Source organism: Acidobacteriota bacterium, from assembly GCA_016715115.1.
GTDB lineage: Bacteria > Acidobacteriota > Blastocatellia > Pyrinomonadales > Pyrinomonadaceae > JAFDVJ01.
Map to the genome: position 1 here is coordinate 1,095,761 of JADKBM010000004.1, position 57,671 is coordinate 1,153,431.

At 54.3% G+C, this 57,671-nt stretch carries 43 protein-coding genes and 4 tRNA genes (1 of these 47 cut by a window edge); 15 read left to right on the plus strand and 32 right to left on the minus strand.

The features are described from left to right. Positions 1-224: 224 nt before the first annotated feature. Together dnaN and IPN69_07090 are read left to right on the plus strand one after the other, a co-directional pair. A complete protein-coding gene (gene dnaN, locus IPN69_07085; protein ID MBK8810487.1) occupies positions 225-1,412 on the plus strand; it encodes a DNA polymerase III subunit beta in 1,188 nt (395 codons plus the stop codon). Between the two features lie 183 nt (positions 1,413-1,595). Then, on the plus strand, positions 1,596-2,117 hold the full coding sequence (locus tag IPN69_07090) for a hypothetical protein (GenBank protein MBK8810488.1): 522 nt from the start codon (positions 1,596-1,598) through the stop codon (positions 2,115-2,117). A gap of 18 nt (positions 2,118-2,135) precedes the next feature. Here the strand turns inward: IPN69_07090 and larA are convergent, their stop codons facing one another. From larA to IPN69_07110, 4 genes are all read right to left on the minus strand, one after another. Next, positions 2,136-3,419 (minus strand): nickel-dependent lactate racemase, encoded by a 1,284-nt coding sequence (gene larA / locus IPN69_07095; GenBank protein MBK8810489.1) that lies wholly within the window; start codon positions 3,417-3,419, stop codon positions 2,136-2,138. Between the two features lie 4 nt (positions 3,420-3,423). After that, positions 3,424-4,296 carry a cation transporter gene (locus IPN69_07100; GenBank protein ID MBK8810490.1) on the minus strand — a complete coding sequence of 291 codons (873 nt, stop codon included), beginning with the start codon at positions 4,294-4,296 and terminating at the stop codon, positions 3,424-3,426. A gap of 153 nt (positions 4,297-4,449) precedes the next feature. Further along, the gene (locus IPN69_07105; GenBank protein ID MBK8810491.1) at positions 4,450-6,210 is read right to left on the minus strand and encodes a DNA/RNA non-specific endonuclease; all 1,761 of its coding nucleotides are present in this window, start codon (positions 6,208-6,210) and stop codon (positions 4,450-4,452) included. 87 nt (positions 6,211-6,297) lie between these two features. After that, positions 6,298-9,957, minus strand: a complete 3,660-nt coding sequence (locus tag IPN69_07110; GenBank protein ID MBK8810492.1) for a VCBS repeat-containing protein — start codon at positions 9,955-9,957, stop codon at positions 6,298-6,300. A gap of 367 nt (positions 9,958-10,324) precedes the next feature. Between IPN69_07110 and IPN69_07115 the strand changes: the two genes are divergently transcribed. Together IPN69_07115 and IPN69_07120 are read left to right on the plus strand one after the other, a co-directional pair. Further along, positions 10,325-13,450 (plus strand): carboxypeptidase regulatory-like domain-containing protein, encoded by a 3,126-nt coding sequence (locus IPN69_07115; protein ID MBK8810493.1) that lies wholly within the window; start codon positions 10,325-10,327, stop codon positions 13,448-13,450. Between the two features lie 138 nt (positions 13,451-13,588). Continuing rightward, positions 13,589-14,143 carry a manganese efflux pump gene (locus tag IPN69_07120; protein ID MBK8810494.1) on the plus strand — a complete coding sequence of 185 codons (555 nt, stop codon included), beginning with the start codon at positions 13,589-13,591 and terminating at the stop codon, positions 14,141-14,143. 35 nt (positions 14,144-14,178) lie between these two features. Here the strand turns inward: IPN69_07120 and IPN69_07125 are convergent, their stop codons facing one another. After that, positions 14,179-15,006, minus strand: coding sequence for a hypothetical protein (locus IPN69_07125; GenBank protein MBK8810495.1), 828 nt, complete (start codon positions 15,004-15,006; stop codon positions 14,179-14,181). A gap of 202 nt (positions 15,007-15,208) precedes the next feature. Here IPN69_07125 and IPN69_07130 point away from each other — a divergent pair, with 202 nt between their 5' ends. The 5 genes from IPN69_07130 to IPN69_07150 all read left to right on the plus strand — a co-directional run bounded on the left by IPN69_07130 (position 15,209) and on the right by IPN69_07150 (position 23,095). Next, positions 15,209-17,218 (plus strand): amino acid permease, encoded by a 2,010-nt coding sequence (locus IPN69_07130; GenBank protein MBK8810496.1) that lies wholly within the window; start codon positions 15,209-15,211, stop codon positions 17,216-17,218. Between the two features lie 433 nt (positions 17,219-17,651). Next, positions 17,652-18,206, plus strand: coding sequence for a hypothetical protein (locus IPN69_07135; protein MBK8810497.1), 555 nt, complete (start codon positions 17,652-17,654; stop codon positions 18,204-18,206). Positions 18,207-18,323: 117 nt separating this feature from the next. Continuing rightward, on the plus strand, positions 18,324-19,190 hold the full coding sequence (locus IPN69_07140; GenBank protein ID MBK8810498.1) for an NAD(+)/NADH kinase: 867 nt from the start codon (positions 18,324-18,326) through the stop codon (positions 19,188-19,190). Between the two features lie 90 nt (positions 19,191-19,280). Next, a complete protein-coding gene (locus IPN69_07145; GenBank protein MBK8810499.1) occupies positions 19,281-21,308 on the plus strand; it encodes a M13 family metallopeptidase in 2,028 nt (675 codons plus the stop codon). A gap of 146 nt (positions 21,309-21,454) precedes the next feature. Continuing rightward, positions 21,455-23,095, plus strand: coding sequence for an OFA family MFS transporter (locus IPN69_07150; protein ID MBK8810500.1), 1,641 nt, complete (start codon positions 21,455-21,457; stop codon positions 23,093-23,095). Between the two features lie 80 nt (positions 23,096-23,175). Here IPN69_07150 and IPN69_07155 read toward each other — a convergent pair whose 3' ends face one another. Then, positions 23,176-24,369 carry an ATP-binding protein gene (locus IPN69_07155; protein ID MBK8810501.1) on the minus strand — a complete coding sequence of 398 codons (1,194 nt, stop codon included), beginning with the start codon at positions 24,367-24,369 and terminating at the stop codon, positions 23,176-23,178. A 239-nt stretch (positions 24,370-24,608) separates the two neighbouring features. Here IPN69_07155 and IPN69_07160 point away from each other — a divergent pair, with 239 nt between their 5' ends. The 4 genes from IPN69_07160 to IPN69_07175 all read left to right on the plus strand — a co-directional run bounded on the left by IPN69_07160 (position 24,609) and on the right by IPN69_07175 (position 26,483). Next, a complete protein-coding gene (locus IPN69_07160; protein MBK8810502.1) occupies positions 24,609-24,851 on the plus strand; it encodes a ribbon-helix-helix protein, CopG family in 243 nt (80 codons plus the stop codon). After that, complete coding sequence (locus IPN69_07165; protein MBK8810503.1) at positions 24,836-25,177, plus strand: type II toxin-antitoxin system PemK/MazF family toxin; 342 nt, start codon at positions 24,836-24,838, stop codon at positions 25,175-25,177. Before IPN69_07160 ends, IPN69_07165 begins: the two co-directional genes overlap by 16 nt. 129 nt (positions 25,178-25,306) lie before the next feature. Then, entirely contained in the window at positions 25,307-25,717 is a 411-nt protein-coding gene (locus IPN69_07170) for a hypothetical protein (protein ID MBK8810504.1), read from the plus strand. Positions 25,718-25,994: 277 nt separating this feature from the next. Beyond that, the gene (locus IPN69_07175) at positions 25,995-26,483 is read left to right on the plus strand and encodes a YcxB family protein (GenBank protein ID MBK8810505.1); all 489 of its coding nucleotides are present in this window, start codon (positions 25,995-25,997) and stop codon (positions 26,481-26,483) included. 99 nt (positions 26,484-26,582) lie between these two features. On the opposite strand, the gene rpoC is transcribed toward IPN69_07175, so the two are convergent. The 24 genes from rpoC to IPN69_07295 all read right to left on the minus strand — a co-directional run bounded on the left by rpoC (position 26,583) and on the right by IPN69_07295 (position 52,119). Beyond that, on the minus strand, positions 26,583-30,887 hold the full coding sequence (gene rpoC, locus IPN69_07180) for a DNA-directed RNA polymerase subunit beta' (GenBank protein ID MBK8810506.1): 4,305 nt from the start codon (positions 30,885-30,887) through the stop codon (positions 26,583-26,585). Positions 30,888-30,985: 98 nt separating this feature from the next. Continuing rightward, a complete protein-coding gene (rpoB, locus tag IPN69_07185) occupies positions 30,986-35,437 on the minus strand; it encodes a DNA-directed RNA polymerase subunit beta (protein ID MBK8810507.1) in 4,452 nt (1,483 codons plus the stop codon). A 373-nt stretch (positions 35,438-35,810) separates the two neighbouring features. Next, entirely contained in the window at positions 35,811-36,200 is a 390-nt protein-coding gene (gene rplL, locus IPN69_07190) for a 50S ribosomal protein L7/L12 (GenBank protein ID MBK8810508.1), read from the minus strand. A gap of 314 nt (positions 36,201-36,514) precedes the next feature. After that, complete coding sequence (locus tag IPN69_07195; GenBank protein ID MBK8810509.1) at positions 36,515-37,039, minus strand: 50S ribosomal protein L10; 525 nt, start codon at positions 37,037-37,039, stop codon at positions 36,515-36,517. A gap of 24 nt (positions 37,040-37,063) precedes the next feature. Then, on the minus strand, positions 37,064-37,759 hold the full coding sequence (locus tag IPN69_07200; GenBank protein MBK8810510.1) for a 50S ribosomal protein L1: 696 nt from the start codon (positions 37,757-37,759) through the stop codon (positions 37,064-37,066). 201 nt (positions 37,760-37,960) lie between these two features. Beyond that, a complete protein-coding gene (rplK, locus tag IPN69_07205; GenBank protein MBK8810511.1) occupies positions 37,961-38,389 on the minus strand; it encodes a 50S ribosomal protein L11 in 429 nt (142 codons plus the stop codon). A 107-nt stretch (positions 38,390-38,496) separates the two neighbouring features. Beyond that, entirely contained in the window at positions 38,497-39,057 is a 561-nt protein-coding gene (nusG, locus tag IPN69_07210; protein ID MBK8810512.1) for a transcription termination/antitermination protein NusG, read from the minus strand. A gap of 10 nt (positions 39,058-39,067) precedes the next feature. Continuing rightward, a complete protein-coding gene (secE, locus tag IPN69_07215) occupies positions 39,068-39,322 on the minus strand; it encodes a preprotein translocase subunit SecE (protein MBK8810513.1) in 255 nt (84 codons plus the stop codon). A 24-nt stretch (positions 39,323-39,346) separates the two neighbouring features. Beyond that, positions 39,347-39,422: transfer RNA gene (locus IPN69_07220), tRNA-Trp, on the minus strand. 107 nt (positions 39,423-39,529) lie between these two features. Beyond that, on the minus strand, positions 39,530-39,682 hold the full coding sequence (rpmG, locus tag IPN69_07225; GenBank protein MBK8810514.1) for a 50S ribosomal protein L33: 153 nt from the start codon (positions 39,680-39,682) through the stop codon (positions 39,530-39,532). Between the two features lie 98 nt (positions 39,683-39,780). Beyond that, a complete protein-coding gene (tuf, locus tag IPN69_07230; GenBank protein ID MBK8810515.1) occupies positions 39,781-40,968 on the minus strand; it encodes an elongation factor Tu in 1,188 nt (395 codons plus the stop codon). A 53-nt stretch (positions 40,969-41,021) separates the two neighbouring features. Next, positions 41,022-41,096: transfer RNA gene (locus tag IPN69_07235), tRNA-Thr, on the minus strand. Positions 41,097-41,115: 19 nt separating this feature from the next. Then, positions 41,116-41,191: transfer RNA gene (locus IPN69_07240), tRNA-Gly, on the minus strand. A 90-nt stretch (positions 41,192-41,281) separates the two neighbouring features. Next, a tRNA-Tyr gene (locus IPN69_07245) sits at positions 41,282-41,369 on the minus strand. Between the two features lie 90 nt (positions 41,370-41,459). Beyond that, entirely contained in the window at positions 41,460-42,386 is a 927-nt protein-coding gene (gene xerD, locus IPN69_07250) for a site-specific tyrosine recombinase XerD (protein ID MBK8810516.1), read from the minus strand. A 35-nt stretch (positions 42,387-42,421) separates the two neighbouring features. Further along, entirely contained in the window at positions 42,422-44,086 is a 1,665-nt protein-coding gene (locus tag IPN69_07255; protein MBK8810517.1) for a DUF4173 domain-containing protein, read from the minus strand. Further along, positions 44,083-45,270, minus strand: a complete 1,188-nt coding sequence (locus IPN69_07260) for an NAD(P)/FAD-dependent oxidoreductase (protein MBK8810518.1) — start codon at positions 45,268-45,270, stop codon at positions 44,083-44,085. Before IPN69_07260 ends, IPN69_07255 begins: the two co-directional genes overlap by 4 nt. Beyond that, on the minus strand, positions 45,267-45,950 hold the full coding sequence (locus IPN69_07265) for a hypothetical protein (GenBank protein ID MBK8810519.1): 684 nt from the start codon (positions 45,948-45,950) through the stop codon (positions 45,267-45,269). The genes IPN69_07260 and IPN69_07265 overlap by 4 nt, the downstream gene beginning before the upstream one ends. A 29-nt stretch (positions 45,951-45,979) precedes the next feature. Next, complete coding sequence (locus tag IPN69_07270; protein ID MBK8810520.1) at positions 45,980-46,339, minus strand: transcriptional regulator; 360 nt, start codon at positions 46,337-46,339, stop codon at positions 45,980-45,982. Between the two features lie 35 nt (positions 46,340-46,374). Beyond that, positions 46,375-46,989 carry a hypothetical protein gene (locus IPN69_07275; protein ID MBK8810521.1) on the minus strand — a complete coding sequence of 205 codons (615 nt, stop codon included), beginning with the start codon at positions 46,987-46,989 and terminating at the stop codon, positions 46,375-46,377. Between the two features lie 515 nt (positions 46,990-47,504). Next, on the minus strand, positions 47,505-47,867 hold the full coding sequence (locus tag IPN69_07280; GenBank protein MBK8810522.1) for a hypothetical protein: 363 nt from the start codon (positions 47,865-47,867) through the stop codon (positions 47,505-47,507). A 106-nt stretch (positions 47,868-47,973) separates the two neighbouring features. Further along, on the minus strand, positions 47,974-48,957 hold the full coding sequence (locus tag IPN69_07285; GenBank protein ID MBK8810523.1) for an IS110 family transposase: 984 nt from the start codon (positions 48,955-48,957) through the stop codon (positions 47,974-47,976). A 401-nt stretch (positions 48,958-49,358) separates the two neighbouring features. Then, positions 49,359-51,320, minus strand: coding sequence for a hypothetical protein (locus IPN69_07290; GenBank protein MBK8810524.1), 1,962 nt, complete (start codon positions 51,318-51,320; stop codon positions 49,359-49,361). Continuing rightward, positions 51,307-52,119, minus strand: coding sequence for a hypothetical protein (locus tag IPN69_07295; protein MBK8810525.1), 813 nt, complete (start codon positions 52,117-52,119; stop codon positions 51,307-51,309). The genes IPN69_07290 and IPN69_07295 overlap by 14 nt, the downstream gene beginning before the upstream one ends. Positions 52,120-52,271: 152 nt before the next feature. Between IPN69_07295 and IPN69_07300 the strand changes: the two genes are divergently transcribed. Further along, the gene (locus IPN69_07300; protein MBK8810526.1) at positions 52,272-52,649 is read left to right on the plus strand and encodes an SH3 domain-containing protein; all 378 of its coding nucleotides are present in this window, start codon (positions 52,272-52,274) and stop codon (positions 52,647-52,649) included. 82 nt (positions 52,650-52,731) lie between these two features. Here IPN69_07300 and ettA read toward each other — a convergent pair whose 3' ends face one another. Then, on the minus strand, positions 52,732-54,420 hold the full coding sequence (gene ettA, locus IPN69_07305) for an energy-dependent translational throttle protein EttA (GenBank protein ID MBK8810527.1): 1,689 nt from the start codon (positions 54,418-54,420) through the stop codon (positions 52,732-52,734). Between the two features lie 451 nt (positions 54,421-54,871). On the opposite strand from ettA, the gene IPN69_07310 reads away from it, so the two are divergent. After that, positions 54,872-57,337 carry an EAL domain-containing protein gene (locus IPN69_07310; protein ID MBK8810528.1) on the plus strand — a complete coding sequence of 822 codons (2,466 nt, stop codon included), beginning with the start codon at positions 54,872-54,874 and terminating at the stop codon, positions 57,335-57,337. On the opposite strand, the gene asnB is transcribed toward IPN69_07310, so the two are convergent. After that, a protein-coding gene (gene asnB, locus IPN69_07315) for an asparagine synthase (glutamine-hydrolyzing) (GenBank protein ID MBK8810529.1) crosses the window boundary here: on the minus strand, positions 57,338-57,671 show its end. It continues 1,565 nt past the right edge of the window; only the last 334 of its 1,899 coding nucleotides appear in the window; the start codon falls outside the window, past its right edge; its stop codon occupies positions 57,338-57,340. It abuts the gene before it with no gap.

Consider the following 57,671-nt stretch of genomic DNA (forward strand, 5'->3'; position numbering starts at 1 on the left):
CGGACAGGGTCGGGCGCGGTGGATTTTCACATTGATTCCCACAATGCCTGTGGATGGATAAGTCCAGTGTTGCGCTTGGTTTGAGTGGTTTTTCCACATTTCCACAGGCACCTACTACTACTATTAATTAAAAAATAGAGTTTAAATTATTAGAATCAGTAAAAGGCGTGGAGTGAGATCGTAGGATATAATCGCCTAAAACCAGAAAGCGCAGGAGTGAGAATATGGAATTTGTAATCAAGCAAAGCGTATTGAAAGACGAACTCGGTTTCGTACAGGGAATTGTTGAGAAAAAGTCGACGATCCCGGTTCTTTCGAATATCTTGATCGAATCAGTCGGCGAAAACACGATTCGCATCGTCGGCACCGACCTTGATGTTACGATCCGCTGCGAAGCCGAAGCTGAGATCAAGCAACCGGGTTCGATGTGCATTCAGGCGCGAAAACTTTTCGACATCGTTCGTTTGCTGAATTCGGGCGATGTTCATTTCGTCAAAGAGGAAAGTGAATGGGTTCGAATGCGCTGTGGCAATTCGAAGTATCGATTCGCCGGGGTTTCGCGGGAACAGTTTCCGGAGGTACCGTCGTTCCGGAGCGCGCCGCTCAAACTTTCCGCCGAGGTTTTCAACCATTTCATTCACAACACCAGTTTCGCGATCACGAACGAACAATCGCGTTTTACGCTTTCCGGCGCGAAGTTTATGCTCGACGGCAGTTTCGCGAGGATGGTCACGACCGACGGCCATCGCCTGGCATTTATCGAAAAGAGCCTCGCATCCGGAGATGAGTCCGAGTCGATGGACGCTTTGATTCCAAAGAAGGCCTTGCTTGAACTGGTCAAAATCTCACGCGATTCATTCGGCGACGTCAGTTTTGGCGAAGATCCGAATCATATCTACTTTGAAGTCGACGGCCGATTGCTGATCACGCGCAAGCTTTCGGGGACCTTTCCAAATTATGAGATGGTGCTGCCGACGGACAACGACAAACTCGCGATCTTCGACGCTGAAGAAATGAAGAACGCCATCCGGCGCGTTGCGCTGATGGCCGACGAACGGACTCGTTCGGTGAAAATGACGATCCGCGAAAACGAGATCGAGATCAGCGCCCAGAGTTCGGAGGAGGGAGAAGCCAGTGAACGCGTCGCGGCCGAGTATTTGGGCGAGGAAGTTGCGATCGGTTTTAACTCACAGTATCTGCAGGAATTTCTCAACGTCGTCAGTTCCGGGGCGGAATCCGCCGAGAACGTGAAGGAAAATGAGAACGATGGCGAAACGGTCCGTGTGAAAGAAACCGCAGTCCGGCCGATGATCGCGTTCGAATTCAAGGACGGAAACGGACAGACCGAAATGCGTGTCGCCGGCGACAAACTATATAATTCGAAATATATCGTGATGCCGCTCAGAGTATGACGGGCATTTATCGAAAAATGACAAGATGTAGAGCCGTATGCCGAGCACCGCGAGGCATTCGGCTCTCTCAGTCAAGCGTCATCAACGGAAAGACAACGAACGACAGTTTGAAACGCATCTAAACCGTCGAAGTTTGCCCCGGATTTATCTATAATTACGTTTTCGTTGAGGTAAGGAGACAGAATGAGATCAGCAATATTTTCGTTTTTCTGCGCGGTCGCTCTAAGTTTGACGTTCGCCGTTGCGGCCAACGCTCAGGTTTCAACTTTCAGCAACGAGAACGTCGAGTATACTTTCGATCTTCCCAATGATACCTGGAAGATTCTGGCCGAACCATCGAAGATCAAACCGAATGCCGAGTATGTTTACGGCGACCGTCTGAGCGGATATTTTGAAGTCCGAAAACTGGCGGTCAAGGATGATTCGGTGATGTCCGATATCATCGCGGACGAAGAAACGAAGTTGAAGTTCATTCAGGGTTACATCGCCGGTAAGGAAGAGCCGTTTTCCGGTAAACTTCGCGGTACTGTTTTCAATTACGAATTTCTCCGATCGGGTCGAAATATGAGCGGCCGGATCTATTTTCTAAAGGCCGATGCAACCACGGTTTACACCGTTCGTTTCACCGGATTGAAAGAGAAACTCATCGCGATCCGTAATCAGACCGATTCGATCGCGCGCACTTTTCAGGTGAAGAAAGACTAGTGGAAAACAATGAAATCATTACTGTTGTCCCGCTTGGGGTTTCTCAGCAATGAACAACTTACCGCCTGAAGGCAAAATGTAACCGTTCTTTCCGACCAAAAGTTCATCGAACGAACCGACCTTTTTCAAACGCATCGCGCTCGTCTCGCTTTCGTCCAATAATGTCACGATCCTAATATCGAACCGTTCCGCTTTCTCAAGTAGACTCCACGCCGTCTGACCGTTGACCTCGTATCCGTCGCGAAGAAGTTCGGCCAAACGCATAGAGTTCGCCGCGTTGAACCATTTCAGAAAATCCGGTCTTCCAAGCCCTTCAACGCACTCAGCGATCAGAACGATCGTTCCGCCGTCCCGGCAGGCCCGTGACGCGGCTTCGAGAGTCTTATGAGCTTGGATCATATTCAGATCGAACGGAGAACCACCGCAACTCGCGATGACAACGTCGCGTCTTTCATTGATCGAAACCGTGTGATCCGCTGCGAACGTCTCGCAACCCGTGCGATGCGATTCTTTCCAATCTCCGCAGAAGACCTCGATCGCTTCTCCGTGATCGTTGACGATCGTATTGATCGCAAACGAGGGCGCCACGTTTGACGCGACCTCGAGAAACGCCTCGTGAACCGGGTTTCGGTCGAGTAATCCGGGTCCGACCCCTTCCCGGCGCGTTAACTTATCGAAATCGAACGCCAATCGATGGGTCGCGGCGATCGTCCGCGCCGAAGCAAGACCGGGACAAACGAGTTTGCGTCCGCCGGTGAATCCGGCGAAATAATGAAACGCGATGCCGCCGACAAGAATAATATGGTCGTTGTCGACCAAGGCGCGGTTTAGTTCGACCGGTTCATTTCCGATCTCACCGAAACTCACGAACTTATCCGAATCGAAACCCGCGAGCTGCATAAGATCGCGAGCGTTGTGATCTAGAGTTTTGATTCGCTGGAAAATAAACGGAGTGAGAAGTTTTCGCTTTTCCTCGGGAGTGACTCTTCGATGGATTCCGGTCGCAAAAATGATGCTGATCTCGTACGGCGCGGTCCCGTTGGCGATAAGACGTCGAACAAGCAGATTAACGATCGAATCGCAGGCCGTCGACCGCGTAGCGTCGGGAACGACGATCAGGACCGACTCGCCCGGACCAACGATTTCCTCGAGCGCCGGCGAACCGATCGGCTGATCAAGACTCGCCCCGATCTGAGCGTCGGACAAGGGGTTGGCCTCGGAAACGCGTCCGAGAACCTCGAAATCCTCCTCCGGGGCGTCAAAGGAAAATTGAGAATTTCCATACCGAACGCTGAAATGCATAGAATCAGTTGGAGTGATTGGCAGACTTCACCTTCAGTTCAGATTCGAAACAATTCGAGCCTGAAAAGCAAAGGTGGGATTCGGCCGAGTCATCATCCGGAGTTTCCATTTGAATAGTAAGATGATCGATCCCGAAGTCGTCGTGGAGCCGCGTTCTCAACGCTGCGAGGAGGTCCTTCTGCGACACGGAGTCGTCGTGAATGATGTGAACGCTCAAAGCCTCGATCCCCGAAGTGATCGTCCAAACGTGCAGGTCGTGAACGTCCTTAACATTCTCGGTTTGCCTGATCGACTCTTCTACCGCCGCAAGATTGATATGCGACGGCGTACCTTCGAGCAGAACGTTTACAGATTCACGTATCAGATTCCAAGCGCTGTAAATGATGATCAGACTGATAAGAAGACTGCCGACCGCATCGGCCCAATTCCAACCGAATGCAACGATCAACACGCCTGCAATGATCGCCGCGACCGAACCAAGCGCATCTCCGACAACGTGAAGCCAGGCTCCGCGTAGATTAAGGTCGTGTTGATGATCGCCGTGCAGTAGAGCAGCGCAGACCAGATTAACGATCAATCCTCCGACCGCGATCAACGTTAGCTCAATTCCTTTTATCGGAGGCGGGGATGAGAATCGTTCGACCGCTTCGTAGATCACAAACAGGGAGATAGAAACCAACGCGATGCCGTTAACAAACGCCGAAAGTATTTCAAGCCGATAATAACCGAACGTTTTCTGAGGCGTCGCCGGACGGGAAGCGAACCATATCGCGGCGATAGTCAGAGACATCGCCGCCACGTCGGTGAACATATGGCCGGCATCGGCGAGCAATGCGAGCGAATTGGCGAACCAACCTCCGACCGCTTCGGCGAGCATATAGACAAACGTCAGCCCAAGCGCGAGTTTCAGTTTCGTAATGCTCCGCGCATCGCGTCTGCCGTTCGAATGTGTATGTGTGTGGCTGATAGGGCAAAACCGAGAACCTGGAAGTCGGAGCGGCGCACGGCGACTTCCAGGTCCAAGCTTCGTTTACTGTGTATCTCGGCGCCGTTCGATTATCTCCTGTGTGTTCTTGGGAACATTCGAGAAGAAATTGTGACCGGTGAGCGCTTCGACCGCTTTCACGGTCGTACGGAACTGGCGCCACGGCGTACTGGCCGTAACCGGAGGCTGATTGGGAACGACGATAGCGATCGTCCGCGTTGCTTTGTTGACGCGCTGCAGATCGTTGGTTCCGTTCGGAATGATCAGCACAACTTTCCAGGTAACTTGGGGGACGACGATCCTTCCGGCGGCGATCGTTCCGGCATTGCCCTGGCCGCCGGAAAAGATGTAAAGCTCGTTGCCCTGATCCGCAACCGTCCGACAATAATTTTCGAAGTCGTTCCAAGGACCCTGGTTGTTAGCCGGAAGTTGAGGAACAAAGTTCGTCATCAGGAATGTCGCCGAATTGTCGGGAATCGAACGCGTCCGGTCACCGGAAGGGCACATATGGCCGCGATCGTAACCCGATCCCGAATAATCGTTATCCTGAACCTGATACCAACCCGCCGGAACCGCCGGATCACCGCGATAGTCGTCCTGACGCGGTGCGGTGCCGACCCAAGTGCTGTCAAGCCGCCACGCCACCCAATTCGGAGTCGCCGTCGCGCGGCTGTACGAGAGCGAATACTGAGCCTTCTGCATCAGGTAGTTGTTTTCATTTGCAATGTCGGGAGTTGCGCCGCTTGGGTTACCCAAAATCAGAGGATCTTCATCCGGAAGAGGCGCGTTGATCGTCAAATTCTGATTCAGGTTCACCGACCGGGCCTGCGCGTCCGACGCAACCGCAGTGACGATTCTCGACCCGCCGGAAGTTCCGGGCGGGACCGTAGCGAGAAACGAAAACACGTTGTCGTTGGGCGTTACATCGCCGTTCGTGCCGTTATCAAAAAATGTCTGGGAAGCAGAACCGCCGATGTCCGAAAGGTTTCCGACAACAGTGATTCCCGTACTCGGCGGCGAAGTTGCCGGAATCACTGAAACCGTCAAAAGTGTATTTCCGCCGGGCGTAATGGTCGCGGGATTGGCCTGAATTCCCGCCTGGAGATTTCCTCCGAGGTTGCACGAATTAGCGGGAGTTGCGATATTTCTCGGTGCCGGGGCTCCTGATACGAAATCATTGAGATTGTTGTCCGTATCGGTGCAACCGCCGCCGTTTCGACGGATCGCGGTCGTTGCGGTGAGATCAACCGCACGCGTTCCTTCAAAACAACTGGCGGTAGCTCCATAACCAACCAGATCGACGATTGTCGGGTCTACCGGACACGTCGAAGCCGGAAGCCTGACCGTCGAATTGACCAATGCGAGTTTGCCGGTCGTGCTCGAAAGATTCGGGATAAACGTGTTTCCGGCATTGTTTGTGACCGCCGGAGCGATCAGGTCAGGCGTCGGCAACGCAGCGCCAGTGGCACCGCCCGAAGCATACTGAATCAAATAATACTGTCCGGGCTGAAGCGTAACGTTACCGAGCGGCGTCACCAAAAACTCGGTGCCGCCGAACGAAGCATACTGCGTCGACCAACCGCTCAGGCTGACGGGCGAATTTCCACGATTGAAGATCTCAACGAAATCGTTTGTGTACTGCGCGCCCGTCAATCCGCCGCCTCCGTAGATCTGGCTGATCACCAAATTCGGAGAAACGAACGAATCTCCGTCACGCGCCTCGACAGACCTGTCAAAACCTGAACCGAATGCGAAAAAAAGAGCAAGCGCTACAACGCCTGAAAAACCAAAAGAAATATTCTTCATCAACCGTTCCTTACAATCAAAATAACCGGGCGGGGAAAGTTTAATTTGTAGCACAAAAAACAACGCATAAAAAGGCGAACCGAATAACTACGGGACAAAAATAGACGGCACGGCTACGTCTCCCGCCTGACCGAAGGCAACGGAGAACGTGGAACCCGAAGATCCGATGTAGTACCAAACTCCCGATGAAGGGCGGTAAAACCCGATATCTCTGACTCCGTCACCATCAAAGTCCGCTTGAAGCGGCTTGTCGTCCGGCAGACCGAATTGGGTAGTCGAAAATCCGGTTGCACTCTTCAGCTGGTACCAAATTCGTTGCGACGGCCGGAACAGGCTCAGGTCTGTCCGTCCGTCACCGTCAAAATCCCCGGGTACCGGCCGGTCGCCATTTACTCCGAAATTCTCGATTCTCACTGTCCCGGAAGCGCTTTGATATATGTACCAAACGCCCGTCGAAGGGCGAAACACGGCGACATCCGCCTTTTGATCGCCGTCATAGTCCGCCTGAACCGTAAGATCTCCGCTCAGTCCGAATCTCTCGATGCGAACGAGCGAATCCGAACTCTTGAGGATGTACCAAACCCCGTCGGAAGGTCGAAAAACCGCTATGTCAGACTTGCCGTCGCCATCGTAATCGGCTGGCGTCGGAACGTCCGAAGCAAGTCCAAAGTTGATAGCCGAGATCGAGTTGCCGACGCTCCCGAGTATGAACCAGGTTCGGGTCGATGATCTGAAAACTGCGAGGTCGGTTTTTCCGTCGCCGTCATAATCGGAATTTACCGGCAAATCGCCAACGCTTCCCCACGAGTTGTTCGACGGGGAATCATTCGAACTGCGGCGAACAAAAAAGTCAGGTTCTGCCGGATTATCGCTCGGCCGGAAGAGACTGAGATCGGTCCGTCCGTCGCCCTCGAAATCGAACGGAGCGCGCCTCGCGGCCGTCGCGCAATCGCATACATAGCCGTCCGTGACCGAAATGTTGTCGATAAACTGTCCCGTCCGGAACGTTCCGATATCGGTTCCGACCCGCCAGCGCAACTGCACGTTGTTGCCGGCTGCGGACGGCGGCAGTTTCGCCTTCGACGTGATCCACTCAGAAATCTGATTTACTCCGCTGCGTCCCGACCAACCGCGGCGGCCCGCCAGCGGATTAGAGCAGCACGAGTCGATCACGCCGTCGTAGCCGCCGGTAAGGAACGCACCGCCCGCGGTTTCGATATCCTGCCAAACGCCGGCGCCGATCTTGATCTCGAGCACCGAACCGTCATAGAGCCGATTGCGAAGAAACGTCGTTTCGAGTTCGTACCAGTTTCTGAACTCAAGCTCTGCATTTGGCGAAACAACGGGAAATCCCGGTGAAACAAGTTCGTTGAGTCCGATTTGATTCGGATCGGGTGAAAACGCCGAGTTCGGCGGCGATTGGATCTGGTTGACCGACGTCGTCCAGTTCTGCTGCGCCCCGGTCGCGGACGTCGTCCAACCGACCGGAAGCGCCGGTGAATTCGCCGAATCAAAATTCTCGGAAAAAGCCAACCTCGTGCGGCCGGCACGGATCGGGATCGTGACCGTTCCGAGATCCTCGGCTCCGTCGTTCAGGCTGAACGTCAAAACAATTTCCGCGCCGCAGTTCAAGTTTGGAGATGCGGTAAAGGTAAATGGCCGGGCGACACTTGGTCCGCCAGGCGGTAGCGCGCCAAAGTTCTGGCCTGCTCCCGGGTTAATTATGCCGCCGGACTGTTGAAGTACGGCAAAAAGGTTTGAAGTCGCGCTCGCCCCGGCGTTGCGAAAGGCAATGTTCATCGTGACGGTTTCGCCGGGTTCGACGGCGTTGTTTACGGCACAGCTTTCGGCAGCGATCTCGACGCCGGAATTCTCCAGAACGGCGATCGGTTGGAGCGAGAAGTTCTCGACAATGGTCCCGCCTCCGGACGCCGAAACGCTTCTGGTAACCGATCGAAAACCTCTTGCCGACGCACGAAGTTCGTAGCTCGCGCCCGGGATGACGAGAAGTTCGGCGTAATTGCCCAATGCGTTGGTCGAGCGCGAATAAACCGAATCTGCCGTGATCGTCGCGCCTTCGATCGGCTGTCCGTTCGCGGCGTTGGTTACCGTTCCGGCGATCCTCGTTCTCACGTCATCGACGCATTCCGAAAAACGAAACTTTCCGATTCGGGTCAGCCAACCGAAATCGCTCTCTTCCTGGCTCTCCAGACTATAGTATTGATTCGTGATCCAAAACGAACAGTCGTCGACCGGATCGACACTGAGACCGCTGTAGTCTCCCCATCTAAACCCGAAAGCCGTTTGAACTCCCGTTCCGATCATCAGATCCGACGGTATTCTGAATGTCCCGGGCGTTTCGGTCGCCAACCTTCCGGTGTAACTGATCGCCGGCTTTTTTGCTTCGTTGCTCGAACTATATCCGACAGCGAGGTTTCCCTGATGATCTTGCGCCGCGGCACCCATAAATCTGGACGTTTCGACGCTCCCGATCGTCGCGGCTTCGGAGACGGCAAACGGCTGGAACGGCGGAACGGAAAGCAGATTTCGCCGAAATTCGTAGAGCCGGACCCCGGCGCGATAGGTTTGGTTCGCGGGCGTGACGCGTACCGTTTGATTGAAGACCAACGAATCGAATGCGCCGAAGTTTCGGTAGGCGACGCGGTACATCAGACGGTCACTTTGTGAGTCAAGCTTTTCACCCGGCGTCGGCTGCGCTATGTCTTCACGGCCCGCCGGGCTCGTCGGGTCGAAGGGCGCGACCGCGATCGGACTTTCGGGACGCTCGGAAAACGTCGAGTTTTCGGGATTGACGAAATCGGCTTTGAAATCGAAAAGCCTGATCGCGTCGGCCGCTTCCTGATACTCGGTCGCCGTGTAGCCGACAAAAATATTCGCGGCTCCGGCCGGCGGCGCGCGCAGTCCGTCAAGATCTGACGGAAGCAGACCGCCGATTCTAAGTGTCGTCGGTGACGCGAGGTCGAAATAGATGTAACTGGCCGTTGGATCGCCATTCAACAGCTTGGACCGGTCGAAGGCGAAGACTCCGCTGCCCGCGTAATCGCTGCCGACGAACTCGTCGGTTGACATATAGTACCCGTCCGTCCAGACTCCGAACTTCGCATAGTCATTGAGTTTGACGTTCGGCATCACAAACTCGTATATGAAATACTCGCCGGTCGGATCACCGGTCTTCGAGATCGCGACCATTTGCCGGAACGGCGGTGCCTGTGTGCAGAATTGACTCAATATCCATCGATTGGCAAGCGGATCAAAAAGGACGATCGGATCGCCGTCGTTGCGCGTCGAGCACGGCGTTCCGAGAGGCGCGAACAGGCTGCTCAGCTTAAATGGCGGCGTCAGGGCGTTACCCGACTTGTCGAAGACCCTGACCAACAGGTTAACGGCCTGGACGTAATGATCGAATCCGACATCCCCGACGGTGTCGGGCGGCAGAACGCGAAAACCGTAAGCAGCTGCGTTGTCATTTGAATTCAGACCCTCAAAGCTGAGCAGTGGGGCAGGCATCAGCAGCGAGGATTGATCGGCAAGTCTGTTGAGGCCGTCCTGAGGAGCGTTTTCGATCTGCTTGCGAAAGGGAAGATTGTTCGGGATTTCCAGCGCCTTCTCATCCGCCGTCTTTTTGCCCGTAAGCGAACCGTCGGGAACGGCGGGCCCAAAACTGCTGACCCGCGGCGAAACGCCGGCGGCGGCGGCCCTCACGTTTTGAGGGTGAACCTCACCCAAACCATTTTGAGAATAAGTCCTTGTTTCGATCAGCCCGCCCAAGAAAATGATCGCTGAAATCACGGTGGCAATCGAAGTTAATTGAATCAAACGCCTCATAAAACAAACATCGGACTTTGAAAGAATAATAGCAAAGTTGATTCAATATTCAACGATCCATATCGTTAAAAATTGTTTGCAATTTTCAACAATGTTTTCTATAGTGGTTATGCGGTCGCTCTCGGGCGGTCGTTTCTAAAACCCAACCAAACGGGATCTTCAGCTTTCTGTTCCTCTCTTCTGACTCCAAAAATCATTGTGCAGACAGAGAAAACGCCGACTTTCGGGTCATTCCGTTCGCGCTGGATCTTCGTGATAAGGAGCTACGATGTCGATAAAAACAGCTTATTCCAAATTCTTCGTTCTCGCGTTCGCCGTTGTTCTGATTAGCGCCGCTTTTCTCGTTCAAGTTGTTCAGAAGTCGGCCGCGGCCGGAGTTATCTCCGGAACGGTTTACTATGATTACAATATGAACGGTGTGCGGAACACGACCGGCGCCTTTCCCAACTATGCCGTCGACGCTGGCGTCACCGGCGTGACGGTGACGGTTTACGCATCGAACGGGGCCACTAAAACTGCGACGACCAGCGCAACCGGAACTTATAGCATCAATACCTCTGCCGCCCCAGCGCTTCCTGTGGGTCCTTATCGTGTCGAGTTCACCACTCTTCCGAGCGGTTTCTCGCCGACAATCGCCGGCTCGAGTGACTCGACCACGACGCGTTTCGTGAATGATGGCGGTTCCGCCACAGTCGACCTCGGCGTTGTCAGCGGTACCACCTACAGCGAGAACATTCCCTTCCTGATGACCCAGGTTTACAACGTCGGCCTCGGCGGTTCGGCACATACGATCGTGAGGTTCCCTTACAACTACGCCGACGAACTGGACGGCCGGCTTAACAGCGTCGATCCGACATCCTGGACGGCCTCGCCTTCGAGAACGTCACTTCTTTCGCCGACCGGCATCGCACTTGTGGACGAAGTCGGTGCGACTTTCGGTCTGACCTGGAACAGCCGCACGAAACGCGCGTACGCTTCGACCTTTATGAAGCGCGGTGCGCGACTCGGTGACCTTTCCAGCGAATCGACCGGCGCGATCTATATGATTTCCGATCCGAACGGCGCGACACCGACGTCAAGTCTTTATGTTGACCTTAACGCCGTTTTTGGCGCGAACACCGCCGGCGCGAATACTCATCCGGTAGCTTCGACACCTGACTGGTCGGCCGACAACGCGACGATATCGGAAGTCGGCAAGCGCGGTCTTGGCGGTTTGAGGCTTTCAGCCGACGGCGCAAATCTCTACACCGTCAATCTCGCCGACCGGCGCCTTTACGTAATCCCGACAAGCGGTACTCTCAATTCGACGACGATCACCCGATTCGACATTCCGACGACCGGACTTTCGACCGGCGGCGGGAACTGTGCCGCGGCGGACGTCCGTCCGTTCGGCGTCGGGCGAGATGCCAGCGGACAGATTTACGTCGGCGGCGTGTGCTCCGCCGAGTCCGAAGCGGCCGATACGAAACTCCACGCTTTCGTGTGGCGCTTCAACGGTTCCACGTTTACACTTGTCGCCAATCAAACATTGACTTTCACGCGTGACGCGGCGACCGGCGAGAGCGGAAACTGGCAGCGTTGGGCGAACACGACCGGTGTAATTGCGCGTCCGGCCCCGATGCTGACCGACATCGAGTTTGACGGCACGAGTATGATCCTCGGACTTCGCGACCGTTACGGCGATCAGGTGGTTTTCCCTGATTTCTACCGCGGTTACGGCGACATTATGCGCGTCTGCCTCAACGCCGGAAATTATGTCTTTGAAACCAACGGCAGCTGCAACGGCGCCGGCGGCGCCGGCACGGGCACCAACGAAGGGCCCGGCGGCGGCGAGTATTATGCCGATCTCAACGGAGACGGACGTGAAGAAGGCGGCTGGGGCGGATTGACCCAGGTACCTGGATACAACCACGTTGTGACGACGTTCTACGATCCGGTCGCGTTTAACTCAGCCGGAACGCGCGTAACCAACTACTACACGGGCGGCGTCCAACGTTATTCGAACTCTACCGGTCAGTTGCTCGGCGCGTATGACGTTTATCTTGATGCCGATCTCAACAACTTCGGCAAAGTCAACGGTGGCGGTGATTCCGAAGTGCTCAGCAACGCCGCCCCGCTCCAGATCGGAAACCGAGTCTGGAACGATACAGACTCTGACGGCGTTCAGGATCCCAACGAAACCGGCATTCAAAATGTTGTTGTACAGCTTTGGGAAGATACGGATGGTAACAATACCGTCGACACTCAGGTCGGCACCGCGACGACGACGGCGAGCGGCATTTACCTTTTCGGCGGCCCTAACAACGACAATATGGCCGCGACGACGTGCAGCGCCGCCGGCTCACTCAATCTCAGTGTTTCGGGTTCCTCCGATGACGCCGAACAGAATGCCGGAACGAATTCGGTCAGTATCACTGGCAACGACTTGGAGTTGACCGCTGACGGCGCGACGCAGCAGATCGTCGGTGTCCGATTCAACGGGGTCGGCATTCCGCAAGGCTCGACGATCACGAGCGCCACGCTTGAATTCGCGCCGCGCTTGGGCGGCGGCGTAACCGGAGCCGGAAACCCGACATTCTCGATCAGAGGCGAAAACTCAGACAGCGCGGCGACTTTCACCACTACGTCGAATGACGTCGGCAGCCGCTCGTTGACGACCGCTTCCGTAAGCTGGAATCCCTCGGCGACTTGGCTTGTCGGAACGCCGGTTCAATCACCAAGTATCACAAGCGTCGTGCAGGAAGTCGTCAATCGCGCCGGATGGGCGAGCGGAAACTCGATGGCGTTCGTGATGAGCGGCGCGGCGGCGAATAACTATCGACGCGCTGAATCGTTCGATGGAGTCGCATCAAGCGCACCGCGACTGCAGATTCAGTACTCAAACTGCAAACGAAGCGTTGTTCCCAATCGCCGGTACGAAGTTCGTGTCGTCTCTTCGAATTTCTCAAGCGGACAGCCGCTTTTCGGCCGAACGCTTTCGCCGACCGATAGCGACGGGTCGGCAAACGGCGACAGCCGCGATTCGGACGGCAGCCTCTCTGGTGGAGGTTCGGCTGTTTCGCTGCTCACCGGAAACATCGGTCAGAACAATCACACGTACGATTTCGGTTTCTATCTTGCGCCGACGGCGGCCAACGTCTCGCTCGAAGGTCGAGTCGCGACCTCCGACGGACGCGGAATCAAGAATGCTTACGTGTTCCTGACGGAAGAAAATGGCACGACCCATCGCGCCATCACCGGAGCTTTCGGATACTACCGATTCGACGAGGTTCCGGCCGGCCAGTCAGTTGTTGTCAGTGTTAGTTCGAAGCGTTTCGTCTTCAAGCAGGATTCTCAGGTCATTGGCCTTGAGGACAACGCGACCAACATTGATTTCTACGGTGATCCTCGCTAGACGATCTCCAAAACCTAAACACTCGGAACGGTCTTTACGGCCGTTCCTTTTTTTTGACGGTTGTCGTCTAACAAGAAAGTCCGATCTCCTTTTGAATCGTCTGAGTCCCGGTTGTTATGATGAGACGGTTTCTCGACAATGATTATCGAATTGATCATCTTTACGGTCGTCTTGAGCATCGACTCGTTCTCCGCCGCGCTCGCGCTTGGTTTCCGCCATTTCAGCCGCAGGCGGGCATTCCTTTTCGCCTGCAGTTCCGGCTTCGGGGAAGGTGCGGCGGCGGCGATCGGCTTTCTTCTCGGGAGCCTCGCCCAGAACTTCATCGCTCAATACGATCATTGGGTCGCCTTCTCGCTGCTTTCCGCTGTCGGCGCGCATATGTGTTACGCAGCCTACAGGGAAATTCGATCCCCAGCCGAGGAAACGGCGGAAGAGCCGAAAAAGCACAGCATTTTGAAGATCATCTTCGTTTCGAGCGTTACGAGCATTGACGCGCTGGGAGTCGGGGTTTCTTTGGGACTGGTCGATAAGCCGATCTTTCTCTACTCGACTCTGATCGGCGTCGGTGCGTTCTTCGCGACGTATCTTGGGCTATTTCTGGCAAAGAGAATCTCGAGCCGATTCGGCGGGAAGATCGAATTTGCCGGCGGTGTCGTTCTGATTCTGCTGGGGATCAAGATGCTTACGATCTGAGTTCCCAAATCGTGACTCGCCACTAGCGAGAGCGATCAAACTCCCAAGAGTTTTTTCAACGGTGAGTCAATTCCGTACTTCTGATAATAGGTCTTTCTTTGACTCGACAGAGCGAGAATTTGCCGGCTTGCAAAACGGTTGACTTCTTCGTACTTTGGATGCGCACCAAGCTTGTCAAGAATTCTTTTTAGCGCTTCGAGAACTCCAACGACAAAGATCTTCGGGGACGGCAAATCGGGAACCGTAACTTTTCCCTGACCGTATTCGAGCGACATCAAAAACGGATAATCGGTGCAGATTTCCATACAGGCCTTATGATAGGCGCTGGGAAAATTCAATTTCGCCATCGACAGAGCACGATCGGCCGTTCCGAGCAATTCGCCGACCAGTCCCAACAGAACCTTTGTCTCTTCGGCCGAAAGCGCCTTCGGCTTTGCTTTGGCTTCAACTCTGTTCGTGAACTCAAACGGCAAATTCGGTAACGCCGGTTTCGCGGTTGCGGTCTCTTCGATCCTTACTTGAACCGGGTTTCCGTTCGAAAACACCTCGGTTGCCGCCTGAGCAACTGCGGCCGCAACTTTCGGACGGGCAATTTCGGATTTCATTTGAACCTGCTCGACAACCACTTCCGTTTCGGCCAATGTCTGATACACGTTAATGATTCCGCCAGGTTCGCGTGAACGGATAAGTATCCGCTGCAATGCTTCGTCGCCTTCGGCTATCCTGCCGGCGATCTGATCATACTCGCGGACACGCATTTGATTTTCCGAAGAGACATAAATGTCGGCCTCATAACCGCTCAATTCGATGCGCACACGTCCGGCAAACTGCCTCCGGCGCAAATAACGGATGAGCGCAGGCAAATTGACAAAAGAAGTATCCAGGTTTTCGTGTATCGGGCGGCTTTTCATTTCGGTCAACGTACAAGATCTTCGGATTCAAACCAGGAAGTACTGGTGCCGGAATTAAAAAATACTAATAACAACTGGTTTCCATTGCAACTTTGGTAGATTTCGTTCAAAATTCGCAAAGTTTCACTCCAAATCAAACCTGAACCGGAAAAATATGAATCTTTTTCGAACAAAATCTATTACTCAGATTCAATCTGACGCGGCAGCCGGACTAGCCGACCACGGTCACGACGGCGGCGGACTTAGGCGAACACTCGGACAATTCGATCTGACAATGATGGGAATCGCCGCGATCATCGGCGCCGGCATTTTTGCGATGGTCGGAAAAGCATCGTTCGACGGTGGACCCGCAGTTATCTTTCTGTTCGGTTTCACTGCGGTCGCCTGCGCCTTTTCGGCGCTCTGTTACGCCGAGTTCGCGTCACGGATTCCGGTCGCCGGTTCGGCTTACACTTATTCCTACGCGAGTTTGGGTGAACTGATTGCCTGGATCATCGGGTGGGATCTGATCGTCGAATACGCGATCGGGAACATCGCCGTGGCGATCTCGTGGAGCGACTATTTCACCGGTTTGATGAAAGGCTACGGACTCAACATTCCCGAACACTTCACGATGGACTTCCTGACGGCCAAACGAGGTTTTGCGGCCGTCAACGACGCTGTCGCGGGCGGTGCGACCGTTGACGCGCTCAAGGCGGCGTGCGATGCGAAGGACGCCCTCATAAGTTGCAACCAGTTCGACGCTTACAGCGCTTGGGCGAACGCGCCGCGGCTCGGCGACATTCACGTCGTTATGGATCTGCCGGCCTTGCTGATCACTTTCTCGATCACGACCTTGGTGTTCATCGGTATCCGCGAATCGAAATGGGCCGGAAACGCGATGACGATCCTCAAGATCGGAATCATCTTGATGGTCATTTTTCTCGGACTCTTTTACGTCAATCCGGCGAACTGGTCGCCGTTTGCGCCGAACGGATTCACCGGTGTAATGAAGGGAGTTTCGGCGGTCTTCTTTGCGTACATCGGTTTCGACGCTCTCTCGACGACGGCCGAAGAATGCAAGGATCCGCATCGCGACCTGCCGCGGGCGATGATGTACTCGCTGATCATCTGCACGATACTTTACTGTACCCTGGCACTGGTGCTGACGGGAATGGTCACCTACACGAAGCTCAATGTCGGCGATCCGCTGGCGTTCGTTTTCGGCATCGAGGGCGCGAACATTCAGTGGGTTGCCGGAATCATCGCGATCAGCGCGGTGATCGCGCTCGCGACCGTGTTTCTCGTGTTTCAGATCGGCCAGCCGCGCTTGTGGATGGCGATGAGCCGCGACGGCCTTTTGCCGAAGAAGTTTTCGTCGATCCATCCAAAGTTCAAAACGCCCTGGTTCGCGACGATCATTACCGGTTTCGTCGTCGCTATCCCTGCGTTGTTTATGAATCTCACGGAAGTTACGGACCTCGCCAGCATCGGAACCTTGTTCGCATTCGTTGTCGTATGTGCCGGCGTTCTCTTCAAGGACGAGGAGTTCGGCCGCGAGAATCGCTATGTTCCATACATCAACGGGCAGTTCATCATTCCCGGACTCGTTTTATTGGCCGCGGCGCTCCTTTATTTTCTGAATCCGGACGCTATCTCGAACTTCGTCAAGATCGTGCCGGCCGAAGGTGAAAGCAGCTGGACGGCATTTACACACAAGATCCCGATGATGGTATTCGTCATCCTTTGCATCGTGATGTCGATATTCTCGGTTTTGCGCAAATTGACGTTGATCCCGGTTCTCGGACTCCTTCTCTGCGCGTATCTGATGACCGAACTCGGCGTTACGAACTGGATGCGGTTCGCCGTCTGGCTGCTGATCGGACTCTCGATCTATTTCGGTTACGGTTACGTCCACAGCAACCTTGCGATCGAGGAGGGCCGGGCACGGAAACTGAACTCGAATCTGATGATCGCGTCGCTTGGATTTATCGTTTCAGCACTCGGTCTTGCAGTATCGGCCTTCACGTTCGTCGCCGACCTGATCATCTGGGCCTTTCCGACATTGACCCGCGAATCGATCCTCACCTTCGAGGTCGGGATGTTCATCGTCGGATTCATCGTCGGACTCGGAGGCGTCTTTATGGAAAACGCGACCGCGAGAAAGAAAGCCGAAGGAAACTGATCGCACCTTCAGCGTTGCGAAGGGATGAAGGGCTCCAGTCCTTCATCCCTTCTTGTTTCGGAAACAGTTTCAACCCGAAGACCCGGTCGCCATCCAATCCGACTGATGCCGAACGGTGCGATCGTCTTTTTTTCCACGGATCAACATTGATAATTCCGTTGTTCACAATGTGATGATATTTCGAGTTCAGACTAATCCTTCTCATCCGGCTAATCTGTGTCCGTCTTTGAAAAAAAGACGTCCGATTGAAAGGTTAACGGGTATTTTGGGATAAACTCATTTGCACCAAACATTTAAGTTGCGTTTCGGGAGTTCGCCCCCGATAAATCGGATTTACAAAACTTTACGAAGAAAACTATTAACCAAACTCGCCGAAATTGCGTCTTATAGTGTGAGCCATTCTGAATTTTTAACTGTTAAGGAGCATTTTGTGATGAGAAAGTTTTTGTTTTTGACGGCGATCCTATGCGTTGCCGCGTTTTCGGCAGCAGCGCAGAAGACGACGGATTTTTCCGGAACCTGGACGCTCGATGTCAGCAAGTCCAAACTCGACGAACGCGCGCGCATCGAATCGATGACGATGACCGTTACGCAAACCGATAAGGATATCAAGATCGAATCGGCGACGAAGCGCCTTCCGCCTCCGGCAGACGCTTCCGGCGGAGGACGCGGCGGAATGGGACAAGGGCGCGGCGGCTTCGGCGGCGGCGACGGCGTTTTCACATACACGCTTGACGGCAAGGAGTCGCAGATCTCGCAGGAAGGTCCGATGGGCGCGATTCCGGTAACGCTCAAAGGGAAGTTTGAAGAATCCAAGCTGAAACTTAGTCAGTCGCGAACCTTCAGTACGCAGATGGGCGAGATCACGATGACGACGAAAGATACGTGGACATTGTCGGACGACGGAAAGACGCTGACCGTGAACCGTGAGTCGGAATCGCCGCGCGGCACGAACTCTTCGGAAATGGTGTTCACGAAGAAGCCGTAACTTCAAAATTTCAGTTTTTCGTGAAGGGAGTCGTTCGCGGCTCCCTTTTCGTTTGCCGAACCAAACCAACTTGAAGTTTACGCTCGTTTGGTCGATTATTAGGTTGAGCTTGTCGCTATGCAAAACCGCCAAATCAACTGTGTCGGCGTGGTCGTCAAACCAAAGGACGAAGAGGCTTGGCGTACCGCCAACGAACTTTCCGTTTGGCTCAAGCACAAAGGCATCCGAACTATCGGCGAACCTCGCGCACACGAAGCATTGAGTGATATCGACAGCGTTGACTCAATGCGTTTCAAAGCTGAAGTCGATCTGATCGTCGTCCTCGGCGGTGACGGCACGATGATCTCGACCGCGCGTCTTATCGGCGATCGGGAAGTTATCGTTCTCGGAATCAATTACGGCAGCCTCGGATATCTGACGGAATTTCGCATCGAGGAGATGTTTTCGGCGCTCGACGAGATCTTCGATGGAAACTACGAGATCGACCGCCGCGTGATGCTTGACGCCGAACACTGGCGCGGCGAAGAGAAGCTGGCGTCGGGCCGCGTTCTTAACGACGTCGTAATCAACAAAGCGGTGCTTGCGCGGATCATCGAGGTCGAAGTAAATCTGAACAATCTTTTCGTTAACTCGTTTCGCGCCGACGGACTGATCGTCTCGACGCCGACCGGTTCGACTGCCTACAACTTGTCGGCCGGCGGCCCGATCGTTTATCCGACGATGGACGCGGTCGTGCTGACGCCGATCTGCCCGTTCACACTGACGAATCGGCCGATCGTGATGCCCGATTCGGCGGAGATCAAACTTGTGCTAAAGAACGACAGCGACGGCGTCGTTTTAACGCTCGACGGACAGGTCGGGTATCAAATGCAGATCGACGATTGCGTCAAGATCCGCAAGAGCGCGATGACATTCAACCTTGTCAGACCCCCCAATCGCAATTATTTCGACGTCCTCCGGAACAAACTGAAATGGGGACGCTGACCGATTTTGGATTTGCGATTTGCGTGATTGCGGAATGCCGATTGGAGGTTGATCCTTTTACTCAGCAACTATCTTCTTAGGAGACCTATAATGACACGAACTTCTTTTTTTCGTTTGATGACGACGGCAGCGATCATCTGCTCGTTTTGGACCTTAACGCTCGCGCAGAGCAAGGCATTCGACACCAGCCGGATGGACACGTCCGTTGACGCGTGCGACGACTTTTTCGAGTACGCGAACGGTACCTGGTTGCGAAACACTCAGATACCGCCGGCATTTTCCCGTTGGGGAACGTTCAACATTCTTGCCGACAACAACCAGATCATCCTGCGCGAAATCCTTGAAAAGGCCGCAAAATCGAAATCGAAAAAGGGAAGCGACGAGCAGTTGATCGGCGACCTTTACGATTCGTGTATGGATGAAGCGGCGATCGAGGCCGCCGATGCAAAGCCGCTGGCAGCGCATTTCAAGAGAATCGAAAAGATCAAAACGGCCAAAGATCTCCAGGCCGCGATCGCCTCCTTTCATCAGATGGGCGTGCAGATGTTCTTCGGTTTCGGCGCCGGCGCGGACCTGAAGAACAGCAATATGAACATCGCGAACGCGAGCCAGGGCGGCTTGAGCTTGCCGAACCGCGACTTCTATGACAAAGATGACGCCAAGTCCAAAGAGACACGCGAGAAATTCGTCGCCTATATGACGAATATGTTCAAGCTTCTCGGTGACACGCCGGAAGCGGCGGCGGCCAATTCCAAGACGGTGATGGACGTTCAGATGCGCCTCGCGCTTGCGTCCAAACGCCCGGTCGAACTGCGAAATCCGGACGCGCGCTACAACAAGATCAAGCTGACCGACGCGGCCGCGATCACGCCGAATTTCTCGTGGGACGATTATCTGAAGGCGCGCGGCGTCGCGCCGATCACGGAACTCAACTTCGGCCAGCCCGATTTCTTTAAGGAAGTCAACAAAATGCTGACCGAAACGGCGCTCGCTGATCTTAAGACCTATATGCGTTTTATGGTCGTCAACGCCGCCGCGCCGCGACTTTCGAAGAAATTCGTCGACGAGAACTTCGACTTTTTCTCGCGCACGCTGCAGGGAACGAAAGAGCAGCAACCGCGTTGGAAGCGATGCGTCGGAACCGTCGACAACACGCTCGGCGAAGCGCTCGGGATGGCTTACGTTCGCGATAACTTCAAACCCGAAACAAAGAAACGCGCCGATGAATTGATCGATCAGCTTTTCATCGCGATGGGCGAGCGCATCAAACAGCTCGACTGGATGAGCGCCGAAACCAAGACCCAGGCAGCGAAGAAACTCGGCACATTCAAAAAGAAGATCGGTTATCCGGACAAGCTCCGCGGCTATGCCGGGCTGAAGATCAACCGCAAGTCTTTCTTCGGCAACGGCGCGCGCGCGGCTCAGTTCAACGTTCGTCGCAATCTGCAGGACGTCAATCAGCCCGTCGACCGCACGCGTTGGGGATTCACGACTCCGACGATCAACGCTTCGTACAGTCCGATCAACAACGAGATCACGTTTCCGGCCGGAATTCTTCAACCCCCGTTCTTTAATTTCAACGCCGACGATGCGATCAATTACGGCGGCATAGGCGGTGTCATCGGCCACGAGATCTCGCACGGTTTTGACGATTCGGGCAGCCGTTTTGATTCGGAAGGAAACTTGAAGATGTGGTGGACTGATGATGATCGCAAAAAGTTCGAAGAACGCGCCAACTGCGTCGTCGATCAATTCGGAAAGTATGAGATTCAACCGAACCTGTTTATCAACGGACGTCTGACGCTCGGCGAGAACATCGGCGACCTCGGCGGACTCGAGATCGCGTATACCGCGTTTCAGAATTCGCTGAAAGGCAAACCGCGTCCCGAGAAGATCGACGGATTTACGGCGGAGCAACGCTTTTTCCTTGGCTGGGCGCAGGTTTGGGCGACTAAATCGACGTCCGAATTCGAGCGCCAGCAGGTCTTGACAGACTCGCACTCGCACGCGCGCTATCGCGTCAACGGTCCGACTTCGAATATGACCGAATTTGCACAAGCCTTCGGCTGCCGCGAAGGCAAAAAGATGGTCCGCAAGAACATTTGCGAGATCTGGTAGTTGGAGTTCCGTTCGGAGTTCCGCTCGGAGTTCCGCCTTTAGGCGGCCTACGTTCGGAGTTCCGCCTTCAGGCGGCCCGGCGAAATGGGTATGCCGCCTGAAGGCGGAACTCCAAGCGCAGGCGAAACGAAAGTGCCCGAAACAAAATGCTAGAAATACTCCACAAACGAAATACGATCGCCCATCCGGGTTTCAATCGCTGGCTCGTTCCGCCGGCGGCTCTCAGCATTCATCTTTGCATCGGGATGGCCTACGGCTTTTCGGTCTTCTGGCTCCCGCTCACGAAGGCCCTGGGTGTGACGAAATCGATTCCTTGTCCGGCGGATATGTACTGGTTCGAAAAACTGTTCACGACCGTCTGCGACTGGGACAAGCCAGTACTCGGCTGGATGTACACGCTGTTCTTCGTTTTTCTCGGCTCAGGCGCGGCGGTGTTCGGCGGTTGGCTCGAGCGCGCAGGCCCGCGCAAGGCCGGCGTCATCTCGGCAATGTGCTGGTGCGGCGGACTGGTGATCTCGGCTGTCGGCGTTTATACGCACCAGTTATGGATGATGTGGCTCGGATCGGGCGTGATCGGGGGGATCGGTCTCGGTCTCGGCTATATTTCGCCGGTTTCGACGCTCATCAAGTGGTTCCCTGATCGGCGCGGGATGGCAACCGGAATGGCGATTATGGGTTTTGGAGGCGGGGCGATGATCGGCTCGCCTCTCGCGGACCAACTGATGAAGCGTTTCGCTTCCCCGACTTCGGTCGGCGTCTGGGAAACATTTCTCGTGCTGGCCGCCGTCTACTTCGTATTTATGATCATCGGCGCTATGTCCTACCGCGTTCCGCCGTCGGGCTGGAGACCGGCCGGATGGACGGAGCCGGCGAACAAAGATTCGAATGCGATGATCACGCGGCGCCACGTTCACGTGAAAAAGGCGTGGAGAACACCGCAGTTCCGGTTTCTCTGGGGTGTCCTTTGTCTCAACGTTTCGGCGGGAATCGGCGTCATTGGAATGGCGTCGCCGATGTTGCAGGAGATCTTCAGCGGACAATTGATCGGTGTTGATCTCAAGTTCGACCAGCTCAACGCAGAACAACTAGCCAAGGTCGCAGCGATCGCCGCCGGCTTTACGGGACTTTTGAGTCTTTTCAACATTGCCGGGCGTTTTCTTTGGGCCTCACTTTCGGACTTTCTCGGACGCAAAACTACATACTTTACCTTTTTCACGCTCGGATTTTTGCTCTATGCCGCCGCGCCTTCGGCGGGTCGTTCCGGAAGCGTCGCGTTGTTTGCAGGAATTTTTTGCATAATTTTGACAATGTACGGCGGCGGATTCGCGACGATTCCGGCGTATCTTGCGGACCTGTTCGGCACGCAGATGGTCGGCGCGATCCACGGCCGGTTGCTGACGGCGTGGTCTGTCGCGGGGGTTCTCGGGCCGGTACTCGTCAACTATCTTAACGATTGGCAGATCAAGTCCGGGGTCGAGAAGGCCGCCGCGTACGACACGACGATGTACGTTCTTTCAGGGCTTCTCGTCGTCGGTTTCATCTGCAACCTTCTGGTCCGTCCGGTCGCCGACAAATGGTTTATGACGGACGAAGAACTTGCCGCGGAACGCAAACTGGCCCACGATAAAGCCCACGCCGATGTGCTCGCGGAACACGCTGCGAAACCTTCCGACGCACAGGCGAAGGCGAGCAGTCCACTGCTTGTGTTCGGATTCTGGATCCTCGTCCTCGTTCCGATCGCTTGGGGAGTCTGGATGACGATCCTTCAAGCCCTGGCGTTGTTTTGAAATCGAATTCCAACGGGAGCGACTGTGCTTGACCCCGGATTGACGTCACTAACTAAACTAATTCCGATTCCCGGTTGGCTTTATGATGTGAATCTCCTGATCCAAGCGGCGAGAAAAGGGTCTTCAAATTTGAATTTGATCGAACCGCGCAATTCCTCTTGACGCAGGACGTCGCGCGACGTCAGCGATTCAAGTGATTTTCTCATCGACGACGCTGAGACACCCGATTCGCCGGTGACCTTCGCGGATTGAAGATTTTGCCCTTCATTTCGCGCAACTGCCGATAGAGCTCTTTTCTGAATTGCAGTTAACCCGTTCCAAACTTGCGTGTAAAACGGGTCATTCTGGCGAAGCAGCGTCTCGAGCGTGTCAGCAATAAGCGCTTCGGAGAGGAAAGCGGTTTCCGGAGATCCGATCCGGATTTCCAGAAGTCGATTCCACAAGGAATGCGCGATCATCTGAACGTTGTATGGCACATCCTCGGCAACATCGAGTATCTTTATTGCGAGACTAAGCTTCTCATCTTCTTTGCTCTTCGGGGAGAAAAAACCTCCGTATACAAATTTGTCCAAAAGGAATCGCGAAAACTCGGTCCTGGGCAACGGACCAACGAAAAGGGAACTTCCCAGACGATAGAATGGTCTGCTCGGATTCGTCGTCATCTCGGTAAGAAAGCTCGTTTTCGATCCGGCGAAAACATACGCGGTGAATTGATGAGTTTGAATCGCCGAGCGAATTTGTTTCTCGGCGAGAACACCTGCTTGATTCAAGATTTCCTGGAACTCGTCGATAATGAGGGCGACCTTTCGCTCCTTTTGTTCCGAAGCCAATTCCTCCAGTCCATTTAGCGCGTCGACAAGTTGCTCGACCCCGACGGAAGCCGCACTTGGGGTTGCGCCGAGTGATGCTTTCCATTCCGTTTGAGTGACCGAAAAGCTGAGTTCCGGACGCAGGGCCTTGAAATAGCGAGCTATATGTTCGCCGGTTTTTTCGATCCGTCCCTGCAATGCCTTGGCGGAATCCTCGACTATTTTCCTGACAAGTCCGTCGATTCCGGAAAACGCCTCGGCGTTATACCGAAGGACAATCGAATTTTCCCTTTCGGCGTGCTCAGCCGATGATTTGAGCAAAGACGTCTTGCCGAATCGCCGGGGACCGATTACAAACAACTTGCCACCCGTTTCGATAGTCCGACGGATCGCCGCCAATTCATCGATCCGATTCACCAATTCGTTCGCGCCCAGTTCTCGTCCGAATTCAAAAGGGTTCTGCATACCGGAATTCATTATAGCACTAAATAGTAAGACACTAAATGGTAAGATATTCTGCGGCGAATTCAGCTTCTCGGACCGGAGCTGCCGACGACCGTAGATGTCGTCCGGGCAAAGCGGCCGAAGCGCCTTCCGATTGTCTTCAACCGGAACGGGGCGGACGCGATGATCGGGGAACTCGAAGTCAGAACGCGGATCATTCGAAGTTGACTTTTGGTATGACTAACAGTATTACTTTGGTTATGAGTGTTGCAAAAGTTACAATTTCGATCGAATCGAACCTTCTGAAGAAAGTTGACCGCCTTGTCAAAGAGCGCGTTTTCTCAAATCGCAGCCAAGCCGTTCAAGCCGCAGTTGAAGAAAAACTTTCGCGCCTTGACAGTAATCGCCTTGCGCGTGAATGTGCCAAGCTCAACAAAACCGAAGAACAATCTTTAGCCGACTTGGGATTGGCTAGCGAGGCGGAAGAATGGCTCGAATATTAAGAGGCGACATTGTTTGGGCGAACCTTGACCCGACGCTCGGACACGAGCAATCCGGTTCGCGTCCCGTATTAGTTTTGAGCGAGAATGTTTTCAACGACCGTTCCGGAACGGTTATCGCCGTTGTTTTGACGAGCCAACAACCAAACGCGGGTTTTCCGCTGACTTTTGAACTTGCTGACCCGAAACTACCGAAAAAGTCGTGGGTGAAAATCAGTCAGATCCGGACGCTTTCGACGCAACGCTTGGGAAAGAAAATCGGCACCGCGTCGGATGAAGAATTGGATGCGATTCTCGAAGGGTTGAATGAAATCATCGGCGGTGCATAACGTATTAAGAATTCGTGTGGCGCGGTTAATCAAGGTAAGCTTCTCCGTTCTGTGGCTGATATGTCGTCCCCGCGCAACGGGGAGCACCTGTTCGAGTGGTTTTGGATTCTATTCGATCGAGGAATAGTAATGACTGAAGAAGAAAAACCAAATCTACCGGAAATTACCGGAAATCTTTTTTCTAATTTTCAAATCGCTTTGGCGACATTTATTGGTATGCCAATAGCTGGCTCTATCCTTCTCGCTCAAAATTACAGGAACTTAGGCAGGGCTGGTTCTGGGTGGCAAACTTTAATTTTGGGATTGGTTTCGACCATAGTTCTTTTCATCATTGCCTTTTTGTTGCCGGACGGGTTTCCGAATTTTATACTGCCGATGGCTTACACGATTGCTATGCGGCAACTTGTAGAGTATTTGCAGGGCGACGTAATTGCCAATCAAAAAGGTTCGTGGGCGGTAACGGTGGGCGTAGCGGTCGGCTGTTTAGTTTTGATTATGGCACTTGTTTTTGGTGCAATTGTTTTGTTCGTTCCCGAATAATTTTTGTATGGTAAGTTGTGTGTTGAAATAAACGGCGGCACAACAAATCAATGGACGTGAGGGTGAAACAGCGTCTTTCATTTAATGTAACCTGAAAAACCGTTGCTCCGTAGCCGTTTCGCCTCACGTCATCTCAAGTGGAAACCAAATGGTCAAACTTGCAATGGTTCCTCTGCTGTTCATAATTGCTTGCCTCTTTGCTGGCATCTACGGGGCAGTCCATGACGGCGGCCCGGTTACCGCCTTCGTTCGATACCTCGTGATTGTATAACGAATGATGAATCGAGAAATCACCGTTAGCTATTCCCGTGAATTGATAAGATTTGCCGTCTGGAAGTTTTGGACGCGCAACATTGGTTTAGGGAGCTTCCTCATATTTGCGGCTGTTTGCGTCGCTTTCATACTAGTGTTTTTGAGCGGTGACCGTTCGTGGTTTCTGGGCTTTTTAGGAGCGGCTATTGTTTTTAGTTTGGGCATCGCTTGCGCGAGCTATTTTATTTACTTACGCCGTTCGATGGAAAAATTTGATCGAATGGAAACGCCTACGGCTAAGTTTCGCTTTACTGACGAGCGGGTTGGAATAGAATCGAATATCGGTTCGACTGAACTGTCGTGGAAGATGATTGAGAAGATTTGGCAATATCCGTCGGTGTGGTTGGTGTTCATTGCAAAGCAAGGCTACATCACCTTACCGACTGCAAATCTTGACGACGAACTAAAACAGTTTATTACTGAACGAGTCCGTGAAAATAACGGCGGCAACTAACAAATCAATGAACGTGATGGCGAAACAACGACCCAGCCAATGAAAAAAGCGGAACGAGTCCAAACCCGTTCCGCTTTTTTTTCAATCAATCAACGACGCTTAAATGTCGTCGTCGTCCGCGAGATCGTCGCCGAGTTCGCCATCGAACGCGACTTCTTCGTCGGCGTCGAGTTCGAGTTCCTCGTCAAAGACCTCGATCTCGTCGACGTCATCAAAATCATCGACTTCGACTCCCGGGACGTCCATCGGCAACGGCAGATCCATCCCGCCGGTGACGACCGGAAATTCCTCGTCGTACTCGTCAACGACCTTCTGGTTCATCGTCGGATCATAATCGACCTTCACGTTGCGGTAGTATTTCATACCGGTTCCGGCCGGGATCAGACGTCCCATAATGACGTTCTCTTTCAATCCGCGCAGATAATCGATACGGCCCGAGATCGCGGCTTCGGTCAGCACGCGGGTCGTTTCCTGGAACGACGCCGCCGAGATGAACGAATCCGTCGAGAGCGAAGCCTTCGTGATTCCGAGCAGAAGCGGTTCGGCCACGGCGGCCGCTCCGTCTTCATCGCGAACGCGTCTATTCTCGTCTTCGTAACGGAAGCGATCGACCTGTTCCTCAAGTAGGAAATCGGTATCCCCGACTTCCTTGATCTTGACCCAGCGGAGCATCTGGCGAACGATCACCTCGATATGCTTGTCGTTGATGTTAACGCCCTGCAGACGATACACTTCCTGGATCTCGTTGACGAGATAGTTCTGCAACGCGTCCATTCCGAGAACCCGCAGGATATCGTGCGGGTTGAGCGGTCCGTCCATCAACGGTTCGCCGGCCTTCACGCGATCGCCTTCCTGCACGTTGATATGCGTACCGCGCGGGATGTCGTATTCGCGTTCCGTACCGTCGTCGCCGGTGATGATCAGCTTGCGCTTGCCCTTTGTGATCCCTCCGAATTTGACGGAACCGTGAATTTCCGACATAACCGCCGTTTCGCCCGGCCGACGAGCCTCGAACAGTTCGACGACGCGCGGCAAACCGCCGACGATGTCTTTCGTCTTGGTCGTTTCACGCGGGATCTTGGCGATAATGTCGCCGGCCTCGACTTGCTGACCGTCGCTGACGAGCAGGTTGGCGCGGATCGGCATCTGGTACGTTTTCAGAATCTTGTTGCCGTCACGGATTTCCATACGCGGCTGATTCTTTTCGTCCGAGTCCTTGACGACGAGCCGGATCTGGCCCGAGAACTTGTCGACCTCTTCCTCGACCGTCTTGCCTTCTTTCAGGTCGTGATATTTCACCGTACCCGAAACTTCGGTCAAAATCGCGAACGTAAACGGATCCCACGTCGCGAGAATGTCGTCTTCTTTGACCTTTTGACCGTCCTTGACCTGAACGTGCGCACCGTAAACGATCTGGTAGCGCGCGACTTCGCGGCTGCGGTCGTCAAGCAGAAGCAGATCGGACTGACGTCGGATCGAGATATTCTCGCCGGCGCGGTTCGTGATCGTCTTCATATCCTCGGAATACTTGACCGTTCCGTCCATCGCCGAGATATGCTTCGTCTCCTGTTCGAGACGCGCCGTACCGCCGACGTGGAAGGTTCTCATCGTCAGCTGCGTTCCCGGTTCGCCGATCGATTGCGCGGCGATAACACCGACCGCTTCGCCGATCTCGACCGTGCGTCCCATCGCGAGGTTGCGTCCGTAACATTTGACGCAGATTCCGCGGCGGGCTTCGCACGTCAGCGGCGATCGGATGCGGACCTTCTGAAGTCCGGAAAGCTGCACCTGACCGGCAAGATCTTCATCTATTTCCGCGTTGGCTTCGACGATCACCGTTCCGTCGACCGGATCGATAATGTCGTCGAGCGCGGTACATCCGACGATTCGGTCGCGAAGCGATTCGACGACCTCACCGTTGCGGACGATCGCTTCCGACCAGACGCCCTTGAGCGTTCCGCAATCCTGTTCGGCGACGATCACGTCCTGCGCGACGTCGACAAGCCGGCGGGTCAGATAACCCGAGTCGGCCGTCTTGAGCGCCGTATCGGCCAAACCTTTACGCGCGCCGTGCGTCGAGATGAAGTACTGCAAAACGTTCAGACCCTCGCGGAAATTCGCGACGATCGGCGTTTCGATGATCTCGCCCGACGGCTTGGCCATCAGACCGCGCATTCCGGCGAGCTGACGAATCTGAGCTTCCGAACCGCGAGCGCCGGAATCCGCCATCACGAGGATCGGATTCAGCTCGTTGCGGTTCTTTTCACGCTCGTTCATCGCCTTGAACATTTCCTTCGCAACCTGGTCGGTAACTTCGGACCAGATCGCGGTTACTTTGTTCTCGCGCTCCATATTGGTCATCGTCGCTTCTTCATACTGCTTCTGAAGCTTATCGACTTCCTTGCGTGCGTTTTCAATGATCTCGCCCTTGTTCGGCGGCGTCACCATATCGTCGATACCGATCGACATACCGGCTTTCGTCGCGTACAGGAATCCGAGCGTCTTCAGATCGTCGAGAAGTTCGACGGTCATATCGTGGCCGAGACGCAAGTGGCTGAAGTTGACGAGCGACTGCAGGCCTTTCTTCTTGAGTGTGCCGTTGATGAACGGCATACCTTCGCGACGCAGGCGATCGTTGAAGATCACGCGGCCGACGGTCGTATCGATGATGCGATCGACGTTGCGGATCGTTCCGCGCATCACATCCTGCGGGTTGTGTTCCTGCGTCAGATCGATCAGTTCGCCGCGGACGCGAAGTTTGATCTTCGTCTGTGTTTCGACGACCTTCGCGTCGAGCGCGAGCAGGACGTCTTCAACCGACGCGAAGATCTTGTTCTCGCCGCGCATACCGTCGCGGCCGAGCGTCAGATAGTATCCGCCGAGGACGATGTCCTGTGACGGAACCGTGATCGGTTGGCCCGACGCCGGCGACAGAAGGTTTTCCGACGCGAGCATCAGGACGCGCGCTTCGATCTGGGCTTCGGCCGAAAGCGGAATATGAACCGCCATCTGGTCGCCGTCGAAGTCGGCGTTGAAAGCCGTACAAACGAGCGGATGAATCTTGATCGCTTTGCCTTCGACGAGAACCGGCTCGAACGCCTGAATTCCAAGACGGTGGAGCGTCGGCGCGCGGTTGAGCAGCACCGGATGCTCGCGAATCACGTCTTCGAGAATGTCCCAGACGATCGGTTCCTGGCGTTCGACCATCTCGCGCGCCTGTTTGATGGTCGCGGCGTGTCCCTCCCGTTCAAGTTTGTTGTAGATGAACGGTTTGAACAGTTCGAGCGCCATCTTTTTCGGCAGACCGCACTGGTGGAGTTTGAGCTCCGGTCCGACGACGATCACCGAACGTCCCGAGTAGTCGACGCGTTTTCCGAGCAAGTTCTGACGGAAACGGCCCTGTTTACCCTTGAGCGTTCCCGAAAGCGATTTGAGCGGTCGGTTGTTCGCACCGCGCAGAACGCGTCCGCGGCGGCCGTTGTCGAACAACGCATCGACGGCTTCCTGGAGCATTCGTTTTTCGTTGCGGACGATAACTTCCGGCGCGCGCAGCTCGATAAGCTTCTTCAAACGGTTGTTGCGGTTGATTACGCGGCGGTAAAGATCGTTAAGATCCGACGTCGCGAACCGGCCGCCGTCGAGAGGCACCAACGGACGAAGTTCCGGAGGAATGACCGGGATCACGTCGAGGATCATCCATTCGGGTTTGTTGCCCGAACGAAGGAACGAATTCGCGACCTTCAAACGCTTCGAATACTTGAGCTTCTTCTGCTGCGACGTTTCCTCACGCATCTTGACGCGAAGTTCGGCCACCAGTTCCTCGACATTGACCGTTGCCAGTAGCTCCTTGATGGCTTCAGCGCCCATTTTTGCGACGAACTGATGCGGGTAATCGCGCGTCAGTTCACGGAATCGCTCGTCGGTCAGAAGTTCCTTTTCCTTGAGTCCCGGAACATCGCCTTCATCGACGACGATATAGGTTTCAAAGTAGAGGATCTTCTCAAGGTCGCGGAGCGTGATGTCGAGCAGATGGCCGATTCGCGACGGCAGGCCCTTGAAGAACCAGACGTGCGAACAGGGACTCGCAAGTTCGACGTGTCCGAGGCGCTCGCGCCGGACTTTCGACTGCGTGACCTCGACGCCGCACTTGTCGCAGATCACGCCGCGGTGCTTCATTCTCTTGTATTTTCCGCACAAGCACTCCCAGTCAGAGACCGGACCGAAGATGCGGGCGCAGAACAAACCGTCGCGCTCCGGTTTGAATGTGCGGTAATTGATCGTTTCCGGCTTGGTAACTTCACCGTGAGACCAAGACCGAATCTTTTCCGGCGATGCCAGCGAAATGCGGATCGCCTCAAAATTCGGGGTTAGCTGTGTTTTGTTATCCTGTTGAAATCTAAACATATTATTTGGATTTTGGATTTTGGATTTTAGATTTTGGATTTTGGAAGATCGATAAAATTCGACCAATCCAAAATCCAAAATCGGCAATCCGAAATCGCCTAGTCTGCTCCTACCAATTCACCGACACCTTCGAGAGCCGCGTCCGGATCGATCTCATCTTCGGTAATGAGTTCGACATCGAGACACAGCGATTGGAGTTCGCGTACGAGAACGTTGAACGATTCAGGAATTCCCGGCTGGAAGTCCGAATCGCCCTTGACGATCGTTTCGTAGATCTTCGACCGACCGGCAACGTCATCGGATTTGCAGGTCAGAAGTTCCTGCAGGATGTGCGCCGCGCCGTAAGCTTCGAGCGCCCACACTTCCATTTCACCGAAACGCTGTCCGCCGAACTGCGCCTTGCCACCGAGCGGTTGCTGGGTGATGAGCGAGTACGGTCCGATCGAACGCGCGTGGATCTTATCGTCGACCAAGTGCGAAAGTTTGAGCATATAGATGTAACCGACGGTCACTTTCTGCTCGAACTGTTCGCCCGTCATCCCGTCGTAAAGACGCGTTTTGCCTGACGGTCCGACCGACGGCGGGATGTTGAGTTCGTCGTAACGCTCGTTGGCTTTGCCGATGAACGTCTTGATCTCTTCTTCACTTGCTCCGTCGAAGACCGGCGTCGCGAAGTGCAGACCGAGAACGCGCGCGGCCCAACCGAGATGCGTTTCAAGAATCTGTCCGACGTTCATACGCGACGGCACGCCGAGCGGATTGAGAACGATCTCGACCGGCGTTCCGTCGGGAAGATAAGGCATATCCTCTTCCGGCAGAATGCGCGCGATCACGCCCTTGTTGCCGTGACGTCCGGCCATTTTGTCTCCGACCGAAAGCTTGCGCTTCATCGCGACGAAAACCTTGACCAGTTTGATAACTCCCGGCGGAAGTTCGTCACCCTGCTTGAGCTTGGTGATCTTTTCCTCGTAGATATCGCTCAGGATGTTGATCTGGCGCGAAGTGCGCTGTTCGTATTCCTTGATCTCCGCCGCGACGTCGATCGTTCCGGCTGAAACGTCCGCCTTTCGCAGATGGCGAAGTTCGACGCCCTGAAGTTTCTCCTTCGTCAGAGTTTCGCCCTTTTTGAGAAGGATCGTGTTGCCGTCCGAAACATCTTTCGTCAGCGTGCGTCCGTCAAAAAGTTCGTAGATTCGCGAATCACGCTGCTCGGTCAAGATGCGGATCTCGTCCTCAAGGTCGCGCCGCAGCGCGTCTTCCTGCATTCCCTCGATATCGCGTGAACGTTCGTCTTTCTCCTGGCCCTTGCGGGTGAAGACCTGAACGTCGACGACCGTACCGTCGATTCCCGGCGGGCACGTCAAACTTGCGTCCTTAACGTCGCCGGCTTTCTCGCCGAAGATCGCGCGGAGCAGTTTTTCTTCCGCGGTCAACTGAGTTTCGCCCTTCGGCGTCACCTTGCCGACGAGGATCGAGCCGGGCTTGACCTGCGCGCCGATTCGGATGATTCCCGATTCATCGAGATCGCGAAGCATATTCTCGCCGATGTTCGGGATATCGCGGGTGATCTCCTCGGGCCCGAGTTTCGTGTCGCGGGCTTCGATCTCGAGTTCCTCGATATGGATCGACGTGTAGTAGTCATCCTTCACGAGGCGTTCCGAAACGAGGATCGCGTCCTCGAAGTTGTAGCCGCGCCACGGCATGAACGAGACGAGCACGTTGCGTCCGAGAGCGAGCTCGCCCTTGTCGGTACACGGGCCGTCCGCGATCACCTGTCCTTTCATCACGCGTTCGCCGACCTGAACGATCGGTCGCTGATTGATACAGGTGTTCTGGTTCGACCGCTTGAATTTGACGAGACTGTAAATGTCAGCCGTTACCTCGCGCGAGATCGTGCCGTCGACGTTATGGTCGGCCTTGACGATGATGCGCTCGGAATCGACGTAATCGACCACTCCGTCACGTTTCGCGATGACGACCGCGCCCGAGTCGCGCGCGGCGACCTTCTCCATACCCGTCCCGACGTACGGCGCTTCCGCAAGCAGAAGCGGAACCGACTGACGCTGCATGTTCGAACCCATCAAGGCGCGGTTGGCATCATCGTTTTCGAGAAAAGGGATCAGGCTCGCGGCGACCGAAACGAGTTGTTTCGGCGAAACGTCCATATACTGAATGTCGGCGCGGTCGGCGGTGATGAATTCACCCTTTTGCCGCGCGGCATTGCGTTCGTTGACGAAATTGCCGTCTTCGTCGAGTTCGATGTTTGCCTGTCCGATGATCCATTTGTCTTCTTCCCACGCGGTCAGATAGAACGGGAACGGTTCGAACTCGGCCTGGCGTTGGTTCGCTTTGAGTTTCTTGTTGGCCGCTTCGACGTCCTCGAGCGGAACGTGCTGCTTCGGTTTGAACGCCGTGTCGCCGCCGTTATGGATCACGACATATTCGATAACCCGTCCGTTCTCGACCTTGCGGTACGGCGACTCGATGAACCCGAATTCGTTGATCCGCGCAAAGCACGAGAGAGACGAGATGAGTCCGATGTTCGGACCTTCAGGCGTCTCGATCGGACAGATGCGGCCATAGTGCGTCGGGTGAACGTCGCGGACTTCGAAACCGGCCCGCTCGCGCGACAGACCGCCCGGTCCGAGTGCGGACAAGCGGCGTTTGTGCGTGATTTCGGACAGCGGATTCGTTTGGTCCATAAACTGCGACAACTGCGACGATCCGAAAAATTCGCGGACCGCGGCCGTCACCGGCTTGGCATTGACCAGATCGCGCGGCATCGTCGTAAACATATCCTGTTGAATGGACATCTTTTCCTTGATCGCGCGTTCCATTCGCTCGAGACCGATGCGGAACTGATTCTCGAGCAGTTCGCCGACCGCGCGGACGCGGCGGTTACCGAGATGATCGATATCGTCCTGCCCAAAGTTGTCGCTGTCGCGCTTCATCTTCAACAGATACCGGACGACTTCGAGAAAATCTCCGGCTTCGAGAAGCGGATTGTCGATGTTGTCGCGTTCTGGCCGATTCATCTTGATGTTGAACTTCAGTCGGCCGACACGCGAAAGATCGAAGCGGCGGGCGTCGAAGAACATACCTTCAAGCAGGCGGTAAGCGGTCGGAACCGTCGGCGGATCGCCGGGGCGCATCTTGCGGTAAATTTCGAGCAGCGCGTCGACCGGTTTGTTGATCGTGTCCTTTTTCAGCGTCTGGGTGATGATTCCGCCGACGACGTCTTTTTCCGGAAAGAACACGTGGAACGAAGCGACGCCTTCTTCAACGATCTGCTGAAGTTTCGCCGGTGTGATCTCGCTGTTGGCTTCGGCGATTACCTCGCCGGTTTCAGTGTTGACGACATCCGAAAGCGCGAAGGCGCCTTCAAAATCGTGTTGTCCGACCTCAACCTGCTCGGTTCCGAGCTTGCGCAATTCGCGCAGCGCCATCTTGGTGATCTTTTTGCCGACGCGAACGACATCGTCGCCATCGGCCTTGATGTCCTCTTCGGACTTCATACCCTCGAGGTTTGTCGGACCTTCCGGCTTGACCTTGACGTAGAGCTTTCCTTTCTTTACCGACACTTCGTCGTTCGTGTAGAACATCCGAAGAATCTCGCCGTTTCCGAACTCCGAGTTCTTGATGACTTCTTCAAGTATGTTGTCCGAGATCGTCTTCATATCGATCTGCGGATTCAGCCACAGTCCAAGCGCGCGCAGAAAGATCGTCGCGAGGATCTTTCGCTTTCCGAGACGAGCGTAGAGAATTCCTTTCTGGTCGAATTCAAACTCGACCCACGAGCCGCGATAGGGAATTACCTTCGCGAGGAACGTGTCGCGTTCACCTTTGAAGAATACGCCCGGGCTGCGATGAAGCTGCGAGACGATGACGCGTTCCGTGCCGTTGATGATAAACGTTCCGTTGTCAGTCATCAGCGGAATCTCGCCGAAGAAAACCTCCTCTTCTTTGATATCGCGGATGGTCGAAACTCCGGTTTCGACGTCTTTATCGTAAACCGTCAAACGTATCTTAACCTTCAGCGGAACGCTGTAGCTCATTCCGCGTTCCTGACATTCCTGCTGATCGTGCTTGTGTTTCAGACCGACCGGTTCTCCGCAATTCGAGCAGAGGTTCGGGCGAACGGCGTTGAACGTTCCGCAGCTGTTGCAGAGCACTTCCGCGGGGTTGAACGGATCGACCTTGACCTTTGAACCGCAGCTTTTGCAGTTCGCACGAAGATGCTCGAGCCCTTCAAGGTTGCCGCATTTGCATTGCCAGTTGCCGATCTGATATTCGACATACTCAAGCGTGGCCGTCTGACGAAAGTCCGAAACCGGAAAGATGGACCTGAAGACCGACTGGAGCCCGACTGGTTCACGTTCTTCCGGGATAAGGTCCATCTGAAGAAAGCGATTGTAGGATTCACGCTGTACTTCGATCAGATTCGGAATCCGCGCCGACGTGTAGATCTTCGAAAAATCCACACGTTGCGGCGCCTGACTTGTGCGGCGTCCGAGACCGTTCGTGTTGTTTTGTAGCGGATTAGCAATCATATTTTTGTTAAATACTTGAAGAAAAATTACTGTTGATTTAATTGCCTTTTGTTGATAGGATTCTCACTAGCACGAGACTCCCCAAAACATTCCAAAAGAGACGGCAAATGCGGCCCTAGGCAAAGTATGCCCAGACCGCTTTTTAAGCAGTTAAGTGCTTTATCTTACGTTTCCGAGAGTGTCGAAAAAAGACACCAACTCTCCATGCGAGATATTATCTCGAATTGTAGCCAGAAACCCCGGTTTCGAGTTTCATCCGATTAAGGCAAGCGCAGAACCTTGCGGCTCGGCGCTTGCCCTCTAAGTCTAACAAGTAAACCCGTCAACTTCAAATTCGATCCTGAAACGGACTATTTGAGGCTGACAAACAAATTTACTTGATCTCAACAGTCGCGCCGGCTTCGGTGAGTTTGGCCTTGATTTCTTCGGCCTCATCCTTCGAAACGCCTTCTTTGATGGCCTTCGGAGCCGCATCGACGAGGTCCTTGGCTTCCTTAAGTCCAAGACCCGAAACAACTTCGCGGACAACCTTGATAACGTTGATCTTTGCAGCGCCGGGCGCGGTCAGAATAACATCAAACGTGTCCTTCTCGGCTTCGGCAGCAGCGCCGTCGCCTCCGGGAGCGGCCGCGACCATCATCGGAGCCGCAGCTGCAGCGGCCGAAACACCGAAAACTTCTTCAAGTTCCTTGACCAACTCCGACGCTTCAAGAAGCGTGATTCCTTTCAAATACTCAATAACATCATCTTTTGTAACTGCCATAACTTTATTATTTCCTCCACTTAGGGTTCTTGTTTTAGTTAATGATCAATTGCCGATCGTCGTTCGTTGGCAGTGCCTTCAGTAACGAGAGCACAATCAACGTTTGACCATTGGCGATTGACCGCGTCAGCCGGTAGAACCCACGGGACTCTTTATCGAAGGTTGCATCTCCTCGACGAAGTGTCCGACGCAACGCGACCTGACTATCGCGCCGCTCGCTTTCCTTGAGTACGGCCAAATTGATTTTGGATTTGCGATCTGTGATTTCGGATTTAATGACATCCGCATTCCCAAATCGCAATTCCCAAATGTGTCTAGGCTTGCTTTTGCTCTCCGATCTGCTTGATGACAACTGCCAGATCGCGCGGAACGGCATTGATGACCGTAACGATTCGCTGCGCCTGGGCGTTGATAACGTAAAGCAGTTTCGAGATAAGCTCTTCTTTCGAAGGCAAGCTGGCGATCGCTTCAACCTGACTGAGGTTGACGACCTTGCCATCGACGACGCCGGCCTTGAATGAAAAGAAGTCGGCGTTGTCCTTGATAAATTTCGAGACGGTTTTCGACAAAACGACCGGGTCGCTTTCCGTCCAAACGATGCCTGTCACGCCCTTGAAGTGCTCACTTGCCTCTTCGTACGGCGTGCCCTTGACGGCGAGCCGGGCGATCGTGTTCTTGACCACCTGGTACTTGGCGCCGACTTCACGAAGCTGATGCCGGAATTCCTGGTCTTTCGAGACGGTCAGCTTGTTGAAGCTGACGATCATCGCGGATTTCGAATTGCTCAACTCGGTCGTGAGGGCGTTCAAATCGATCTGTTTTTGCTCTCTGGTTTTCATTACTTTATTCCTCGCTCCTCACTATTAAACAAATGCCAACTCATCGAGCAGAACGCCCGGGCTCATTGTCGCCGCAAGATTGATCTTCTTGAGGTAACGGCCTTTCGCCGTGGTGGGTTTGGCCTTCATAACGGCGTTGATCAAAACTCTCGTGTTTTCCAAAAGCTTCTCCGCGTCAAAAGACACTTTACCGACGGGTGAATGGATGACGCCCGTTTTGTCGACGCGATATTCGACCTTACCCGCTTTCGTTTCTTCGATCGCGGTTTTGACGTCCATCGTCACCGTGCCTGTTTTGGGATTGGGCATTAGACCGCGGGGACCGAGCACTTTTCCGAGCGCACCGATTTTGCCCATCATATCGGGTGTGGCGATCAACGCGTCGAAGTCGAGCCAGCCGCCCTTGATGCGGTCGACGATATCCTCGCCGCCCGCAAAATCGGCACCTGCTTCTTCGGCTTCGCGGATCTTGTCGCCTTGCGCGACGACCACGACGACCTTTGCCTTACCGCCGAGTCCGTTCGGGAGAACAACCGTTCCGCGAACCATCTGGTCGGCCTTTCGCGGGTCGACACCGAGCCACATTGTCAGTTCGACCGTTTCGTCAAACTTGGCAAACGCGATTTCCTTCAGCTTTGCCAGTCCTTCTTCGAGCGTGTATTTCTTGTTCGGCTCGATCTTCTCAAGAGCCGATCTGTATTTCTTTCCTTTTTTTGCCATTGTTATCTGTGGTTCAAACGAAATGCCCTTAAATTTGCGCCGAGGCGCTAACATTTCTCCCACTCCAAAATCGGATTGTCGATCTCCGAATCACGATTCCTGATCGAATCAAAAACGAATCCACGATTCAACAACCAATCACTTTTTCAAATCGGGACGTAATCTACGTTTTGAGCAGCTCAAATCCGCATTCACGAATCCCTAGTCCAAAATCGTCAGTCCCATCGATTTCGCGGTGCCTTCGATCGTCCGCATCGCCGATTCGAGGTTCGACGTGTTGAGATCGGGCATCTTCTTCTTCGCGATCTCTTCGATCTGCGAACGCGAGATAGTGCCGTTCTTTTCACGATTCGGTTTACTTGATCCTTTCGGAATTCCTGACGCCTTTCTCAAAAGATCGGCCGCCGGCGGCGTCTTCGTTTCAAAACTGAACGAACGGTCGGCGTAAACGGTGATCACGACCGGGACTTTCATATCCGGATCGTCGTTTTGCGTCTTGGCGTTGAACGCCTTGCAAAACTCCATAATGTTGACGCCGTGCTGACCGAGAGCCGGTCCGATCGGCGGAGCCGGATTTGCTTTGCCCGCAGGAATCTGCAGCTTGATGTAGCCTGTAATTTTCTTTGCCATTTCTTTGATTTACGATTCCGGTAACTTGACCGGAAATGTCCTCATTTGGATTTTAGATTTGGGATTTTGGATTGGAGATCAACCGCAATCACAAATCATAAATATACTTATTCTTCTTCCGCGAACGTGACTTTTTCGACGTCCAGGAAGTTGAGTTCGACCGGTGTCGAACGTCCGAAGATCGTAACCGTGACCTTCAAAGTCGTTTTTTCTTCGTTGATGTCTTCAACCTTACCGGTGAAGCTCGCAAACGGTCCCGATTTGATGCGCACGACCTCGCCAACCTCGTAAGAGAATTTCGGCTTCGGCTTCTCGGTCGCAACCTCAATGTTATGCACGATCTGGTCGACTTCTTCCTGTGTCAGCGGCGTCGGAGTCTTGCCGCCAAGGAAGCCCGTCACTTTCGGGGTCGATTTGATCGCGTGAAAAACGTTGTCCGGAATTCTGCCGCGATCGTCGCATTCGATCTCGACCAGAACGTATCCCGGATAAAACATTCTCGAGGATTCGATGCGCTTGTTGCCGCGCATCTCAACTACCGTTTCTTTCGGAAGCAGTACTTCGGTTATCTGTTCGGCGAGCTCCATATCTCTGATACGTGCTCCGAGGCTTTCCAGAACCTTATTCTCGTGACCCGAATAGGTGTGGATGAAATACCACTGTTTCATTTCGTTATCCTTAAAATCCTGCGATCTTGTTTACCAGCCACGTCAGCCCGGTATCATGGGTCTTATCACCGAGGATATAGATCCACGCCCAGTCGACCAAAAACAGGTAGACGGCGAAGAAGATCACGTTTATGATGACGATGATCACCGTGTTTTTCACGTCTTCCGACGACGGAAAGCTGGTCTTGTCGAGTTCTCCGCGGGTTTTGCGGATAAACTCGCCGACGCCTTCCTTGTTATCGATGGTGTCAACAGCTTCAGACACTTTCTTATCTCCTAAAAAATTGTATGGCAGGGGTACCAGGACTCGAACCCGGACCTAAGGTTTTGGAGACCTCCATGCTAACCATTGACACCATACCCCTAAGACGATTTTGGATTTTGGATTTTTGATTCTGGATTGCCTAAGTCCGAAAGGATTAACAAGAACCCTTATGTAAAGGCCAATCCAAATTCTAGATCCAAAATCCGTCTATTTGTTTTCTCGGTGCACAGTATGGCAACGGCAACGGCGGCAGAACTTCTTGAACTCCAGGCGTCCCGGCGTGTTCTTCTTGTTCTTGGTCGTCACGTAATTGCGTTCTTTGCATTCCGTGCACTGCAAAATTATGTTATCTCTCGGCATAAAACCTACCCACCAAAAATTCCACCATTCCAAATTCCAGATTCCGAAAGTTCTGATCACAGACCTGGAATCTGGAATCTTGGAATTTGGAATTCTAACTATTCAACAATATCGGAAACCGTTCCGGCTCCGACCGTGCGGCCGCCTTCGCGGATGGCGAACCGAAGCCCCTTTTCCATCGCGATCGGCGCGATCAGCTCGATCTCCATCGCAATGTTGTCGCCCGGCATCACCATTTCGACTCCCGTCGGCAAATGCGCGACGCCCGTGACGTCCGTGGTGCGGAAGTAGAACTGTGGCCGGTAGCCCGTAAAGAACGGGGTGTGGCGTCCGCCTTCTTCCTTCGTCAAAACATACGCTTCCGCCTTGAACTTCGTGTGCGGCTTGATCGATCCCGGCTTCGCGATGACCTGTCCGCGCTCGATCTCCTTGCGCTCGACACCGCGGAGCAGCAACCCGACGTTGTCTCCCGCGCGGCCCTCGTCGAGAAGCTTCTTGAACATCTCGACTCCCGTGCAGACCGAATTGCGCGTGTCCTTGATGCCGACGATCTCCACCGGCTCGTTGACCTTGATGATCCCGCGCTCGATTCGTCCCGTCGCCACCGTGCCGCGGCCCTGGATCGTGAAAATGTCTTCCACCGGCATCAGGAACGGCTTGTCCGTGTCGCGCTCCGGCGTCGGAATGTAGTCGTCCACCGCCTGCATCAGCTCGTCGATCGTCGGCTCCCACTTCGGATCGCCTTCGAGCGCCTTGAGCGCCGATCCCTTGATCACCGGAATGTCGTCGCCCGGAAACTCGTAGCTCGAAAGCAACTCGCGCACTTCCAGCTCGACCAACTCCAGCAACTCCTCGTCGTCGACCATGTCCACCTTGTTCATAAAGACGACCATCGCCGGAACTCCGACCTGACGGCCGAGCAGGATGTGCTCGCGCGTCTGCGGCATCGGCCCGTCCGTCGCCGCGACCACCAGGATCGCCCCGTCCATCTGCGCCGCGCCCGTGATCATGTTCTTCACATAGTCGGCGTGTCCCGGACAGTCAACGTGCGCGTAGTGACGGTTCGCCGTCTCATACTCGACGTGCGAGGTCGCGATCGTGATCCCGCGCGCCTTCTCTTCCGGTGCGTTGTCGATCGAATCGAACGAGCGAAACGTCATCTTCGGATTATGCTTGCTCATCACCTTCGTGATCGCCGCCGTCAGCGTCGTCTTACCGTGGTCAACGTGTCCGATCGTTCCGATGTTCACGTGCGGCTTGCTTCTGTCAAATTTCTCTTTACTCATGTTTTATCCGTCTTCTCCAATATGGCCAGTTTTCGTTAACAGAAATAAATCAATGGAGCCCAAGACGAGATTTGAACTCGTGACCTTTTCCTTACCAAGGAAACGCTCTACCCCTGAGCTACTCGGGCTTTCGGACTTTCAAAAAAATGGAGCGGGAGACGAGGCTCGAACTCGCGACCCTCAGCTTGGAAGGCTGATGCTCTACCAACTGAGCTACTCCCGCCTGTGAATTTTAGATTGGTGATTTTGGATTTTGGATTGAGAGAGTTATTCAACCAATCCAAAATCAGAAATCTAAAATCCAAAATCGATCTGGTGCAAGGGGTAGGATTCGAACCTACGTACGACTTTCGCCGGCCGGGTTTACAGCCCGGTGCCATTAACCACTCGACCACCCTTGCCTGTTATCTTCGGTTGCTAATGCCAGCTTTTGGAGGCAGTTAGCAAAAGTGACATATTATCGAAAGAAATCAGAACTTGCAAGTCTTCGGCTAGTCTTTTTTGTCAGGGTTTGGAGACGAGGTCGCGCGCGGGTGGAACTTCTCGTATGTTCTGCGGAGTTGCTGGTCGGTGATGTGGGTGTAGATCTGGGTCGTTGAAATGTCGGCGTGACCAAGCATTTGCTGGACCGATCTGATGTCAGCCGAGTTTTGGACGAGGTGCGTGGCGAACGAATGCCGCAGCGTGTGCGGAGAAATGTCGTCACGCCCGATCTTTTCGCCGCATTCCTTTACAAGTCTGAAAACGTCCTGTCGCGTGACCGGTTTTCCGTGGACCGAGACGAACAGATTCAGGTTCTCAATATCCTCTTTTTTGCGCCGAAAAACGAGATATCTTCGCAGCCATTCGACGGCGACCTTTCCGATCGGGACCTTGCGCGTCTTGCTGCCCTTTCCTTTGCACGTGAGAATGCCCTGATCGAGTTCGACGTCCGCAATTTGAAGCGAGCATAGCTCCGACACGCGCAGGCCGCAGGCATACATCGTCTCGAGGATCGTCCGGTCGCGAAGTCCAATCTCGCCCGAAACATCGGGAATCGCGAGAAGTTCCTCGATCTCTTGCTTGTTCAGGAAGTTCGGAAGGTAGGCGGTCGTGCGCTGCGCTTCAATATCCTCGGCCGGATTCTTCTCGATATGACGGTCGAACTGCAGGAACTTGTAAAATCCGCGGATGGCGCTGATGATGCGATTGACCGATGTCGGAGACAGCTTCTCGCTCGAAAGATCGATCAGAAACTCGCGGAGATCGCGGCGCGTGATCTTCGTCAAATCATATTCGAGTCGATCCGCCCATCGTTCGAGTTTTCTCAGGTCCCGTTCGTAACTCTCGACCGAGTTCTTCGCGAGGCCTTTTTCGACCCGCAAATAGAGCAAATACTCGCCCAACAGATCGCGTTTTCGTGAAGTTGTTTCGGTCATACAATGCGAACGCTCGACTCACCCGCTCATTCAATTTAATCGAATCCTCGGCGATAGTCGAACTGCTCGCAGTTTCCGACAAACTCAACCCAGTTCTTATCAACGTCGAAAGCGCGCTTTGCACGCCAGCGAGCGAGGTTGAAACTCCGAAGGTCGGTTTCGGTCCGTATTTCGCAAAGGCGGCGCCCGAGCTGAGTCTTCATACGAGATTGAATCGAATCAAGCGGTTCTGCGGCGCCGAGCGATGGAAATGATTCAAGCATGAGCGGTATCGCATCGTCACTCAAATTGGAATTGTATTGCACGTCGAACGACCGGCCTTCACGCATCAGCGCGATGTTGGTCCGCACGATGAATTCGTTCGGGTTGATCAAGTGCAGGATTCCGAGGACGCAAAGCGCCGACCACAACGCGCCCCAGGCGAACTGCGAACGCTTTCCGCGAAGGACCGTGATCGCGAACCAGATGAAGACGACCGCGAGCCAGATCATAAACACCATCGGGTAGAAACGGACGGTCGTCAGGCCGTAGCCGAGATTGCCCGTGAGAACGAAGAGGCGCTGCGCCGCCGATGCCATTATGACGAAAAGCAGAGCGAGTTGAATGCCTGCCATTACGCGATATAGTTTCTCGGCGGCGGGCGATTCCTTTCTGAGCAGCCAGTGAGAAAACAGAAGGGTCGGGAGAACGAGCGCCGCGACCGTCACAAGCTCACCGAAACCGCGGCGCGCGTAATCGGCGAGCTTAAGGTTCTCGGTCTGCTGGACCAGTTCAAAACCGCCGAAGAGATATGGGATCTGAACGATCACAAAAAGCAAAAAGAGCAGATTGATCAAACCCATCGCGACGCCGACCTCGATCGGACCGATCGTGAGGGTCGCCGGAAGAAAATTGCTTTCGGGTTGGCGCCAGTCCCATTTGCTTTCGTCGGTCTTGGTTTCCTCGGCGTTTGATTCTTCAACGGTCGTCGTGATGCTCGGAATGGGTTCCGAAGCTTCCGTTTTTTCAAGAAAGGTGCTTTTCACGTCATTTGCAAGACTCTCGGTGATCACTCCGCGAAGATAACCGGCCGCGATCCACGAGAAGAAACCGATCATAAAGCCGTGCTGAAGGATCAGATCGGCCCGAATGTTCAGCGTTCGTTCCACGATTCCCTGAAAGACGGCGTCGGCCGCGACGAAGAGCGCGCCGAAAATGAATAACAAAGGTGCGGCGATGGCCGCGCCGCGAAGGACCGAAACAAAGTGCTTTTTCCAGCCTTCCCGCGAAACCGCGCTCCATTCGATGTCATTGAAAAGCACAAGAAAAGGCGAGAACGCGGCGTTCACTCCCGACCAGAAGAATCCGATCGCGTAGTGGTAAACGCCGGCGGACCGGATGTCGATCCGCAACGCGGGCAACACAAGCACCGCAAGAATGATGAATATTGCGGCGGAATTCAGCATTTTGAGTTCGATCGAGTCCCGCCACGCAAATCCCAATCCGCAGAGCACCGTCGCCGCGATCAGGGCGCCGCTGGCCGGACTCCAAAACTCACGCTTGCGTCGCCAGAGGAGCATTACCATTGCCGCCGCCAGCACGCTCACGACCAGCGAAACGTTCAAACCCCACGGCGTATGGCGCAAGAGGACGTCGCACAAGATTCCGAGCAGGATCGCAGCCTGCAGAATTTCCAAACCGCTCTTCGATCGTTCGTTCATAAATCCACCGCCAAATTCCCGGATCGCGCGAATTCCGTTTCCACGTCGGGAAACGAACCTCGGCCAAAAAAGACGTAACTCGCGAACCTTTGCCCGATCCGGCTTCTGAGAACGGCGAATCCGAACTCGAGAAGCCGCTGACCGGTGAATGCCCTGATGATCCGCCGCATCCAGAGCCGCGATATGAACCTCGCGCGAAATCTCTCGCCCGAGTATTTGAAAAGCACCGAAGCATCGCCGGTGCGCAGCCTTTCCGAAACCACTTCCGCGGCAAAAAGCGATAAACGCATTGCCGGGTCGAGCCCGCCGGCGGTCAAGGGCGACACGGCACCGGCGGCGTCGCCGATCAAGAGCCCGTGTTCGTTTGCGATTCGCCGTAAGACTCCGCCGACCGGTATTCGTCCACCGCGCGACTCGACATGCTCAAGACCGGAAATATCGACGACCGTTCTCGTCTTCTCCTTAAACAATGATAACGCTTCGCGCGGATCGAAAACAGCCGGATAACCACCAACACCGATGTGGATTTCCTCGCCGTCATCGGCGATCCAGGCGAGATAGCCGGGCGCGAGTTCGCCGTCGAGGAAGCAATGCAGACGCGGTTCGGATTCCGCGTCTTTGGATCTGTAAACTTCCTCGTAACCGACGATCCATTCACGGTTCTCGTCAAGCTTAAGGTCTTTCGCGACGCGAGATCTTGCTCCGTCGGCGCCGATCAAAACAGTCGCTCGGACATTGAATGACCTGCCTTTTCTTTCAAGCGTGACGGTCGTTCCCTGACTTGGGAATTTCGCGCCGCGTCCAATCCTGTCTGCGGGTTTTGCCGCGATGTATCGCGTGCCGTTCGAAAACTCAACGCCGTTGGAGACGCATTCATCGAGCATCGACTCATACAGGACGCCCATCTTTCCGACACGAAACTCCTCGTGCTCGCTTTCGAGTTCGAACGATTTCAAGCGTGGCGAGTAAAGCGTCACTTTCTTTACCGCGCGGCCGAGCGTTCCGTTGGGAAAGTCGAAATCCTCAAGCGTCTTTCGAACGAAGATCCCCGTCGTATGCACGGCGCGCGTGAGATCTCCTTTGCGGTCGACGAGCAAAATTTTTGCGCCTCGCTGCGAGAGCAGCTTGGCGCATTGCAGACCGGCCAGGCCGGCACCGATGATCACTACATCAAAGGTCTTCATAATTTTGGGTTGTTCTTTTCCAACGAAAGATACTTTCTCGCGTGCCAGAGACTGTCCTCATCACCGATCAATATCGCTTCGATAAACTTGTCGATCCCGTAGGCTTCGCTGATGTCGAGCCGTGCCGCGAAAGCATCGTCCGGCAGATCGAACACGATCTCTTTTTCGAAAGGCTCGTTCGTTTTCACGTCCTGATCCAGAGAAACAGTCGCGCTCGGCAGCAGCTTTTCAGCCTCCGTGTCGCGCTGATGAATAAGGCCCCGTCCATCGAGAACCCTCGCCGACGGCTCAAGCAGTCTCATTGAAATAGATGGATCACGAGCATCGCTGAAGACTCTCACGGTTACGACGTTGAATTCGCCGCGGGCGGTCAGATTTCCGATTGATTTGGATTTTCGTACATCCGTTACCGACGCGTGAAGATGGCAATCTATGTAGAAACCACAGAACACCTTCGGCTGATTCATCGCGATCGTCGAAGGTTCGCTTAGAAATGAGAGTCCAACGAGTGCGATGGCATAAAGCACGCACCAGGCGATTGCGCCGACGACGACAGAATTCCTGAACCCGGTTCGCTTCGTAAAGATCGCAAACGCAAGCGCAACGGTCGCGCAGGCTGCGCCGAGAATTGTCATCAAAAGCAAGATCACGCCCATATCCTTCTCAATCGCAAATCGCAAATCGCAAATCGCAAATCGCAAATCGCAAATCAAACGCCGCCCTTCATCGCGTTTATCAATGCTTCCATATGGTTCAGATAGCGGCCAAGCGCTTCGCGGCCGGCCTCAGTGATTCGATATTCGGTCAGCGGAACCCGGCCTTTGAACGATTTTTCGCAAGTCAGGTATCCGGCCTCTTCGAGCTTCCGCGCGTGAACGCTGACGTTGCCGTCGGACGTGTTCAACAGGTTCTTGAGATCCGTGAAAGACAGCGACTCGTTCGCCGCCAGCGCGCTGATAATTCCCAAACGGGCGCGTTCGTGGATGATCTTGTCGAGTTCGTTCGAGACGGCTTCGGCCGCCTTTTCAACCCGCAGGGAAGATCGCCGCGTCGTGCCATTTGTCTCCATTGCCAATTTTCTGACTGCCATTTGTTAACCCCAAACTAACCGCCGTAGCGCCTTCCGATCACGCATCCGAAAACGACGTGCAAAAGTCCAAAACTCAGACCCATCATCATGTTTCCGAAACCGGGCGGAACAAAGAACGCCACCGCGCCGAGCGCGAGAAAGCACCATCCCATCACCGGAACGGCCCTCACGGAAAATGCGCCGCCGCAAACGACAGCGGCGCCGTAGCACATTATCCAAACCGGGATCATTACTTCAAAATGTCCGAATCGCCAAAGCCCCAGCGTGATGAAAACGCCGCAAAGAATCGGTGGCAACGAGTTGACCAACAGTTTCTTGGCGGGTCCGGAGAGCAGCGAAGATTTCGAGATCCGGGATTTTTGCCACATCGCGAAAAGTCCGATCACCGCGGCGAGCGCGGCTTCGGTCAGCCAGACGAAAAGCCAACCGCGGATCGACGTCTGTGAGTTGGCGACAAATGCCGCGCCGAGCGCGGTCACGCCCATCAGAACTCCGCCGTAACCGGGAACTGCCGTAAAACTCGTCGAGCGCTCCATCGTTTCGCGGATGAACTTCAGATTATCGATCGCCCGGTCGCTGATGTTTATCGGATCGTTCGATCTGTCGCGCAATGGTTCAAGCTTGGCCATAATCTGTGTTAAAGATACGTCAAGTTATTCGCTGTGTCAAGAACTTTGTAATGCAAAGTTAAAGATTTCAGAATCGATTTCAAGATCAAAGAGTTTGTCCGAGAAAGTCGTTTGAGAACTTAACCCAAATTACGTAACAGAAAATTTCTCTCCCGCGAAACCCGCCAAAAACGCGAAAAATGGCATTTTTGATGTTGTTTTTCGCGTATTTCGCGGGAAATTGCTTTTAATGAGTAATCTGGGCCTAATTGACTTCTTCAAGCGTGCGGAGCACGCGAACGTACGATAGCACCATGTGAAGCGAAGCGGAACGTGGTGTCAGCCACGGACAATTCCAACGAGCGTGTGAAACATCTATAAAGACGGTTTCGGTGTCAAGTTCGGAAGTGAACTTTGCGGTCCGCCAATGATATTGGTGAAAGAAAGTTCGGTTCCGGTTTCAAGGTTCGTCGTCATTATCCTTATCTCCGGGGCAGTTGCTGTCCCGAGAATTGATCTGTCTTTGTCTTTGGTTTTCAATGATTTATACCCAGCAGCCGTGGCTGTGGGAATGTGGAAAAGCCGCTTTTTGGCTTTTCCAAGCGATTGTGGGAATTGAGGGAAAACGTTTTTTGTTTTTCCTCAATTTCCACATGAGCGGCATTTCCATAGCCTTCTTCGGGTTCGACCAGACCGGCCGGCACCGCTCGCCGCCCGGACACACCTCCGGCGCTCCCCCGATCCGGGGGCGTCGAAGAAAGTGCCTTTGTCCATTCAAGATCATCCTCGCTGCCGGTTGTTTTTCGTTTCTTTCTGTTTGCCGCCTGCCGCTTGTTGGCGCGGCCAGGCGCTTTGCGAGCAAAGCCTTTCGGCTTGTGACCCCGTTCGGCGCGGTCCACTCATTCATCTATCCGGGTATTGGCGAAGGCCCGTTTCCCGGGACTTCTTCCCTTGATGTTGCTTCGCACATCTGCCCCCGAACGGGCAGAAGGCCGGATAACCCAATCACGCGACGGTCATTTCAGACCTTGTTTCACCACGGGTATCTCCGGCTGTGCTGCCACGCATGTCAAACTCCCGTGCGGTGATGTTCTCCCGCAACATGACCGAGAGTTTGACAAGAAGCTTTCTGGTGACGGCCGTTTTCGCCACCCGCCTGGTTTTCTTTCTGGCGAGTCTCCGGTAGAACGCCCTCAGCCGTTCGTCCCTCCGGGCCGCCGCGTTCGCCGCCTGCCCGAGCATGTAGCGCAGCAGCGGCGACCCCGCACGGCTGATCCCGCCGAAGCTTACCCGGGCTCCCGAGCTCTTCTCAAGCGGGCAAAGTCCCGCGAACGCAACCACCTGGCTCGACGAGGAAAAGCGCGCGACCTCGCCCAGCGTATGGATCAGGCAAAGCGCCGTCAGGATGCCGACCCCGGCCTGCGTCCTCAGCAACGCCACCCGCGGATCGGTCCCGCCTTCTTCCTCAAGCCGGCGCTCGATCTCGTGGATGTTCCCGCTCAGCTGCTCTGCCGTCCGCAGCAGGATCTCCCGCCGCAGCGCCTTGCGCGGATCGGCCGGCACCGCCTCCAGGGTCTCCCGGTACGCTTGCGTCCCCATCCTCCCTTTCGGCAGCCCGAAATCGTGCGCCAGCGCCTGCAGCCGGTTGTAAACCTGCGTCCGCTGCCTCACCAGCCCCGACCTCAGCCGGATCATCTCAAGGATCGCCACGCTCTCCCGGCTCCTTCTCCAAAGCGCCGGGAACTCCTGTCTCATCAATAGCGTCAGGATGTTCTCCGCGTCCCGTGTATCCGACTTGTGCCGCGACTCCGCCCTCTTCCTTATCAAACCCGAATTGCCTACCAGCAACCTGTGTCCGTTTTCAAACATCAGTTCCTCGAACCAGTCGGCCTTCCCAGTCGCCTCGATGCCGACCGTTCCCTTCGGCATCTCCCGGTAAAACCCGGCCAACTCCTCACGGTTCTTGTGGAATATCGTTCTTGTTTTCAATTCCCCGTCCCGTCATCCAGCCAGCAGATCGTCTGCTGATGTGGATGAAAGTCGACTCCGTAGTATACTTCCATAACGGTTTCTCCTTATCTTCGACACGAAGAGACCTTGAATACTCGTCAGCATAACACTGACTGGGGAGAAACCGTCTTTATAACATCACGCGGACCTGCTGCAATCACGAGAGTTACGCGTGTTACACACGCTTTGGAGGTCGTGGCGACGGGCCACCACGTTCCGCTCCGCTTCACGTGGTGCTACCGCAAGTTCGCGTGCTCCGCACGCTTGAAGATGTAAAGTCGGTTGTCATATGGATTTCTCCAACAGGCTTACAGGATTCAAAAATGCGGAATCTGAATTGAAATCGAGAATCCCAAATCCCAATTCCCAAATCCAGCGGGTTATTTCGCAAGTGCCTGTTGACGCAAGCTCCTTATCTGCGGATCGTTCGAGTTTGCTGAATTCGCCAGAAACTTCTGAAGCATTTGATCTGCTTGACCGGTTTGGCCGTTCTCCCGGTAAAGTGTGGCGAGCAGGAATTGCGAGCGCAGGCATTCGGGCCGCGAACTCGGGGTGACAAGTTCCTGTATGCTTTCGAGTTCCGTCAACGCGAGGTCCTTTCGGTCGGTTGTGAGATAAATGTCCGACAAACTGGTTGCGAACTCGCAGCGGGCGAACGGAAAAAGCTCCTTGCCTTTTTGAAGCGCTGATTCAGCTTCGAGACCGTTTCCCGCTTGCTGTAGCGACAATGCTCTCTTCAATTCGGCGGTCGGCGACGGCGTTCTTCCGCGTGTTTCAAGATATGGAAAATCGTCCGGTGCGGAGGCGCGGGTTTCGGCGATACTCCATTCCATATCTCGCAGGCGTTCAGAATTCATCGAACCCCGGAAATTCTCAAGTCTGCCCGCAGGCCTGAAATAAGATTCGGCGATCGCCGCGCGGCGAAATTGTTTCTCCGAACTGTCGAGGTTGGGAAGAAGAAAGTACCCCGCGACGACCAAAAGTCCGACCGTGGCGCCGACGAAAAAGCGCGCCGGACGTCGCGCGTACCGCCAGACAATATAAAAGACCGCAACCAACATTATCGCCGCCGGAAGAATCGTCCAGATACTTGAAGGGAACCCGGCGACGTTCGCCAGATTCGGCGTGAACCAGTTTTCATTCCACAGGAATTTGCCCCAAAAACTGTTGTGCGGATATCTGAATTCGGGTGGCGCAAATGGAAACGTCAGGATCGGAACGGTGCAAAGCACGAACGAGATCGCAAAAAGAAAGCCCTGCCAGAGATTCGAAAATTCATATATCTCGCCGTCGAAGAACGAGTCCAGAAGCAAGGGAAGCAGCATCACGAGATAGCGCGCGCCGAATGCCCAACCTCCGTGCGCCGCGCCGTGGCCGCACAACGCGATCACAGAGACGACAATAATCGCAACCTTCACCCTATGGCGACGAGTCCGGTATTCACGCGAAGTAACGAAAGCAACTACCGAAAGGACCAGAATCGGCGCGTAAAAGAACAAACCGCGGGCCGGCGAAAAGAGAAGAAGGTAAAGACTTGAAAGCGACGGAACGCCGACGCCGCCCGTCCCGTCCGCCAATCCCGGGAATGACTCGTACGCGTACGATAGCGCGAATGGCGAGCCGTAAAGCGAGTAGTTGTAAGCCGCCAAAATCATCGCGAACGGCGCGCTGCCGGCAAGAAAGAAAAAGACGTTTCGAAAACGATCCTCACGAGGCGCAAACAACAGGCCGCCGCCGAGCACTGCCACCGGAATCAACGCCGGAAACTCGGAAATTACAGCGAGGCCGCAGATCGATCCGGCGAGAAAGCAGTTTCGAAGGAATATCCGCGGCGCGTCATAGATCACTCGGAACGCAGCATAAAGCAGGACGCCGACGAAAACATGTGAAAAGAAAAGTAGCGAATAAACGAATAAAGGTGAGGCGAACAGAAGAATCGCCAGAGAAAACTCATCGGTGTCGCGACTGTAAAGCCACCAGCCCAGAAGAAGGATCGGCAGGGTCGAAAAGAAAAACCGCATTACGAACCAGCTGATTCGAAGATTTGAAGCGTTCGGCGGCCCGACGATTGCTCGTGTGAGTGCGTAGATCGGCGCCGCGAGCATCGACATTCCCGGCGGTTTGTTTGAATAGGTTGCCGATCCGACTTTAGCGGTTTCGACACTCGGGCCGATAAGTTCTTCCGTCCAGCTGATCTCGAACGACGACTTTTCAACCAAGGACGCGGCAGTCGCCCAGCGAGTAAGCTCATCGGCGGAACCGCCGTGGGGAAACATCGGCAGCAGGTAGACCGCCAGAAAAAGATAGATAGCAAGAATCCAGAAGCCCTTATTTTTTTCCACTATTTTGCTTTTGGACCGCCTCGACCATATTTTCGACGGGCGGCGCGTCGCTGTTTGCCGTCGAAAACGTCAGACGCTTTCCCTCAAGGCGAAAGGCGGTGCCGTTCCATTTATAGCGAGATCTGGTCCAATGCGTCGGACAGCAGATCTGTTCTTCGTCTCCGGTGATCTTTGCCGTGTCGAGTTCGCCGACGATATACCGATCTTGGCCGAACAAATCGACGACAACTTTGCCGTCCTCGAGCCGTATGTTTTTCAGGCCGCCGTCGGCCCGATCGCCGGTGCGGAAGTTCCAGACCAATTCGGGAGCATCATCCTTCCATTTGAAGATGTAAACGAGCTGCGGGATCGCCGAGCCGCCCGTCTCGATCTTCAGGACCACGATGGCCTCGTGCTCGCCATCGCCCGTCGCGTCGAAGTACTTGACCGTGACGAACGAAAGCCCGATCCGCTCAACCTCAGGCGTCATCGTGAACGGCCGTTTGCCGTTGACGAGATCGGCTTCTTTTCCATCCGAATCCTGCCAACCGCGCGGCAACGGATAACTGAAGTTCTTGAAATCGAACTTTCCGATCGGTGATGAACTGACTGTTGAGTCCTTGCTCAGTATTTCAGACTGAAGATTCGGGATTCTCGGACTCGCCGAGGGCGCCGGTTCGGGCGTTGCAGTCGCGGTAATCGCGGGTGTCGGTCCGGAGACTTCACTCGTCGGTGTTTCGGTTTTTCGATCGCTGCAGGCCAACGCCGCAACAGAGAAAAGCAGCGATATCGTAACGCCAATTTTGGCCGGGATGTTCATCGAATTGCCTAATTGAATACGAACGGAGTAGCTGTCTTGAATTTAAGCAGAATGCCGGTGACTTCGCAATCGAGCGCTGCCGAAGTACGTCGCGGATGGCGTGGAACAATGCCTCGCCGGGGACTATAATGAATACAAGGAGGGATAAACGTATGAAGATGATATGCGTTTTGTTTGCGATCATTTTCTTGGCCGCGATCAGTTCGCGGGCAGCAGATGTTGCGCCAGGTGCGAGCGAATCGAACCTGTTTGTTTCTTCCTCGACGATCTTTCTTTCGGAAGTCAACTTCATTGAACCGATGGCGTACCAAGGTTACGTCTGCGTCGTCTCGACGCAAGGCGGGAACCTTAACATCCGGTCGATCCCAAGCACTTCAGGAAGGATCGTTGGGAAGCTTGCGAACGGAAGGGTCGTTCGCGAGGTTGGGGTCAGGAACGATTGGTCAAAAATCGCGGTTTCGACCTCAAGCGGACGGACGGGCCGCGTTCTCGGTTGGGTACTGAGTTCTTACCTCAATTGCGGCGAGTAGCCGACAAGCTTTCGCGGAGATATCCTTAGAACCGCCGCCGGCCGGGCCAAAACGTCCCGGCCCCGGCGGATCGGTAGCGTTCTCAGTCCCGCGTCAGGTTTCGGTATTTGATCCGATGCGGCTGATCCGCGTCGTGACCGAGCCTTCGTTTGCGGTCTTCTTCGTATTGCGAAAAATTGCCGTCGAAATAAACGACGCGGGAATCACCCTCGAAAGCCAGAATATGCGTCGCGATGCGATCCAGAAACCAACGGTCGTGACTGATGACGACCGCGCAGCCACCGAAGTTCTCGAGCGCTTCTTCGAGCGCGCGCATCGTGTTGACGTCGAGATCGTTCGTCGGTTCGTCCAGCAGAAGAACGTTGGCGCCTGACTTGAGCATTTTCGCAAGATGGACGCGATTGCGTTCTCCGCCGGATAATTGTCCGACACGTTTCTGTTGATCGGTGCCCGAGAAATTGAACCGCGAAACATAGGCTCGCGAGTTCATTTCTCGCTTGCCGAGTTGAACGACATCGAGCCCGTCGGCGATCTCTTCCCAGATCGTCTTGTTTCCGTCGAGCGAGTCGCGGGATTGATCGACATATCCGAGTTTGACCGTTTCTCCGACTTTGAAGTCTCCGGAGTCCGCCGTTTCCTTTCCGGTGATCAGCTTGAAGAGCGTCGTCTTGCCGGCGCCGTTCGCTCCGATGACGCCGACGATCCCGCCCTTCGGGAGCGAGAATTCGAGGTTCTCGAACAACAGCTTGTCGCCGTAACCCTTCGAAACGCCGTGCGCCTCGATCACGACGTCACCGAGGCGATCACCGGCCGGAATGTATAGCTCGAGCGTTTCATTGCGTTTTTCGGATTCTTCGGCGACGAGTTTTTCGTAATCGTTGATGCGTGCTTTCGATTTGGCGTGGCGGCCTTTTGGCGACATACGGATCCACTCGAGTTCACGTTCGAGGGTCTTCGCGCGTTTGTCATCCTGCTTCTGTTCCTGCGCCAACCGCTGCTGTTTTTGTTCGAGCCACGAGGTGTAATTTCCCTGATACGGTATTCCCTCGCCGCGGTCGAGTTCGAGGATCCAGCCGGCGACGTTGTCAAGAAAATAACGATCGTGGGTAACCGCGATGATCGTTCCCTCATATCGCTGCAAATGATGTTCGAGCCACGCTACGGATTCGGCGTCGAGGTGGTTCGTCGGTTCGTCCAACAGCAAGATGTCGGGCTTCTGCAACAATAGCCGGCACAATGCGACGCGACGTTTTTCGCCACCCGAGAGAATGTTGACCGGTGTTTCCGCGGGCGGACAACGGAGTGCGTCCATCGCCATCTCCAAACGCGAATCCAGGTCCCAGGCGTCGGCGTGATCGAGTTTCTCCTGCACGTCGCCCTGGCGTTCGATGAGAGCGTTCATTTCGTCGTCCGACATCGGTTCGGCGAACTTCATATTGATCTCTTCGAATTCTTTGAGCAGATTTACGGTGTCTTGAACCGCCTCTTCGACGATTTGGCGAACTGTTTTCGATTCGTCAAGCTTCGGTTCCTGTTCCAGGTAGCCGACCGAGTAACCCTTCGAAAACACGACTTCACCATTGAAGTCCTTGTCGGTTCCGGCGATTATCTTAAGCAACGACGATTTGCCAGAACCATTCAGTCCGAGCACGCCGATCTTTGCGCCGTAGAAAAACGATAGATAAATGTCTTTGAGAACAGGTTTCTTGTCGTAGAACTTGCTCACTTTGACCATCGAGAAAATGATCTTGTTAGGTTCGTTATTGCTCATAGGAATTCTTGAACGGCGATTCTTGGACGCCAAAAATAAACAACTAATCTATCACAACAGTCAGAATGAACGAAAACGGGGGTCATTTTGACCGGCGAGATGTCGGTTTGTGACTGTCGATTGACGCTAAACTCATGAAAAAGGACGTTTTAACGATAATGGCACGGTTTTTGAGTGAGTTCAGAAACGTCTCCCGACAACATCTGGGCGGAAACTGAAGGAACGCTCGTGGTTGGACTTCGCAAGTCGAGCGAATTCAACAAATAACGATGGTTACACGAAAGAGCGGGTGAAAATTTATGCTTGTGGAAACACACCAAGTTGTTTATTATTGTTAAAGAATGTTTGCGCACAGTTGGCGCAGATTTGCCAGGCCTTCCACGGATCTCCGGAATTGAAGTCTTTGAATCCGAACCTCGCATTCTCCTGACTACAGGCTATTTGGCGAAAAATGAACCTTATTTCGAAAATTCCGATCAAAAAGATCCATCTCCTCGAAACATACAGATGGCTCGTGATCATGTGCGGTATTCCGTTTTTTGGACTCGCTCTTTCCGATTTGTCGAACGACAGCCTGAACGTCAATCTACTTCTTTTGATCGCCTTCACGAGCATCTTCGCATCGCGTATTTCGATCAAGTTCCCTAGTTTCAACGGCACGATCACGGTTTCTGATTCACTGACATTCATCGCGCTGCTCTTGTGGGGTCCGGCGGCGGCGATCGTCACCTCGGTCGCCGAATCGATCGCGCTGACATATCGACTCAAAAGCAAACTCCTTCGAACCTATTTGTTCAACATCGCGAGCTCGGCCTTGATCACCTGGATCGGCGCCAATGCCCTTTTTTACACATTTGGCCCGGCCAATACGATTTCGCGCGACCTTCCGGCGTTCAAGTTTATGCTGGCGATGTGCCTCTTGGCTCTGAGCTACTTTGTCGCAAGTATGGTCATCACGGCCATCATTCAGATGCTCAAGCTAGAGTTGTCGCAGTGGAAAGAATGGTCACGTTATTATCTTTGGACCTGTATCACTTTCTTCGTTGGTGTCGCGATCGCCGGAGTTTTTGTAAAGCTGATCTTTCTCGGCGGATTGATCGCCGCACTCCTCATCGCACCGATCGCGATCATTTCTTATCTTGCGTACACCAGCTACATTCGCACGGTGGACGCTCTTCAGGCATCGGAGTCGAGATTCCGGAGTTCCTTCGATTACGCCACGATCGGAATGGGAATCGTTTCGCCCACTGGTAATTGGCTTCAGGTAAACAACAGTCTCAGAGAGATGCTCCGGTGCAGCGAACAGGACCTCATATCCTCGAATTTCAGAACCGTTCTCCATCCCGAGAGCATTATCGAGGTTCAGGAGAACGTCGACCGAATCTTTTCCGGCGAGCTTCCGGCGTTTCAGATCGAAACTCGTTTTCTGAGCAAGGACGAAACCGATGTTTGGGCAACGCTTGGCGTTTCAACGGCCCACGATTCCCAGGGCGAGATCAGGCATCTCATCTTTCAGATACAGGATATTACGTCGCGCAAGAAAGCCGAGGAGAAACTGTGGTTCGATGCGAACCACGACGTTTTGACCGGACTTCCTAACCGGGCCGCGTTCGTCTCGCGCCTTGAAGAGATCGTCAGTCACGAAATGGAGTTCGAGCATCCGCTTTTTGCCGTGCTCTTTCTTGATCTCGACGGGTTCAAGATCGTCAACGATTCGCTCGGACACGCCGCCGGCGACGAACTGCTGCGAGGCGTTTCACAGCGCCTTCTCGAGTGCATTCGCGGCAACGATGTCGTCGCCCGTCTCGGTGGCGATGAGTTTACCGTTTTGCTCGTCAACCTGCAGAGTATCGATCAGGCGGTCATCGTCGCCGAGCGGATAAAAGGAAAAATGACCAAAGCGTTCCAGATCGCCGATCAGGAGGTTTTCATAGGCACGAGCATCGGGATTGCGACAAGTGACATCGGTTATGAGAATGCGGATGAAATGCTCCGCGATGCCGATGCCGCGATGTATCAGGCAAAAGCGTCCGGAAAAGGTTGTTTCAGCCTTTTCGATAACCAAATGTACTCGAACGCGCTGAGATTGCTTCATCTCGCAAACGATCTTCGCCGCGGTGTCGAACGCGATGAGTTCATTGTGCATTACCAGCCGATCAAGTCGCTCGAAACCAACAAGGTTCGCGCGCTTGAGGCGTTAGTGCGCTGGAATCACCCGACGCTCGGTACACTCGCGCCGATGGAATTCATCCCGCTCGCCGAAGAAAACGGCATCATCAACGAGATCGACAACTGGGTGATGCTTCAGGCCTGCCGGCAAATGAAGCAGTGGCAGAACGAATTCGAGGAACTCAAGGACATCGCGATCAGCGTCAATATCTCGTCACGGCAGTTTGCCCAGTCCGGTCTTTTTGACACGGTGAAAAACGTCTTGATGGAAACCGGACTGGCGCCTTCGAATCTGTTGCTTGAGATCACCGAAAGCGCGATGATCAAAAATCTGAAAAACACCGCGAAGATCCTGCGTGAGCTTAACTTCCTCGGCGTGCGCATCGCGCTCGACGATTTCGGCACCGGTTACTCGTCACTCAACTATCTGCACGAGTTGCCTATCTCGGTACTCAAGATCGACCGGTCATTCGTCAGGCGCATTGATAATGAACAAGAGGGAATTGAGATCGTCAAGGCGATCGTCGCGTTGGCTTCGAGTTTAAGAATGGAGACGACCGCCGAGGGAATCGAGACCGAACATCAGTTTAGCGAGCTTCGCGCGATGGGCTGCATCAGCGGCCAGGGTTTTTACCTCTCGCGTCCGCTTGATGCCGCGGCGGCGACCGAATATCTGATCTCAGACGGAGTTCAGGTCGTGGCGATTCCCGAGCGTTCGCGCGGCGGCCTTCGTCTCGTGAATATGTGATCAGCCTTTTTTCAGAAAGTTATCGAACCATAACTGGAAGACGAGCAAGGTCCATAGCTGCTTGTGATTTGAAGCGACGCCGGTCTCGTGTTCACGTATCAGCTTTTCGACGTTGTCAGGGTCAAACAATCCCTGATCCTTCAGACGCGACGGCGCCAGCAGGTCGCGCATCAGCGGATTGAGTTTTCCCTTCAGCCAGTCCGCGACCGGAATCCCGAAGCCCTTTTTGGGCCGTTCGAGGATTCCTTTCGGGAGCAGCGGTTCGACCGCTTTTTTGAGAATGTACTTCCCTTTGCTTCCCTTGAGCTTGTAACTGAGAGGGATCGACGCCGCG

Coding starts and splice junctions, on each gene's coding strand:
- dnaN (MBK8810487.1), top strand. CDS start 225: ATGGAATTTGTAATCAAGCAAAGCGTATTGAAAGACGAACTCGGTTTC.
- IPN69_07090 (MBK8810488.1), top strand. CDS start 1,596: ATGAGATCAGCAATATTTTCGTTTTTCTGCGCGGTCGCTCTAAGTTTG.
- larA (MBK8810489.1), bottom strand. CDS start 3,419: ATGCATTTCAGCGTTCGGTATGGAAATTCTCAATTTTCCTTTGACGCC.
- IPN69_07100 (MBK8810490.1), bottom strand. CDS start 4,296: ATGCTCGCCGAAGCGGTCGGAGGTTGGTTCGCCAATTCGCTCGCATTG.
- IPN69_07105 (MBK8810491.1), bottom strand. CDS start 6,210: ATGAAGAATATTTCTTTTGGTTTTTCAGGCGTTGTAGCGCTTGCTCTT.
- IPN69_07115 (MBK8810493.1), top strand. CDS start 10,325: ATGTCGATAAAAACAGCTTATTCCAAATTCTTCGTTCTCGCGTTCGCC.
- IPN69_07120 (MBK8810494.1), top strand. CDS start 13,589: ATGATTATCGAATTGATCATCTTTACGGTCGTCTTGAGCATCGACTCG.
- IPN69_07130 (MBK8810496.1), top strand. CDS start 15,209: ATGAATCTTTTTCGAACAAAATCTATTACTCAGATTCAATCTGACGCG.
- IPN69_07135 (MBK8810497.1), top strand. CDS start 17,652: ATGAGAAAGTTTTTGTTTTTGACGGCGATCCTATGCGTTGCCGCGTTT.
- IPN69_07140 (MBK8810498.1), top strand. CDS start 18,324: ATGCAAAACCGCCAAATCAACTGTGTCGGCGTGGTCGTCAAACCAAAG.
- IPN69_07145 (MBK8810499.1), top strand. CDS start 19,281: ATGACACGAACTTCTTTTTTTCGTTTGATGACGACGGCAGCGATCATC.
- IPN69_07150 (MBK8810500.1), top strand. CDS start 21,455: ATGCTAGAAATACTCCACAAACGAAATACGATCGCCCATCCGGGTTTC.
- IPN69_07155 (MBK8810501.1), bottom strand. CDS start 24,369: ATGCAGAACCCTTTTGAATTCGGACGAGAACTGGGCGCGAACGAATTG.
- IPN69_07160 (MBK8810502.1), top strand. CDS start 24,609: ATGAGTGTTGCAAAAGTTACAATTTCGATCGAATCGAACCTTCTGAAG.
- IPN69_07165 (MBK8810503.1), top strand. CDS start 24,836: ATGGCTCGAATATTAAGAGGCGACATTGTTTGGGCGAACCTTGACCCG.
- IPN69_07170 (MBK8810504.1), top strand. CDS start 25,307: ATGACTGAAGAAGAAAAACCAAATCTACCGGAAATTACCGGAAATCTT.
- IPN69_07175 (MBK8810505.1), top strand. CDS start 25,995: ATGAATCGAGAAATCACCGTTAGCTATTCCCGTGAATTGATAAGATTT.
- rpoC (MBK8810506.1), bottom strand. CDS start 30,887: ATGTTTAGATTTCAACAGGATAACAAAACACAGCTAACCCCGAATTTT.
- rpoB (MBK8810507.1), bottom strand. CDS start 35,437: ATGATTGCTAATCCGCTACAAAACAACACGAACGGTCTCGGACGCCGC.
- rplL (MBK8810508.1), bottom strand. CDS start 36,200: ATGGCAGTTACAAAAGATGATGTTATTGAGTATTTGAAAGGAATCACG.
- IPN69_07195 (MBK8810509.1), bottom strand. CDS start 37,039: ATGAAAACCAGAGAGCAAAAACAGATCGATTTGAACGCCCTCACGACC.
- IPN69_07200 (MBK8810510.1), bottom strand. CDS start 37,759: ATGGCAAAAAAAGGAAAGAAATACAGATCGGCTCTTGAGAAGATCGAG.
- rplK (MBK8810511.1), bottom strand. CDS start 38,389: ATGGCAAAGAAAATTACAGGCTACATCAAGCTGCAGATTCCTGCGGGC.
- nusG (MBK8810512.1), bottom strand. CDS start 39,057: ATGAAACAGTGGTATTTCATCCACACCTATTCGGGTCACGAGAATAAG.
- rpmG (MBK8810514.1), bottom strand. CDS start 39,682: ATGCCGAGAGATAACATAATTTTGCAGTGCACGGAATGCAAAGAACGC.
- tuf (MBK8810515.1), bottom strand. CDS start 40,968: ATGAGTAAAGAGAAATTTGACAGAAGCAAGCCGCACGTGAACATCGGA.
- xerD (MBK8810516.1), bottom strand. CDS start 42,386: ATGACCGAAACAACTTCACGAAAACGCGATCTGTTGGGCGAGTATTTG.
- IPN69_07255 (MBK8810517.1), bottom strand. CDS start 44,086: ATGAACGAACGATCGAAGAGCGGTTTGGAAATTCTGCAGGCTGCGATC.
- IPN69_07260 (MBK8810518.1), bottom strand. CDS start 45,270: ATGAAGACCTTTGATGTAGTGATCATCGGTGCCGGCCTGGCCGGTCTG.
- IPN69_07270 (MBK8810520.1), bottom strand. CDS start 46,339: ATGGAGACAAATGGCACGACGCGGCGATCTTCCCTGCGGGTTGAAAAG.
- IPN69_07275 (MBK8810521.1), bottom strand. CDS start 46,989: ATGGCCAAGCTTGAACCATTGCGCGACAGATCGAACGATCCGATAAAC.
- IPN69_07295 (MBK8810525.1), bottom strand. CDS start 52,119: ATGAACATCCCGGCCAAAATTGGCGTTACGATATCGCTGCTTTTCTCT.
- IPN69_07300 (MBK8810526.1), top strand. CDS start 52,272: ATGAAGATGATATGCGTTTTGTTTGCGATCATTTTCTTGGCCGCGATC.
- ettA (MBK8810527.1), bottom strand. CDS start 54,420: ATGAGCAATAACGAACCTAACAAGATCATTTTCTCGATGGTCAAAGTG.
- IPN69_07310 (MBK8810528.1), top strand. CDS start 54,872: ATGAACCTTATTTCGAAAATTCCGATCAAAAAGATCCATCTCCTCGAA.